The 57,671-nt window shown below is 65.5% G+C and carries 48 protein-coding genes, 4 tRNA genes and 2 pseudogenes; 25 read left to right on the forward strand and 29 right to left on the reverse strand.

The window, feature by feature from the left end; translation table 11 throughout:
* Positions 1-374: 374 nt before the first annotated feature.
* The 3 genes from ABIB27_RS14330 to ABIB27_RS14340 are packed head-to-tail and all read right to left on the reverse strand — an operon-like array spanning position 375 to position 7,985.
* A complete protein-coding gene (locus ABIB27_RS14330; protein ID WP_354216607.1) occupies positions 375-4,109 on the reverse strand; it encodes a 1,4-alpha-glucan branching enzyme in 3,735 nt (1,244 codons plus the stop codon).
* Between the two features lies 1 nt (position 4,110).
* The gene (treS, locus tag ABIB27_RS14335; RefSeq protein ID WP_354216606.1) at positions 4,111-5,907 is read right to left on the reverse strand and encodes a maltose alpha-D-glucosyltransferase; all 1,797 of its coding nucleotides are present in this window, start codon (positions 5,905-5,907) and stop codon (positions 4,111-4,113) included.
* The gene (locus ABIB27_RS14340; RefSeq protein WP_354216605.1) at positions 5,904-7,985 is read right to left on the reverse strand and encodes an alpha-1,4-glucan--maltose-1-phosphate maltosyltransferase; all 2,082 of its coding nucleotides are present in this window, start codon (positions 7,983-7,985) and stop codon (positions 5,904-5,906) included. Before ABIB27_RS14340 ends, treS begins: the two co-directional genes overlap by 4 nt.
* 152 nt (positions 7,986-8,137) lie before the next feature.
* Here ABIB27_RS14340 and glgP point away from each other — a divergent pair, with 152 nt between their 5' ends.
* A complete protein-coding gene (gene glgP, locus ABIB27_RS14345; RefSeq protein WP_354216604.1) occupies positions 8,138-10,756 on the forward strand; it encodes an alpha-glucan family phosphorylase in 2,619 nt (872 codons plus the stop codon).
* 132 nt (positions 10,757-10,888) lie between these two features.
* Here glgP and ABIB27_RS14350 read toward each other — a convergent pair whose 3' ends face one another.
* The 3 genes from ABIB27_RS14350 to glgX are packed head-to-tail and all read right to left on the reverse strand — an operon-like array spanning position 10,889 to position 13,872.
* Positions 10,889-11,245 carry a barstar family protein gene (locus ABIB27_RS14350; protein ID WP_354216603.1) on the reverse strand — a complete coding sequence of 119 codons (357 nt, stop codon included), beginning with the start codon at positions 11,243-11,245 and terminating at the stop codon, positions 10,889-10,891.
* 8 nt (positions 11,246-11,253) lie between these two features.
* Positions 11,254-11,742, reverse strand: coding sequence for a guanyl-specific ribonuclease (locus tag ABIB27_RS14355; RefSeq protein WP_354216602.1), 489 nt, complete (start codon positions 11,740-11,742; stop codon positions 11,254-11,256).
* Positions 11,743-11,760: 18 nt separating this feature from the next.
* A complete protein-coding gene (glgX, locus tag ABIB27_RS14360; protein ID WP_354216615.1) occupies positions 11,761-13,872 on the reverse strand; it encodes a glycogen debranching protein GlgX in 2,112 nt (703 codons plus the stop codon).
* A gap of 138 nt (positions 13,873-14,010) precedes the next feature.
* On the opposite strand from glgX, the gene ABIB27_RS14365 reads away from it, so the two are divergent.
* Positions 14,011-14,856, forward strand: coding sequence for a carbon-nitrogen hydrolase family protein (locus ABIB27_RS14365; RefSeq protein ID WP_354216601.1), 846 nt, complete (start codon positions 14,011-14,013; stop codon positions 14,854-14,856).
* A gap of 82 nt (positions 14,857-14,938) precedes the next feature.
* Here the strand turns inward: ABIB27_RS14365 and rlmB are convergent, their stop codons facing one another.
* From rlmB to ABIB27_RS14390, 5 genes are all read right to left on the reverse strand, one after another.
* On the reverse strand, positions 14,939-15,928 hold the full coding sequence (gene rlmB / locus ABIB27_RS14370; RefSeq protein ID WP_354216600.1) for a 23S rRNA (guanosine(2251)-2'-O)-methyltransferase RlmB: 990 nt from the start codon (positions 15,926-15,928) through the stop codon (positions 14,939-14,941).
* 67 nt (positions 15,929-15,995) lie between these two features.
* The gene (cysS, locus tag ABIB27_RS14375; protein WP_354216599.1) at positions 15,996-17,453 is read right to left on the reverse strand and encodes a cysteine--tRNA ligase; all 1,458 of its coding nucleotides are present in this window, start codon (positions 17,451-17,453) and stop codon (positions 15,996-15,998) included.
* A gap of 27 nt (positions 17,454-17,480) precedes the next feature.
* Complete coding sequence (gene ispF, locus ABIB27_RS14380; RefSeq protein WP_354216598.1) at positions 17,481-17,978, reverse strand: 2-C-methyl-D-erythritol 2,4-cyclodiphosphate synthase; 498 nt, start codon at positions 17,976-17,978, stop codon at positions 17,481-17,483.
* Positions 17,979-17,981: 3 nt separating this feature from the next.
* On the reverse strand, positions 17,982-18,788 hold the full coding sequence (gene ispD, locus ABIB27_RS14385; protein ID WP_354216597.1) for a 2-C-methyl-D-erythritol 4-phosphate cytidylyltransferase: 807 nt from the start codon (positions 18,786-18,788) through the stop codon (positions 17,982-17,984).
* 125 nt (positions 18,789-18,913) lie between these two features.
* Positions 18,914-19,396, reverse strand: coding sequence for a CarD family transcriptional regulator (locus ABIB27_RS14390; protein WP_026266570.1), 483 nt, complete (start codon positions 19,394-19,396; stop codon positions 18,914-18,916).
* Positions 19,397-19,667: 271 nt separating this feature from the next.
* On the opposite strand from ABIB27_RS14390, the gene ABIB27_RS14395 reads away from it, so the two are divergent.
* Positions 19,668-20,213, forward strand: a complete 546-nt coding sequence (locus ABIB27_RS14395) for a hypothetical protein (protein WP_354216614.1) — start codon at positions 19,668-19,670, stop codon at positions 20,211-20,213.
* 78 nt (positions 20,214-20,291) lie between these two features.
* Here ABIB27_RS14395 and ABIB27_RS14400 read toward each other — a convergent pair whose 3' ends face one another.
* Both ABIB27_RS14400 and ABIB27_RS14405 read right to left on the reverse strand, forming a co-directional pair.
* Entirely contained in the window at positions 20,292-20,972 is a 681-nt protein-coding gene (locus ABIB27_RS14400) for a response regulator (RefSeq protein WP_354216596.1), read from the reverse strand.
* Entirely contained in the window at positions 20,969-22,177 is a 1,209-nt protein-coding gene (locus tag ABIB27_RS14405) for a sensor histidine kinase (protein ID WP_354216613.1), read from the reverse strand. The genes ABIB27_RS14400 and ABIB27_RS14405 overlap by 4 nt, the downstream gene beginning before the upstream one ends.
* Positions 22,178-22,378: 201 nt before the next feature.
* On the opposite strand from ABIB27_RS14405, the gene phoU reads away from it, so the two are divergent.
* A complete protein-coding gene (gene phoU / locus ABIB27_RS14410; protein ID WP_354216595.1) occupies positions 22,379-23,032 on the forward strand; it encodes a phosphate signaling complex protein PhoU in 654 nt (217 codons plus the stop codon).
* Between the two features lie 144 nt (positions 23,033-23,176).
* On the opposite strand, the gene ABIB27_RS14415 is transcribed toward phoU, so the two are convergent.
* Positions 23,177-23,923, reverse strand: a complete 747-nt coding sequence (locus ABIB27_RS14415; protein ID WP_354216594.1) for a phosphoglyceromutase — start codon at positions 23,921-23,923, stop codon at positions 23,177-23,179.
* A gap of 141 nt (positions 23,924-24,064) precedes the next feature.
* On the opposite strand from ABIB27_RS14415, the gene ABIB27_RS14420 reads away from it, so the two are divergent.
* Positions 24,065-24,958, forward strand: a complete 894-nt coding sequence (locus ABIB27_RS14420; protein ID WP_354216593.1) for a class I SAM-dependent methyltransferase — start codon at positions 24,065-24,067, stop codon at positions 24,956-24,958.
* Here the strand turns inward: ABIB27_RS14420 and ABIB27_RS14425 are convergent.
* Together ABIB27_RS14425 and ABIB27_RS14430 are read right to left on the reverse strand one after the other, a co-directional pair.
* On the reverse strand, positions 24,946-25,293 hold the full coding sequence (locus ABIB27_RS14425; protein ID WP_354216592.1) for a DUF2516 family protein: 348 nt from the start codon (positions 25,291-25,293) through the stop codon (positions 24,946-24,948). The genes ABIB27_RS14420 and ABIB27_RS14425 overlap by 13 nt on opposite strands.
* Before the next feature lie 9 nt (positions 25,294-25,302).
* Positions 25,303-26,493, reverse strand: coding sequence for a trans-sulfuration enzyme family protein (locus ABIB27_RS14430; protein WP_354216591.1), 1,191 nt, complete (start codon positions 26,491-26,493; stop codon positions 25,303-25,305).
* A 53-nt stretch (positions 26,494-26,546) separates the two neighbouring features.
* Between ABIB27_RS14430 and tmk the strand changes: the two genes are divergently transcribed.
* The 4 genes from tmk (at position 26,547) to ABIB27_RS14450 (ending at position 30,100) form a co-directional block, all read left to right on the forward strand.
* Positions 26,547-27,203 (forward strand): dTMP kinase, encoded by a 657-nt coding sequence (gene tmk / locus ABIB27_RS14435; protein WP_354216590.1) that lies wholly within the window; start codon positions 26,547-26,549, stop codon positions 27,201-27,203.
* Positions 27,200-28,342: a DNA polymerase III subunit delta' gene (locus ABIB27_RS14440; protein ID WP_354216589.1), complete on the forward strand. Its 1,143-nt coding sequence runs from the start codon at positions 27,200-27,202 to the stop codon at positions 28,340-28,342. The genes tmk and ABIB27_RS14440 overlap by 4 nt, the downstream gene beginning before the upstream one ends.
* A 22-nt stretch (positions 28,343-28,364) precedes the next feature.
* Positions 28,365-29,930: an alpha/beta hydrolase gene (locus ABIB27_RS14445; protein WP_354216588.1), complete on the forward strand. Its 1,566-nt coding sequence runs from the start codon at positions 28,365-28,367 to the stop codon at positions 29,928-29,930.
* 97 nt (positions 29,931-30,027) lie between these two features.
* A tRNA-Thr gene (locus ABIB27_RS14450) sits at positions 30,028-30,100 on the forward strand.
* 73 nt (positions 30,101-30,173) lie between these two features.
* Here the strand turns inward: ABIB27_RS14450 and ABIB27_RS14455 are convergent.
* Positions 30,174-30,731, reverse strand: coding sequence for an FAD-dependent oxidoreductase (locus tag ABIB27_RS14455; RefSeq protein WP_354254113.1), 558 nt, complete (start codon positions 30,729-30,731; stop codon positions 30,174-30,176).
* A 237-nt stretch (positions 30,732-30,968) separates the two neighbouring features.
* Between ABIB27_RS14455 and ABIB27_RS14460 the strand changes: the two genes are divergently transcribed.
* Together ABIB27_RS14460 and ABIB27_RS14465 are read left to right on the forward strand one after the other, a co-directional pair.
* Positions 30,969-31,970 (forward strand): hypothetical protein, encoded by a 1,002-nt coding sequence (locus ABIB27_RS14460; protein WP_354254115.1) that lies wholly within the window; start codon positions 30,969-30,971, stop codon positions 31,968-31,970.
* Between the two features lie 39 nt (positions 31,971-32,009).
* Positions 32,010-32,195, forward strand: coding sequence for a hypothetical protein (locus tag ABIB27_RS14465; RefSeq protein WP_354254117.1), 186 nt, complete (start codon positions 32,010-32,012; stop codon positions 32,193-32,195).
* Between the two features lie 47 nt (positions 32,196-32,242).
* Here the strand turns inward: ABIB27_RS14465 and ABIB27_RS14470 are convergent, their stop codons facing one another.
* The 8 genes and pseudogenes from ABIB27_RS14470 to ABIB27_RS14505 all read right to left on the reverse strand — a co-directional run bounded on the left by ABIB27_RS14470 (position 32,243) and on the right by ABIB27_RS14505 (position 38,712).
* Positions 32,243-32,716, reverse strand: coding sequence for a hypothetical protein (locus ABIB27_RS14470; RefSeq protein ID WP_354254119.1), 474 nt, complete (start codon positions 32,714-32,716; stop codon positions 32,243-32,245).
* 9 nt (positions 32,717-32,725) lie between these two features.
* On the reverse strand, positions 32,726-33,382 hold the full coding sequence (locus ABIB27_RS14475; RefSeq protein ID WP_354216583.1) for a bacterial proteasome activator family protein: 657 nt from the start codon (positions 33,380-33,382) through the stop codon (positions 32,726-32,728).
* 158 nt (positions 33,383-33,540) lie between these two features.
* Positions 33,541-33,744, reverse strand: coding sequence for a YbdD/YjiX family protein (locus ABIB27_RS14480; protein WP_354254121.1), 204 nt, complete (start codon positions 33,742-33,744; stop codon positions 33,541-33,543).
* Positions 33,744-36,041, reverse strand: coding sequence for a carbon starvation CstA family protein (locus ABIB27_RS14485; protein WP_354254123.1), 2,298 nt, complete (start codon positions 36,039-36,041; stop codon positions 33,744-33,746). Before ABIB27_RS14485 ends, ABIB27_RS14480 begins: the two co-directional genes overlap by 1 nt.
* Before the next feature lie 291 nt (positions 36,042-36,332).
* A complete protein-coding gene (locus tag ABIB27_RS14490) occupies positions 36,333-36,611 on the reverse strand; it encodes a hypothetical protein (protein WP_354254125.1) in 279 nt (92 codons plus the stop codon).
* Positions 36,612-36,661: 50 nt separating this feature from the next.
* Positions 36,662-36,966: pseudogene (locus ABIB27_RS14495) on the reverse strand (ATP-binding cassette domain-containing protein); the annotation flags it as partial.
* Entirely contained in the window at positions 36,963-37,589 is a 627-nt protein-coding gene (locus ABIB27_RS14500; protein WP_354216579.1) for a PadR family transcriptional regulator, read from the reverse strand. The pseudogene ABIB27_RS14495 and the gene ABIB27_RS14500, both read right to left, overlap by 4 nt.
* A gap of 139 nt (positions 37,590-37,728) precedes the next feature.
* The gene (locus tag ABIB27_RS14505) at positions 37,729-38,712 is read right to left on the reverse strand and encodes an NAD(P)H-quinone oxidoreductase (RefSeq protein WP_354216578.1); all 984 of its coding nucleotides are present in this window, start codon (positions 38,710-38,712) and stop codon (positions 37,729-37,731) included.
* 108 nt (positions 38,713-38,820) lie between these two features.
* Here ABIB27_RS14505 and ABIB27_RS14510 point away from each other — a divergent pair.
* Both ABIB27_RS14510 and ABIB27_RS14515 read left to right on the forward strand, forming a co-directional pair.
* A tRNA-Ser gene (locus ABIB27_RS14510) sits at positions 38,821-38,908 on the forward strand.
* Positions 38,909-39,066: 158 nt separating this feature from the next.
* Positions 39,067-39,834: a VOC family protein gene (locus ABIB27_RS14515; protein ID WP_354216577.1), complete on the forward strand. Its 768-nt coding sequence runs from the start codon at positions 39,067-39,069 to the stop codon at positions 39,832-39,834.
* 212 nt (positions 39,835-40,046) lie between these two features.
* Here ABIB27_RS14515 and ABIB27_RS19470 read toward each other — a convergent pair whose 3' ends face one another.
* Positions 40,047-40,190, reverse strand: a complete 144-nt coding sequence (locus ABIB27_RS19470) for a hypothetical protein (RefSeq protein ID WP_502909226.1) — start codon at positions 40,188-40,190, stop codon at positions 40,047-40,049.
* A gap of 227 nt (positions 40,191-40,417) precedes the next feature.
* Here ABIB27_RS19470 and ABIB27_RS14525 point away from each other — a divergent pair, with 227 nt between their 5' ends.
* On the forward strand, positions 40,418-40,627 hold the full coding sequence (locus ABIB27_RS14525; RefSeq protein ID WP_354216576.1) for a hypothetical protein: 210 nt from the start codon (positions 40,418-40,420) through the stop codon (positions 40,625-40,627).
* Positions 40,624-40,770 carry a hypothetical protein gene (locus ABIB27_RS14530; RefSeq protein WP_354216575.1) on the forward strand — a complete coding sequence of 49 codons (147 nt, stop codon included), beginning with the start codon at positions 40,624-40,626 and terminating at the stop codon, positions 40,768-40,770. Before ABIB27_RS14525 ends, ABIB27_RS14530 begins: the two co-directional genes overlap by 4 nt.
* Before the next feature lie 254 nt (positions 40,771-41,024).
* On the opposite strand, the gene ABIB27_RS14535 is transcribed toward ABIB27_RS14530, so the two are convergent.
* Positions 41,025-42,998 carry an FAD/NAD(P)-binding protein gene (locus ABIB27_RS14535; RefSeq protein WP_354254127.1) on the reverse strand — a complete coding sequence of 658 codons (1,974 nt, stop codon included), beginning with the start codon at positions 42,996-42,998 and terminating at the stop codon, positions 41,025-41,027.
* A 75-nt stretch (positions 42,999-43,073) separates the two neighbouring features.
* Between ABIB27_RS14535 and ABIB27_RS14540 the strand changes: the two genes are divergently transcribed.
* The 4 genes and pseudogenes from ABIB27_RS14540 (at position 43,074) to ABIB27_RS14555 (ending at position 47,716) form a co-directional block, all read left to right on the forward strand.
* Entirely contained in the window at positions 43,074-45,350 is a 2,277-nt protein-coding gene (locus ABIB27_RS14540; protein WP_354254129.1) for a prolyl oligopeptidase family serine peptidase, read from the forward strand.
* Complete coding sequence (locus tag ABIB27_RS14545) at positions 45,326-45,829, forward strand: hypothetical protein (RefSeq protein WP_354254131.1); 504 nt, start codon at positions 45,326-45,328, stop codon at positions 45,827-45,829. The genes ABIB27_RS14540 and ABIB27_RS14545 overlap by 25 nt, the downstream gene beginning before the upstream one ends.
* Positions 45,830-45,840: 11 nt before the next feature.
* Positions 45,841-45,928 (forward strand) — tRNA-Ser (locus tag ABIB27_RS14550).
* 188 nt (positions 45,929-46,116) lie between these two features.
* Positions 46,117-47,716: pseudogene (locus tag ABIB27_RS14555) on the forward strand (MFS transporter).
* Here the strand turns inward: ABIB27_RS14555 and ABIB27_RS14560 are convergent.
* A complete protein-coding gene (locus ABIB27_RS14560) occupies positions 47,640-49,820 on the reverse strand; it encodes a RecQ family ATP-dependent DNA helicase (protein WP_354216572.1) in 2,181 nt (726 codons plus the stop codon). The pseudogene ABIB27_RS14555 and the gene ABIB27_RS14560 overlap by 77 nt on opposite strands.
* Before the next feature lie 161 nt (positions 49,821-49,981).
* Between ABIB27_RS14560 and ABIB27_RS14565 the strand changes: the two genes are divergently transcribed.
* The 4 genes from ABIB27_RS14565 (at position 49,982) to ABIB27_RS14580 (ending at position 53,738) form a co-directional block, all read left to right on the forward strand.
* Positions 49,982-51,400 carry a phosphomannomutase/phosphoglucomutase gene (locus tag ABIB27_RS14565; protein WP_354216571.1) on the forward strand — a complete coding sequence of 473 codons (1,419 nt, stop codon included), beginning with the start codon at positions 49,982-49,984 and terminating at the stop codon, positions 51,398-51,400.
* Positions 51,387-51,896: a hypothetical protein gene (locus ABIB27_RS14570; RefSeq protein WP_354216570.1), complete on the forward strand. Its 510-nt coding sequence runs from the start codon at positions 51,387-51,389 to the stop codon at positions 51,894-51,896. The genes ABIB27_RS14565 and ABIB27_RS14570 overlap by 14 nt, the downstream gene beginning before the upstream one ends.
* 16 nt (positions 51,897-51,912) lie before the next feature.
* Entirely contained in the window at positions 51,913-52,362 is a 450-nt protein-coding gene (locus ABIB27_RS14575) for an RrF2 family transcriptional regulator (RefSeq protein WP_354216569.1), read from the forward strand.
* Positions 52,363-52,577: 215 nt separating this feature from the next.
* On the forward strand, positions 52,578-53,738 hold the full coding sequence (locus ABIB27_RS14580) for a globin domain-containing protein (protein ID WP_354254133.1): 1,161 nt from the start codon (positions 52,578-52,580) through the stop codon (positions 53,736-53,738).
* Positions 53,739-53,898: 160 nt separating this feature from the next.
* Here the strand turns inward: ABIB27_RS14580 and ABIB27_RS14585 are convergent, their stop codons facing one another.
* Positions 53,899-55,725, reverse strand: coding sequence for a phosphoenolpyruvate carboxykinase (GTP) (locus ABIB27_RS14585; RefSeq protein ID WP_354216612.1), 1,827 nt, complete (start codon positions 55,723-55,725; stop codon positions 53,899-53,901).
* A 275-nt stretch (positions 55,726-56,000) separates the two neighbouring features.
* On the opposite strand from ABIB27_RS14585, the gene ABIB27_RS14590 reads away from it, so the two are divergent.
* A tRNA-Arg gene (locus ABIB27_RS14590) sits at positions 56,001-56,074 on the forward strand.
* A 108-nt stretch (positions 56,075-56,182) separates the two neighbouring features.
* A complete protein-coding gene (locus ABIB27_RS14595; RefSeq protein WP_354216567.1) occupies positions 56,183-57,652 on the forward strand; it encodes a dihydrolipoyl dehydrogenase family protein in 1,470 nt (489 codons plus the stop codon).
* Positions 57,653-57,671 lie beyond the last annotated feature (19 nt).

A 57,671-nucleotide genomic window follows, 5' to 3' on the forward strand; every position in this document is an offset into this window, starting at 1 on the left:
CAGGATGGCATGACCCGGCAAATTCAACCAATTCAATACAATAAATTGGTATCAACAAACTTGGCACACTATTGAGTTCTCAAACAACAGACACACCCGGCACCACCACAACACTTCAGTCATGGATCGCTCCGGAGCAACTTTTCAAAGTTACCGGCTGATCTCTTTCTTGTCAAACCGGCGTCCGCGACCATCATCAGCCTGAGGCTTTCGTGTCGATTTTTCCGTCTGACTCCGTAGAGCAGCGCGGAAATAAACTCTACCACCACTTTGGCGGGTTGGCCACCCAGCCCCCGGACAGGCTCCCGCAGCCACATCCAGCGGGTACAGAAAAGCCCGGAATCTCAAGGAATTCCGGGCTTTTCTGCGGGGACTTAAGAGACCGGCTTCACAGCTGACTGTCCGCCGGCAGGACGGTCGCTGGTCAGCTGAGCGCCGGGCTTGAAGTATGCCGCACCCAGCGGCGGCAACGTTACGGTGAGCGTTGCCGGTTGGCCGTCGAGTCCTTCGTCCGAGGCCTTCAGGGCGCCGGCGTTCAGGACACCCGATCCGCCATAGGCCGCGGCATCGGTGTTAAGAACTTCGACCCAGGCTCCGGCGGCGGGAACGCCAAGGGCGTAGCCCACATGGGGGCCGCCGGAGAAATTGATGGCGCACACCAGTGGATTGCCGTCCTTGTCCCAGCGGACAAAAGTCAGGACGTTCCGGTCGGCGTCTCCACCATTGATCCACTGGAAACCGCCGGGTTCGTTGTCCCTTGCGTAGAGCGCCGGAGTGGTGCTGTACAGCTCGTTGAGATCTTTGGTGAGAAGCTGCATTCCGCGGTGCGCCGGAATGTCGGCAAGATACCAGTCCAGGCCATGCTGTTCGGACCATTCGGCTTCCTGGCCGAACTCGGTACCCATGAAGATGAGCTGCTTACCGGGGTGCGCCCACTGGTAGGCCAGGAACGCCCGCAGGTTGGCCAGCTGCTGCCAGCGGTCACCCGGCATCTTCCGAAGCATGGATCCCTTGCCGTGAACTACTTCGTCGTGGCTGATGGGGAGCAGGAAGTTCTCGGTGAACGCGTACACCATGGAGAACGTCACCGTTCCGTGGTGCCACTTCCGGTTGACGGGGTTCTCGGACGCGTACTTGAGGGAGTCATGCATCCAGCCCATGTTCCACTTCAGCCCGAAGCCCAGGCCGCCGTTGCTCGTGGGGGCGGTCACCCCGGGGAAAGCCGTGGATTCCTCGGCGATCATCACCGCCCCGGGGTGGGTTTTGTAGACGGTGGCGTTGACTTCCTGCAGGAAGGACATGGCTTCGAGGTTCTCCCGGCCGCCGAAGCGGTTGGGTGACCACTGCCCGTCTTCACGCGAGTAGTCCAGGTACAGCATCGATGCCACGGCATCCACCCGGAGGCCGTCAATGTGGAACTCATCGAGCCAGTACAGGGCGTTGGCCACGAGGAAGTTCCGCACTTCAGTCCGGCCGAAGTCGAAGATCAACGTGCCCCAGTCGGGGTGCTCCCCCAGGTTCGGATCGGCGTGCTCGTACAGCGGTTCGCCGTCAAACTGGGCCAGCGCCCAGGCGTCTTTCGGGAAGTGCGCCGGTACCCAGTCCAGGAGCACACCGATGCCGGCCTGGTGCAGCGAATCCACCAGGAAGCGGAATTCGTCCGGGTGGCCAAACCGCGAGGTGGGCGCAAAGTAGGACGTCACCTGGTAGCCCCAGGAACCTCCGAAGGGGTGTTCGGCCACAGGCATGAACTCCACGTGCGTGAATCCCAGCCACTTGACGTATTCCACCAGCTCCTTGGCGAGCTCGCGGTAGCCCAGGCCAAGGCGCCACGACCCGAGGTGGACTTCGTAGACGCTCATGGGGGAATTGTGCGGGTCCCGCTGGGCCCGCGCTTCCATCCACTCAGCGTCCTTAAACGCGTAAGACGGCTCTACCACTCTGGAAGCTGTCAGCGGCGGAACCTCGGTCCCGAAGGCCAGTGGGTCAGCCTTTTCAACCCAGTTGCCGTACTTGGTCTTGATCTCAAATTTGTAGCACGCACCTGCTAAAACGCCGGGGACGAAGACTTCCCATACGCCCGAAGACCCCAGCGAGCGGAGCGAGTTTTCGCGGCCGTCCCACGCGTTGAAGTCGCCTTTAACCCGGACAGCCTGCGCATTGGGGGCCCAGACGGCGAAGGAGACGCCATCAACGTCGCCCAGCGGGGACTTGTAGTGCTGGACGTGGGCACCCAAAACTTCCCAAAGCTTCTCGTGCCGGCCCTCACCGATGAGGTGCAGGTCCACTTCCCCCACCGTCGGCAGGTAGCGGTAGGGCTCGTCCACGGTTACGGGTTCGGCCCCGATGTAGGTAACTTCCAGCCGGTAATCAGGCACGTGCCCGGCCTGGAGCGGTTCCATGACTGCTACCCAGACACCGTGGTCTTCATGGGTCATGGGCACCGAACCGGCGGCGGTCACCACGCTCACGGACTCCGCGAGGTGCTTGACCGTCCTGACCGTGACGTGGCCATGGTTGTCCAGGTGTGCACCGAGTACCGAGTGCGGCGCGTGATGCTCGCCGTTAGCCACCTGGCCCAAAATGTCCGGGTCGACGTGAAGCGGCATACTCGGCTGGTCTGTTGGTGCTGAGCCTGTCATGTTGATACCTTCCGATGCTGGCCCGGCCTGTTCGCCGGAGCCTTTAACGCTGAGGAGCCGCCTGGACGCATTCGTCGGAATGGCCAGCCAGTCGGGTCTGTTCCGCAATTCATAAACGACTTCGTAGAGTGCCTTGTCCAGCCACAATGCCACAAAGAGCGGCGAACGGCGGTCGATGGTGCCGGGCGTGACAGCGGCATAACCGGAGAGGAACGCGTCTGCGCAATCGTCAACCCAGGATGCGGGAACGCGTGCCCCCTGGTACTCCCGTTCGGCCGCGCCGGCCGCGTAGTCGAAAGAGCGCAGCATCCCCACCACGTCCCGCAGCGGAACGTCGGGGAAGTTGCGTTCGGCGATGGGCCGGAGGGGTTCACCCTCAAAATCCAGGATGGCCCACCGGCCGGGTTCCCCGTTGTGGCCGGGAACCTGCAAGATCTGCCCCAGGTGGAGGTCGCCGTGGATCCGCTGCAGCGGCCCGGCCTCCGCGCCGTCGAGCTCCCCAAGCAGCGCCTGCAGCGCTTCATCATAAGGCCCGACGGCGGCCGAGGCTTCCGCCCATGCCTGCCGGACGCGCTGGGCTACTCCGGGCGCGATGACCTCGCCCGGCACCGGCTCTGCGGACGTCCCGAGTGCAGCAGCCAGCCTGCGGTGGACGGTGGCCGTCGCCGCACCGAGGGCGCGTGCCTCGGCCGTGAAGTCCGCTCCGGTGCGGGCGGCATCCACGGCAAGGCGCCATGCGTCGCGGCCACCGGCAAGGAACTCATGGGCTACGGCAAGCTCGCCCCGCGCCGGGCGGGCACCTGCCGGCAGCTCCCCGGGCTGTTGTGAGGCCGGCGCCTCCCACTCCCCCCGCACCCAGCCCAGGGTGGCAGGCACCTCGGAAGTGCCCTCCGCGGTCAGCGCAGCGCCAACCTCGACTTCCGGGTTCATCCCCTCGGAAAGCACCCGGAAGAATTTCAGGATTGCCGCCGACTCGCCGTCGTCAACGATCACGGAACTGTTGGACTGCTCACCGGACAGGACCTTGACCATGCCGTGGGCGGTAGGCAGGCGGTGATCAGAGGATGAGCGGTGGCCCGTCGCTGAACCGGTAAGCGGCCCTGACTCGGACCGGATCAGCTCCAGCCAGGCGGCCACAAACGACGGATCGTGCACGGCGTCGTATATCCAGTCCATCCCCGACTCCGGCGCCCTGCCCACCAGCGCGGCTTCGCCGCCTGCAAGCGGGACGCCGCGATAGCTCAGGGGCACCTGGACCACATCCGTACGGTGTCCCCCGTCGACTGCCCGGGAGGTCACGGCCAGCAGGAGGACCTCCAGGCGGGCCTGCCCGGCCGCGTCCTCGAGGCTCAGGCTGCCCGCCTGTTCCAGCGAAAATTCGGCTGTCTTCACGGGGAACCAGCGCTGGCGCGGAAGCCATTGCCGAAGAACGGCGCTCAAAGTAGCGGTGAGTGTCGGCTGGGTCATATCAGTTCTCGATGGCCAGGATGGGGAGCGCCTGCGTGTACGGGGAGGACGGACTGGACGTTGCCGAGCGGATCCGCAGCCAAAAGAAGTCATGGCTTCCCAAAGTCAGGGTCAGGGATCCGTTTTCATCGATACCCGGGAATGGCTGGCCGCCGAAGACGTCGCGCAGGCCACGGCCGGCGAACTGGGGAAGCTTCAACTGCGCCGCAACCGGATGCTGGGAAAGGTTGAATGCGCACAGGATGGATTCCCCCGCCACCCCCGCGGCGTTGTCCTCCGCAAGTTCCCGGACATAGGCAACCACCGAATCGTGATCGGCTTCGACGTGGGTAAAGGAGCCCAGTCCGAACACCGGGTGGTTCTTCCGGACGCTGAGGATCTGCCTGGTCCAGCGGAGCAGGGAACCGGAGTGGGCCGCCTCGGCTTCCACATTGGCCATATTGTAGTTGTATACCAGCGACTGGATGACGGGCAGGTAGAGCTTTCCCGGATCGGCGTTCGAAAAGCCGGCGTTCCGGTCCGGATTCCATTGCATCGGGGTGCGCACCGCGTCGCGGTCCTCCAGCCAGATGTTGTCCCCCATGCCGATCTCGTCCCCGTAGTACAGGAACGGGCTGCCCGGCAGCGACAGAAGAAGGGCGTTGATCAGCTCGATCTCGGCGCGGGAATTGTCCAGCAGTGGCGCCAGCCGGCGGCGGATACCAATGTTGGCCCGCATCCGTGGGTCCGGGGCGTACCAGCCGAGCATGGCCGCGCGCTCATCCGCCGTGACCATCTCAAGTGTCAGTTCATCGTGGTTCCGCAGGAACGTCCCCCACTGTGCCCCTTCGGGAATCTCGGGCGTGTCTTGCATCGTCTCGATGATAGGGGCGGCCTTTTGGTCGCGCAGGGCGTAGTAGAGCCGCGGCATGATGGGAAAGTGGAAGGCCATGTGACATTCGGGCTCTTCTGCTGTCCCGAAGTACTCCACCACCTCGTTGGGCGGCTGGTTGGCCTCGGCGATGATGACGCGGCCCGGGTAGCTTTCATCCACCATGGCCCGCAGCTTGCGCAGAAAATCATGGGTGGCCGGCAAGTTTTCGCAGTTGGTCCCCTCTTCTTCGAAGAGGTAGGGAATAGCGTCGGCCCGGAAGCCGTCGATGCCCTGGTCCAGCCAGAAACGCACCACATCAAAGAGCGCCTCGATGACCCTGGGGTTTTCAAAGTTGAGGTCAGGCTGGTGGCCGAAGAACCGGTGCCAGAAAAACTGGCGTCGGATGGGGTCGAAGGTCCAGTTGGACTCCTCCGTGTCAACGAAGATGATGCGGGCGTCCTGGTACTTCTCGTCAGTATCGCTCCACACATAAAAATCGCCGAACGGGCCCTCAGGATCCTTGCGCGATTCCTGGAACCAGGGGTGCTGGTCCGAGGTGTGGTTCAGCGGCAGGTCGATGATGACCCGGACTCCGCGGGCATGGGCCTCCGCCACCAGTCGCTTGAAGTCACTGATGGTACCGAACTCATCCAGGACGGAGTTGTAGTCCGAGATGTCGTAGCCACCATCACGCAGCGGCGACTGGAAGAACGGGGGAAGCCACAGGCAGTCCACTCCCAGCCACTGCAGGTAATCGAGCCTGTCAATCAGGCCACTGAAATCGCCCGAGCCGTCCCCGTTGGCATCCGCAAACGCCCTGACCAGTACCTCATAAAACACTGCCTTCCGATACCAGAGGGGATCGTGGGCCAGCCCTGGGGCGTTTAGCTCAAACGTGCTTTTGGGGGTGAAATGCTGACTTGAACTCTGCGGATTAAAACTCACTGATGCAATCTCCTCACGCTCAGGATGTGTGCGGGTTCGACGTGCGCGTCCAGGCGGACGTAATTGTATTCGCCCCATTCCCAGGATTCACCGGAAATAAGGTCGTCCACCTGGAAGGCGCCGTTGGGCAACAGATCCTCGGGATCGAGTTCCAAGGCGGCCAGATCCAGCGAAACGGTGCTCTCCCTGGTGCCATGCGGATCCACGTTGACCACCACAATGAGGGTGTCTTTGGTGCCGTCCGGCAGGGTCTTGTGCTTGGAGTACACAACCGTGGCGTCGTCCGAACTGTGGTGGACAGTGAGGTTCTGCAGGTCCTGCAGCGCCGGGTGGGAGTGCCTGATGCTGTTGAGCCGGGTCAGGTACGGCGCCAGCGTGCGGCCCGAGTCGGCTGCGGCGTCCCAGTCGCGGGCTTTGTATTCGAACTTTTCGTTGTCGATGTATTCTTCGGCGCCGGGGCGGGCTACATGCTCGTAAAGCTCGAAGCCCGCGTAGACCCCCCAAAGCGGGCTGGCGGTGGCGGCCAGCGCCGCGCGGATCTTGAACGCCGCCGGACCGCCGAACTGGAGGTACTCGGTGAGGATATCCGGGGTGTTGACGAAAAAGTTGGGACGGAAGACCGCAGCGGACTCGTGGCTGACCTCCGTGAAGTAGGTTTCCAGTTCTTCCTTAGTGTTCCGCCACGTGAAATAGGTGTAGGACTGCTGGAATCCGGCACGGCCCAAGGCGTGCATCATCGCAGGGCGGGTAAACGCCTCGGCGAGGAACACCACGCCGGGAGTCTTTTTATTGACCTGGGCAATGAGCCATTCCCAGAACCACACAGGCTTGGTGTGCGGATTATCCACCCGAAAGATCTTGACGCCGTGGCTGACCCACAGCTGAACCACGCGCAGGATTTCCTTGGACAGCCCTTCGGGATCATTGTCGAAATTCAGCGGGAAGATATCCTGGTATTTCTTCGGCGGGTTTTCCGCGTAGGCGATGCTGCCGTCAACCCTGGTGGTGAACCACTCCGGGTTGGATTCCACCCACGGATGGTCCGGCGCGGCCTGCAGCGCCAGGTCCAGGGCAACTTCCAATCCAAGTTCGTTGGCCCGGGCCACAAAGGCGTCGAAGTCCTCGAAGGTGCCAAGGTCCGGGTGGATGGCGTCGTGACCGCCTTCCTTTGCACCGATTGCCCACGGCGAACCGGGATCGTGGGGGCCGGCAATCAGGGTGTTGTTCGGACCCTTGCGGTGCTGCACGCCGATCGGGTGGATCGGCGGCATGTAGAGCACGTCGAAGCCCATGGCCGCCACCGCGTCCAGCCGCTTTGCCGCCGTCCGGAAGTTACCCGAGGTCCATGCCCCGGTGGTGTGGTCCCGCACGGCGCCTTCAGAGCGGGGGAAGAATTCGTACCAGGCTCCGCGGCCGGCGAGATCGTGCTCAACCAGCAACGGGAACTGCTCAGACGCCGTGACCAGTTCACGGATCGGCTGCCGGTCCACCAGGGCGGCCACCTCCGCGCTGAACCCGCCAGCGAGGCGCTCCTCTTCAGTCAGGGATGCGTTGCCCAGAAGGGAAGCAGCCATGCGCAGGGTGCGCCGGTCCGACGCAGTCCGGGAGACGTCGTCGGCCGCTTCCGACAGCAGGGCCTCGCCTTCGGCGAGCATCAGCTCCACGTCGATGCCCGCGGCCACCTTCACCTCGGCGTTGTGGTGCCAGGTTCCATAGCGGTCGTGCCAGGCCTCGATGAAAAAGGTCCAGTTTCCAACGGCCGACGGCGTGAGGATGCCTTCCCAGCGATCCGTCCCGAGGCCGCGTTCCCCCCTGGGCGGCGCCAGCCGGACTCGCTGGCGCTCTTTCCCGCGGGGATCGAGGAGGACGGCGCTGACGCCGAGCTGGTCGTGGCCCTCGCGGAAAGCAGTGGCACCGACCACGATTCCCTCACCCGGCAATGCCTTGGCGGGGTACTTTCCACCCTCAACCACAGGCTGCACGGCGGTGATCGGAAAACGGCCAAACCTAAGGCCGTCGGTGATTTTGCCTTTGGGCTTTTTCTTCGGGGCGGCGGTGGTTCCTGAGTTAGTCGTCACATGCTCGACGTTAGCGAGAAATGATCCAGATAGCTAAGCCTGCGGTGCTTTTTGACAACAACATTCGACTTTTCCGCCACGCCCACTGTCATTTACCTAAAAGAAAGCCACAGCGTTTCCAGACGTTGATCTTGTCGGTTAGTGTGGCGCAGGTGAAGGCAATCCGCAGATTTACCGTCAGAACCGTCCTCCCCGAACCGATCAGGCCCCTGGTCCGGTTGGCCACCAACCTCCGCTGGTCCTGGCACCGGCCCACCCGGGAACTTTTCGCCAGCCTGAACCCCAGGAAATGGGTGGAAAGCGGGCAGGATCCGGTCAGCTTCCTGGGACGCGTCAGCCGCGAAGAGTTCCAGGACATGGCCGCGGACCAGTCCGTAGTGGAACGCGTCCGGGCCGCCGCCGAAGCCCTCGACCGTTACCTTGACGAGCCGCGCTGGTACCAGGGTCTGGGCGCCGACGCCCCCGCTGCCATTGCCTACTTTTCCCCCGAATTCGGCATCACCGAGGTCCTGCCGCAGTACTCCGGCGGCCTTGGCATCCTGGCCGGAGACCACCTCAAGGCGGCGTCTGACCTGGGCGTGCCGCTGATCGGCGTTGGCCTCCTGTACCAGGCCGGCTACTTCCAGCAGTCCCTCTCCCGGGACGCTTGGCAGCAGGAAACGTACCCGGTCCTCGACCCGGACGGGCTCCCGCTAACCCTCCTCCGTGAGCCGTCCCCTGACGGTAACGGCCGCCCCCTGCAGGTCGCACTGCCGCTGCCCAATGGCCGGCGCCTGCTGGCACACATCTGGCGTGCCGACGTCGGACGCGTTCCCTTGCTGCTTCTGGATTCCAACGTTCCGGGTAACGACGACGCCGCCCGCGGCGTCACCGACCGGCTCTACGGCGGCGGCGGTGACCACCGGCTGCAGCAGGAGCTCCTGCTGGGCATGGGCGGCGTTAAGGCACTGCGCGCCTACCAGCAGCTCACCGGGGCACGGGCTCCGGAAGTGTTCCACACCAACGAAGGCCACGCCGGATTCCTGGGAATCGAGCGGATCCAGGAGCTGATGTCCGGGGAAGCGGCGCTGACCTTCGACGAGGCCCTCGCCGCCGGCCGGGCTTCCACCGTGTTCACCACCCACACCCCGGTGCCGGCCGGGATCGACCGTTTTGAGATTTCCCAGATCCAGCACTTCTTCCAGGCGGGGCTGGCGCCCGCCGTGCCGGTGGACCGGATCCTGGAGCTTGGCCGGGAAAATTACGCCGACGGCAACCCGTCAGTGTTCAACATGGCGGTCATGGGACTCCGCCTGGCGCAGCGGGCCAACGGCGTGGCCAAGCTGCACGGCGAAGTTTCGCGCGGAATGTTTTCCGCGCTGTGGCCGGGCTTTGACCACTCCGAGGTACCCATCACCTCCGTCACCAACGGCGTCCACGTGCCCACCTGGGTTGACGGCCGCATCTCCCAGCTCGCCCGCAAACAATTCGGCCCCGAGGCCGAAACCAACGGCCGCTGGGACCTGGCCTACAACGTCAGCGACGCCGACGTCTGGGCGTTGCGCCGCGAAATGCGCTCGGCCCTGGTGGATGACGTGCGCCGCCGGCTCCGGGCAGCCTGGAAAAAGCGCGGCGCGGCCGACGCCGAACTCCGGTGGACAGACAGCGTGCTGGACCCTGACGTGCTGACCATCGGCTTCGCCCGCCGCGTCCCGACCTACAAGCGGCTCACGCTGATGCTGCGCGAGCCGGACCGGCTCAAGGCACTGCTGCTGCACCCGGAACACCCCATCCAGCTGGTGATCGCCGGAAAGTCCCACCCTGCGGACGACGCCGGCAAGAAGATGATCCAGGACCTGGTCCGGTTTACTGACGACCCCGAAGTCCGTCACCGGATTGCGTTCCTCCCGAACTACGACATCGCCATGGCCAGGACGCTCTTCCCGGGTTGCGACGTCTGGCTCAACAACCCGCTGCGTCCCCTGGAAGCCTGTGGCACCTCAGGGATGAAGGCCGCCATCAACGGATCGCTGAACCTCTCCGTGATGGACGGCTGGTGGGATGAGATGTACGACGGCGAGAACGGCTGGGCGATCCCCACCGCCAACAACGATGCGTCCCCCGAGGAGCGCGACGACATCGAGGCCGCGGCGCTCTACGAGCTGCTGGAAACCCAGGTGGCACCGCGCTTCTACGGCAACACGGTCTCCGACAGTGCAGGAGCGGCAGGAGCTTCCAGCACCGGCACGGAGAAGGTACCCACGCACTGGGTGTCTATGATCAAGCACACGTTGTCCCACCTTGGCCCGGCAGTTTCCGCGGACCGCATGTTGCACGACTACGTCAATATCCTCTACCGGCCGGCAGCCGAAGCCGGCCGCCGCGCCGTGGCTGACTCCTACACGCAGGCGCGGGCCTTGGCGGCCTGGACGGCGCGGGTACGTGCTGCGTGGCCGCTTCTGCACGTGGAGCACGTGGACTCCGTGGGAGTATCCGAGGATCCGCAGATCGGGGACACCATGCAGGTGAACGCCTACGTCGCGTTGAATACTTTGACACCGGACGACGTCTCGGTAGAGGTTGCCTATGGGCGCGCCGAGGAAAGCGACACGTTGGCGGACGTGACCCTGATGGAGCTGCAGCCCAAGGAGGACCTGGGCGGCGGGCGCTACCTGTTCAGCGGCTCCCTGGCCATTGACCGCTCCGGACCGTTTGGCTACACCGTCCGCGTCCTGCCCCAGCACGAGGCGCTGGCGTCCAAGGCTGAACTGGGGCTGATCGTCAACGCCTGAGCCGTTTCCAGACACCCGCCGGGTGTCAGTCATCCTCCGCGTGCTGCTCGTTCCTCGCTTTGACGCATGCTTCCGGATAACTGACATCCGGCGTTCGTTTTGTGGCAACTTCCGCGGCGGTTGAAGCGTTAGTTAGAGGAGGATGGCGGTGACCGTCAGGTCGCTGCCGGCGTAACTCTCGGCATCCTGGAGGACCTCGCAGATAACCCCAAAGGAGCGGTCGCCGCGGAATGTCGCGGCGACCTGCCACAGGACGGTCACCGGGGCGTTGCCGTTTTCGCTGATGCTGTCCGCGAAATCGTGCAGTGAATCGTTCAGGGCGTCCAGGTTCAGGCCGTAGTGCTCGGGGAAGGCCAGGACCTCGCCGAAGGTTTCGAGGACCTCCCTCTTGCTGTCCGCGGCAGGCACCACCAGGACGCTGCGGCCGGCGTCGGCCACTTGTTCCTGGAGTTCTTCCATGGTCCAGGTTTCAGCGGAGTAGATTTTCATACCGGTGTTCAGCTGCCTTCTGCGATGAATTTAAACGAGTTGTAATGATCTTGGGTGTAATATTTTTCCGCCCCGGCGCCCGTGATGATCCTGCGGGCCCCGCGGTCCGATTCACCCGGGGTAGGCACGGTGTACTCGCGGTAATAGCCTGACGCCTGCCGCGGGAGGATTCGCTCAAAGTTGCCGAATGTCTTGTCGTCCTGGCTGTACGAGTAAGGACCGCCGGCACGGATCAGTGCGAGGGTCCGGCGTGCTTCGGCCGGGAGTTCGGACTCGCTGATCGCGGGCAGGCCGGAGGGATTGGCGGGAGCGGCAGCCCGCCCTGAAACCTCCGCCGGCCCCGGAACGGGAGCCTCCGGAACCGGGGGCGGGCTGGAACTTACGGCCGGCGTCGGGCTTCCGGTCAGGGACTCAAGGAGTCCACTGCCGCCGGAAGCAAGCAGTGCGATGGCCAGCAGTCCGGTCAGGAGCAAGGCAACGACGGAGCGGTTGCGCATTGTTGTACCCCTCCGCGGCTACGTGCGGTAGATGTTGATCGAGTTTGCCTCAACCAGGTCAGTCTCACCGGATGCCACGCGTCCGCCCTGGCGAAGCTCGTGGAGGGGCGAGGTGGTCAGCCGGAGTTCGAACATCCGGCGCGGCGTGCCGTCGTCGTTGGTGACTTCCGGGAGGGTGATCTTCACGTCGGAGCCGCTGCCGTTGATCACTACGAGGCCGGCCAGCGTGCCGTCGTCCGAGCCGAGCAGGAGCTGCATCACCCGGTGCCGGGGATCGTTCCAACGGTCCATGGACATCGGCTGTCCGGTGTGGTCGAACCAGTAAAGATAGGACTGTTCGTCCCGGGCCGGGAAATCGTGCGGCTGGCTGGCCAGGAACTCCTTGCGCAGCCGGACGTAGCGCTTGGTGCTGCGCAGCATCTCGGCGGATTCCGGCGTGCGGGTCCAGTCAATCCAGGCCAGGGGGTTGTCCTGGCAGTAGGCGTTGTTGTTTCCCTGCTGGGTTCGTGCCAGCTCGTCGCCGCCGGTAATCATGGGCACGCCGAGGGAAATCATCATCGAAGCCATCAGGTTGCGCCGGGACTGGGCCCGCTGCGCCAGGATGTCCTCGTCCTCGGTGCGGCCTTCGAACCCGTGGTTGTGGCTGCGGTTGTCCCCATGCCCGTCCCGGTTCTGCTCTCCGTTGGCCTCGTTGTGTTTGCGGTCATACGAGACGAGGTCGTTGAGGGTGAAGCCGTCGTGCGCTGTGATGAGGTTGAGCGAGGCCAGCCGGGAACGGCCTGATGCTTCGAACAGCCCGGCCGAACCGGACAGTGCATCCGCCAGCCGCGCCACGGAGCCGCCCTGCCCGCCGGACTCGAGGGCCGCGCGGTCGGCAAGCCAGAAGGACCGGACGCCGTCCCGGAAGTGGTCATTCCAGTCAACCCAGCCACCAGGGAACCGGCCGGTCTGCCAGCCGCCGTAGCCGACGTCCCACGGCTCGGAAATAAGCTTCACGTCCGATAACACAGGATCGGCGCCCACGGCCACCAGGAACGGGTGCCGCGGATCGAATTCGTTGTTGGCGTTCCGGCAGAGCGTCACGGCCAGGTCGAAGCGGAAGCCGTCGATATGGAATTCGTCCACCCAATACCTGAGCGAATCCAGGGCAAGCTGCACCACCCGGGGCTGGCCGAAGTTCAAGCTGTTTCCGCATCCAGTGGTGTCCACATACTTCCCGTGGCCATCCGTGCGGTAGTACGTTTCCTCACCAAGCCCGCGGAAGCTGATGGTGGGGCCGTCCGGCCCGCCCTCGGCGGAGTGGTTGAACACCACGTCAAGGATCACTTCCAGGCCGGCCGCATGGAGCAGCTTGACCATTCCCTTGAACTCGTCCTGGACAGCCTGCGGACCGGCTTCCTGGGCAGCCTTCGTGGCGTAGTCGGGGTGCGGGGCGAAAAAGGCCGCCGTATTGTACCCCCAGTAGTTAGTCAGGCCCAGGTTCTGCAGGTGCTGCTCATCAAGATGGAAATGCACCGGGAGCAGCTGGACGGAGGTGATGCCGAGGCTCTTGAAATGCTCAATGATGGCCGGGTGGGCCATTCCGGCGTAGGTTCCGCGCAACTCTTCCGGCACATCGGGATGCAGCATGCTCTGGCCACGGACGTGGGCCTCGTAGATGACGCTGTTCCGCCACTGGAGCCGGGGCCGCTGGTCGGTTCCCCAGTCAAAGCCGCCGGCCATCCGGACGCTGGTCAGGAATCCCCCCCTCTGGTCCACCGCCCGGCCGTAAGGATCAAGCAGCAGCGGCTCGCCGGCGTCGTCATCCAAGTCCGGCATGGGGAATGACAGCGGCAGGGCGTCGGACTTGGATGCAGCACGGAATCCATAGCGCGATCCGTACGGAAAATCATCCACAATCCCGTGGTGCACGCCGTGGGTGACATTGGGAAGGGCCTGCCGGCGCCATTCGCCGCCGGGGGCCTTGTAGGCAATCTCAAGGTTCTCAACGCCCGGCGCGTAAACAGCGACGTTGGCGCTGGACGGCGGGGCATGGTCCGGGCCGGCACCAGGGCGCGGAACGCTGACGCCCAGTGGATGCGCCGATGAGGCATCCATGGTGGAAGCGGTGTCAAATAGCGGCATAACCATCACGGGTCAATGGTAGCCGCCAGTGCCCGCCCAGCTGCACTGACGCTTTTGTGACGCCGGCCGGCCGCTGCCAGTGCTTTGCGCATTGCGGCATCGCTGGGTTGCATACTGGAAGAAACGTTAAGACGGAGGTGTACAGTGCGCGTTGCGCTGGCTCAGATCATCACCGGCCGGGACCTGGCCGGTAACTTGTCCATCCTCGAAGATCATGCGCGCCGGGCCAAGGCTGGCGGAGCTGACATGGTGGTGTTCCCGGAGGCCTCCATGCGGGCATTCGGAAACTCGCTGCTGGACATCGCCGAACCGCTGGACGGGCCGTGGGCCTCCCGTGTGCGTAATATTGCCGCCTCGTTGGAGATTGTGGTGGTGGCCGGCATGTTCACGCCAGGCTCCCCCAACTCCTCCGCGGGCTCGGCCGCCGGAAAGGTGCGCAACACCCTGCTGGCAACAGGTCCCGGCGTGGAAACCAGCTACGACAAGGTTCATCTCTTCGACGCGTTCGGGTTCCTCGAGTCGGACACCGTTGACCCGGGTACTGAACCGGTGACATTCGACACCGGCGGCCTGACTTTTGGCCTGGCGACGTGCTACGACATCCGCTTCCCGGCACTGTTCACGGCCAATGCCGAACACGGCGCGGAGGCGAACATTATCTGCGCTTCCTGGGCCTCCGGGCCGGGCAAGGTAGACCAATGGCAGCTGTTGGCCCGGGCCCGCGCCCTGGATTCCACAACGTACGTCTTGGCGTGCGGGCAGGGTGACCCGGTCACCGAGGGCGCACCGGCCAAGGACGGAGCACCCACGGGCGTGGGGCATTCCGCCGTCGTCTCACCCTTCGGCGAGGTGCTTGAAGAGCTCGACGGCGCCCCTGGACTGCTGTTCACAGACCTGGACGCCGCCGTGGTCAAGGAAGCCCGCCGGGAGCTTCCGGTCCTCGCGAACCGCCGGGAGTTCCAGCCCCCAGCCAAACGCTCTCTCACTTAACCCAAGTTAAAAAAGGAACGCTCTCTCACCCCGTGAGAATGCGTTCCTTTTTAACCTGCAGGATCTGAGAGAGCGTTTGGGCCTAATTGGCGGCGCGCTGCCTCGAGATTTCGTACAGCGAGATGCCGACGGCCATGGAGGCGTTCAGCGATTCCATGGCGGAGTCGATGGGGATCGAGACGATCTGGTCGCAGTTTTCGCGGACCAGGCGGCTCAGGCCCTTGCCTTCGGAGCCGACCACGATGCACACCGGTTCCTTGGCGAGGGCGAGGGCTGGCAGGGAGACGTCGCCGTCGCCGTCGAGTCCCAGGACAAAGATGCCCATGCTCTTGAACTGCTTCAGCGCACTGTTGAGGTTGCCAGCGCGGGCGACCGGAACGCGCACTGCCGCACCGGCGCTGGTCTTCCAGGCAGAGGCTGTGACGCCCACGGAACGGCGTTCCGGAACAATGACGCCGTGGCCGCTGAAGGCGGAGACGGAGCGGATGATCGCGCCCAGGTTGCGGGGGTCCGTGATGCCGTCCAGCGCCACGAACAGCGGCGCGTTGGACACGTGGCCCTTCTTCCAGCGGTCCACGGTTTCCTCGGCCAGGTCGTAGGCGTCCTGGTACTCGTAGGGAGGGATCTGGAGGACGAGGCCCTGGTGGACGGCGTCTTCGGTCATGCGGTCCAGTTCGGGCTTGCCGGTCTCAAGAAGCGGGATGCCGCGCTCAGCAGCGATCTTCAGCGATTCCTTAACGCGGTCATCCATTTCGATCCGGATGGCGATGTGCAGGGCTTTCGCGGGGATGCCTGCACGGAGTGCCTCAACCACGGAATTACGGCCGGTGACAACTTCCTCGGTGGCGCGTCCCTTGGGACCGGACCGGGCTGCGCCGGCGCTGCGGGCGCCTGTGCCGCGCTTGGCGGCCGACCGTTCCGCGAGCTGCTTGCTCTTGTGCGCCTTGTGGTAAGGGCGGTCCTCCGCCTTGGGCGTAGGGCCCTTGCCTTCCAGGGCCTTGCGGCCATGACCACCGGTTCCGATGGTGGGCCCCTTCTTTGCTTTGACCGATCGGCGACCGTTGTTGGCCATGAGTTCCACCCTTGATTGTTTGACTGAGTCTGCTTACCAGTCTACTGAATCAAGTAAAATCGCCGGTTCAGTCCCGTTGCAGGCTCCAAGTAGCGCCGTCGGGACCGTCCTCGACGGCGACTCCGGCCGCCTTCAGCGTGTCCCGGATGGCGTCCGAAGCGGCCCAGTCCTTGGTGGCGCGGGCCTGGGCTCGGGCAGCCAGTTGGGCTTCCACCAGCACCTCAAGGGCAGCCGATTCCCGGGCGTCCGCTGCGGGGCCGGAAGCCACCGCGTTCAGTCCGAGGACACGGAGCATGTCGTGGACGTCGTGCAGGGCCTGCCGCGCGTCCTCCAGCCGCCCTTCCGTCAGGGCGGTATTGCCGGAGCGGACTGTTTCGTGGACCACGGCGAGGGCCTGCGGGACGTTAAGGTCGTCATCCATCGCACGCTCGAACGGCTCCGGCACCTTGCCGTAGGTGGCGAACCCGTAGTTGCCGCCGGCGGACAGCGCACGGACGGCACGGCTGATGAAACCATCAATGCGTTCGACGGCGGCGGCGGCCTCTTCCAGCGAGGTGGGGCGGTAGTCCAGCACGGAGCGGTAGTGGGCCTGGCCGAGGTAGTAACGGACGACCCGCGGGGAGGCGAGCTCCAGCATCTGCGCGGGGCTGATGGTGTTGCCGATGGACTTGGACATTTTTTCGCCTTGATAGGTGACCATGCCGTTGTGCATCCAGAAGTTGGCGAAGCCATGTCCCGCCGCCTGGGACTGGGCCATCTCGTTTTCGTGGTGCGGGAAGCGCAAGTCCAGCCCCCCGCCATGGATATCAAATTCGGTGCCGAGGTATTTGGTGACCATGGCGGAGCATTCCAGGTGCCAGCCCGGGCGTCCGGCGCCCCAGGGCGAGGCCCAGCCCGCCGTCGTCGGCTCTCCTTCTTTGGAGCCCTTCCACAGCGCAAAGTCGCGGGGGTCTTTCTTGCCGCGCGGATCCGCGTCCGGGGCGCCCTGCATGTCGTCAATGTTCTGGCGCGTCAGTGACCCGTACTTGTCCCAGGACCGCACGTCGAAGTAGACGTCGCCGGAATCGTCCAGCGCCGGGTAGGCGTGGCCCACATCGATCAGCTGCTGGATCAGGGCGTGCATCTCGGGGATATGGCCCGTGGCGCGGGGTTCGTAGGTGGGGCGGGATACGCCCAGGGTGTCGTAAGCCCTAAGGAATTCCTGCTCGTAGCGGTAGGCCAGTGCCCACCATTCCTCTTCGCGGACCGCGTCCGGGCCGGACTCGAACCCGGGTTCGAAGGACTCGGCGGATTTGGTGAGGATCTTGTCGTCGATATCCGTGACATTACGGACAGCCGTGACGCGCAGGCCCCGGTACTCAAGCCAGCGGGTGAGCTGGTCGAAAGCGATGGCTGAGCGGATGTGTCCAACATGCGGCATGCCCTGCACTGTGGCTCCGCAGTAGTACAGGCTCACCTTTCCCGGGACGAGGGGAACGAAGTCGCGGACTTCGGCGGATGCGGTGTCGTAAAAACGGAGGGTCACCGCTCCAGATTAGCCGATGCGGCCCGCTTACTTGGGATACACCAGAGCGGTGGCAATGGCGGATATGCCCTCACCTCGGCCGGTAAATCCCAGCCCGTCGCTGGTGGTGGCCGTAACGCTGACCGGCGCTCCCGCCGCCGCGGTCAGGACGTTCTGGGCTTCCTGCCGCCGGGGACCGAACTTGGGCCGGTTGGCCACGAACTGTACCGCCACGTTGCCGATCTCAAACCCTGCAGCCCGGACAATCCTGGCTGCCTCAGCCAGGAGCATGACCCCGGATGCCCCGGCGAACTCCGGGCGGTCCGTACCGAAATGGGTCCCCAGGTCCCCGATGCCGGCGGCCGAGAACAGTGCATCGGCAGCAGCGTGGGCCACCGGGTCCCCGTCGGAATGCCCGGCAAGTCCTCGCTCCCCTTTCCAAAACAGGCCGCCCAGCCACAGCGGACGCGGGAGGTCTTCGGAGGAGTAAGCATGGACGTCGACACCGATACCCGTGCGCGGCAGGATCATTTTCGCCTCACCCATTTCCTAGCCCTCCACCCAGCGGATACCCAGCGGGCCTTCCAGGAGTCCCTCGGCAATGATGAGGTCCAGCGGCGTGGTTATCTTGAGCGATTGGATGGAGCCGTGGACAGCGTGCACTGGGACTCCCAGCAATTCCACAAGCATGGCGTCGTCGGTGACCGCGGCAGCCTGTTCGTCGTCGAGACGGGACGCCGCCTGGTGCGCCTGGAGCAGCGTGGAAAGCCGGAACCCCTGGGGTGTCTGGACCGAACGCAGTTCTGCCCGGGGCGCCGTCCCGGTAACCAGCTCCGGGGCGATCGTGGCGTCGTCACCGCTGATCCGCCGCACCGTCTTGACGGTGTCCACAACCGGTATCGCGGGGATCACTGCGACGGCGCCCGCTGCCAAAGAATCCACCACCCGGTGGAAAACCGACTCAGGCGTCAACGCGCGGGCGGCATCGTGCACCAGCACAACTTCGGTGCCGTCCAGCAAGGCGGCCAACGCCGCCTGGACGGACGCTGCCCGCGTCGCACCGCCGTCGACCGTTGTCAGGAGGGGAATCTGCACCTCAGGATTCCCGTCGTGCCCGGCCCGCAGCTCCTCTGCGAACGTCTCGCACAATTCCTCGAGCACGGCGTCGCCCGGCGGGAGGGCCACACAGATCTGGCGCGCGACGCCGGCGGCGGCCACTCCGCGGAGGGCGTGAGTGAGGATGGTATCGCTTCCCAGGGGGACCCGCGCCTTGGGCATGCCATATCCCAGCCGTTCGCCGGAACCGGCAGCGACAATAACGACGGCGGTGACAGGTCGGGGCAGTCCGTTGCTCATGGCGTCTAGCCTACGTCCCGCGTCATGCGTCTGCCGGAACGGAACAGCCACCGGCGACAGGTGCGGCCGGAAATGGGCAAAAAGAAACCCCGGGGAGTACTCGCGTACGCCCCGGGGTTCAATTCTTAGGAAGCCAGAACCTCGTCGAGAACGCTTGCCGCCTTCTCTTCGTCGGTCTTTTCAGCCAAAGCAAGTTCTGAAATCAGAATCTGCCGGGCCTTGGCCAGCATGCGCTTCTCACCTGCGGAAAGGCCCCGATCGTGATCTCGGCGCCACAGGTCGCGGACGACCTCTGCTACCTTGATGACGTCACCGGAAGCAAGTTTCTCCAGATTTGCCTTGTATCTGCGTGACCAGTTGGTGGGTTCTTCAGTGAACTCGGCCCGCAGCACGTCGAATACGTGCTCCAAGCCTTCCTTGCCCACAACGTCACGGACCCCAACAAGGTCAACATTTTCTGCTGGAACTTCAATGGTCAGATCACCCTGGGCCACCTTGAGCTTGAGATACATTTTCTCTTCGCCCTTGACAGTGCGCATCTTGATTTCTTCAATTTTTGCAGCACCGTGGTGAGGGTAAACGACTGTCTCGCCGACCTCAAATACCATGTAAACATTCCCCTTTCCCGCAGACCAGTTTATCACGATTCAGGCATATGACCGGCCCTGTACCAGGCCCGGAACCGCGTGAATACGGGGAAAATGGGCGGAATCGACCCCCTTGGACCCCTTGACGGATGCAGATAATAGTGCATGCTTGGCCTGCTGCCAAGGGCTGTGTGAACGGTCCGGAATCCTTGTTTGCGGCCGTTAGCCGCTAGGCTATGGCTGAATAATGTTTCCACACTCTCGAGGAGTACGTGACGTGCGTTTCACTGCGATGAACCGGGCCCAGAGCGGCAAACTGGCACTGGCGGCGGGGGCCCTGGCCCTGAGCCTGGCCACGATGACCGGCTGCGGCTACCTCAACCCCCAGCAGACCACTCACCAGTACGCCGCCTCCGATGGCATCCGCGCAGATCTGGGCCCGCTGCAGTTGCGGAACATGCTGATTGTTTCCGCCGGCGAGAACAAGCCCGGACGCCTGATCGGCGCCGTCTACAACTCCTCCTCACAGGACGTGAAGCTCACGGTCAACGGCGCCGAGGGCTCGCAGACGCAGGTGCCGGTGAAGGCCAACTCCTACACCCTGCTCAACGACTCCACCGATGAAGCAATCCTCAGCACCAGCGGCGGCATTGCCGGCTCGCTGGTGGACATCAAGGTCACCGAAGACGGCACCAACGTCACCAAGACGGTCCGGATGCCCGTTCTGGATGCCACGCTGCCGGAGTACAAGGCGTACCTGCCGGCCGGCAGTGAACCGACCGGATCAGCTTCCCCCACGCCGTCGCCGTCGGCCAGCGTAAAGGGTGCGGCCCACTAGCCAGACGCAACACAGCCTAAAAGGAGGGGCTCCCCAAGGGGGAGCCCCTCCTTTTGCGTCCGCTGGCCGGCGCCCGGCCTACGGCTCGAACTTATAGCCGAGGCCGCGGACCGTCACCAGGAATCGCGGTACAGAGGGGTCCGGCTCGATCTTGCCGCGGAGCCGCTTGATGTGGACATCCAGAGTCTTGGTGTCGCCCACATAGTCCGAACCCCAGACCCGATCGATCAGCTGGCCGCGGGTCAGCACCCGGCCGGAATTCCGCAGCAGCATTTCCAGCAGCTCGAATTCCTTCAGCGGCAGGAGGACCTGCTCACCGTCCACGCTGACCACGTGCCGTTCGATGTCCATCCGGACAGGACCGGCCTGGACTGTGGCGGAGATCAGTTCCTCAGGTTCACCCTGCCGGCGGAGCACGGCGCGCACGCGCGCCACCAGCTCGCGGGAGGAGTAGGGTTTGGTGACGTAGTCGTCGGCCCCCAGCTCCAGGCCAACCACCTTGTCAATTTCGGAGTCCTTGGCCGTCAGCATGATCACCGGAACGCTGGAGCGCTGGCGCAGCTGGCGGCAGACCTCGGTGCCGGACAGCCCGGGCAGCTGGAGGTCCAGCAGGACCAGGTCCGCCCCGTTCCGGTCGAACTCCGTGATGGCGTCGAGGCCGTTATCCACCACCTCAACCTCGAACCCCTCCTTGCCCAGCAAATAGGACAACGGATCGCTGAACGATTCTTCGTCCTCGACAATCAAAATCCTGCTCAAGCGCTGGCTCCTTGCTCATGTACACCGCGCTGTTTTACACGCCCGGGTACGGCTCGATCTTTAACAACTGCAGTATCGGGTTCGTCCTGGCTTTCCATCTCGGGAAGCCGCAAGGTAAAGGTGGATCCCTGGCCGGGGCGGGACCACAACGTCACCTCACCGCCATGGTTCGATGCCACGTGCTTGACGATGCTCAAGCCGAGGCCGGTGCCGCCCGTGTGGCGCGACCGGGCAGCATCCACCCGGTAGAAGCGCTCGAACACCCGCTCCTGATCCTCCGGGGTCAGCCCCTCACCCTGGTCCGTGACGGACACGGCAATGAGCCCGTCCTTGGACCGGACACCCACGCCCACCCTGGTGTTCTCCGGTGAGTAGCGGATGGCGTTGTCGATCAGGTTGCGCAGCGCAGTAACCAGCAAGTCCCGGTCACCGTAGACCATGGCGTCCGCCCGTTCACCGACAACTATTTGGATCCTCTTGCTTTCGGCGGGGAGCTGGGAACGGTCCACGGCTTCCTCGATGACAGCGTTGATGTCTACCGCCGTGCCCTCGCGGGACACGCTGGCACCCTGCAGCCGGGACAACTCAATAATGTCCTGGACCAGGGCGGCCAGCCGGCCTGACTCCTTGTGCATCCGCTTGGCGAACCGGCGGACGGCCTGTTCGTCATCTGCTGAGGACTCCAGCGCCTCGGCCAGCAGGGAGATCGCCCCCACCGGAGTCTTCAATTCGTGCGAAACGTTGGCCACAAAGTCGTTGCGGATCTCCTCAGTGCGCGTAATCTCGGTCCGGTCATCGGCCAGCAGCAGGATGTATTCCTCACCGAGCATGGCTGCACGGACCTGCACAATGATGGTGCCCTGGCCCAGCGGGCCGCGCGCGAGCTCAAGCTTCTTCTCCAGGATCACGCCGTCCCGGCGCACACCGGCGGTCATGTCCAGCAGTTCTTTGTGCACCACTGTGTGGCCGCGCACCAGGCCATAGGCATAGGCAGCCGGACTGGCCCGCACTACGCCGTCCACTTCGTCCACCACCACAAAAGCCCGTCCGACGACGGCCAGAACCTCCGCAGCGCCTTTGGGCAAGGCGACCTCGTCCAGGTCGACGTCGACCATGTGGCGCTGGTTTTCGCTGACCCTGAAGGCGAGCACGCCAAAGGTGCCGAGCGCCAGGCCGACAAGACCTGCGATGACACCGATGAGCATAGGATCCACAGCTCCAGCTTATGCTGTGGTGAATGGGCTGCCGGTGCGTCCAGGGCCATTGCACGGACGGTTCAGCTAACGTTCATCTACAAGAGACCAATCGTTCACCGCACGCTGGCAGAGTTACGGGTTGGAGTGCCGAACGGCGACATGAATTCCGTCTGCCACATGGGGGCGGGATTCCAGAGAAAGGACGCCCCCGTGCGTAAGGTTTTTCAGGAAGAGCTGACCCAGGTCGGTGAGCAGCTGGTTGAGATTTCCAAGTTAGTCAGCGAGGCCATGGAGAAGGCCACCACGTCCTTCCAGGTTGCAGACGTTGATCTGGCCGAAGACGTCATTGCCGCGGACGCCCGGATCGACTTCCTGCAGAACAGCCTGGATGAACGCGCCATTGACATCCTCGCCCTGCAGGGGCCTGTGGCCAGTGACCTCCGGATGATCGTCGGTTCGCTCAGGATGAGCGCGTCCCTGGAGCGGATGGGTGACCTTGCCCGGCATGTGGCCCAGTTGGCCCGGCTGCGCTTCCCGTCGATGGTAATCCCCGCGTCCATGGCCGAGACGTTCAACAAGATGGCCGAACAGGACCAGCTGATCGCGGACAAGCTCACCGTGCTGCTGGAAACCCGGGACCTGGAAGTGGCCCGCGACATCCTGAAGGCCAACACCACCATCGATGACCTCCACCTGAGCGTCTTCAAGGCGATCGCCTCCCCCGACTGGGCCGAGTCCCCTGCCACCACCGTGGACGTTGCGCTCGCGAGCCGCTACTTCGAACGCTTCGCTGACCACGGCGTCTCCGTGGCCCGCAAGGTCACCTACCTGGTGACCGGCGAATGGCACCCGCAGGGCCTCTAACCCAAACTCCTGAGTTTTTGTCCACTTAATGCGGATTTCATGGCCGTTTGGACGGATTATCTGGACAAAAACTCCAAGGAACGTACGACGGCGGGCCGGTCACCCCGACGTGACCGGCCCGCCGTCGTTTGCTCTACTGCTGCGTTATTTCTTGCCCTGGTTAGCCACGGCCAGGATGGCTTCGGCGGCCGCGTCCGGGTCAAGGTACGTGCCGCCCGGCTTGGTCGGCTGGAAGTCCTCGTCCAGGTCGTAGACCAACGGGATGCCCGTGGGGATGTTCAGGCTGGCGATGGCGTCGTCGCTGATGCCGTCCAGGTGCTTTACCAGGGCGCGCAGGGAGTTGCCATGGGCGGTGACCAGGACGGTCTTGCCGGCCTTCAGGTCCGCCTTGATGTCCGATTCCCAGTACGGCAGGAGACGGACCAGGACGTCTTTGAGGCACTCGGTCCGCGGCAGGGCGTCACCGAGGTCCGCGTAGCGGGGATCGTGGGCCTGGGAGAACTCGCTGTCGTCCGACAGCGCCGGCGGCGGGGTGTCGTAGCTGCGGCGCCATTCCATGAACTGCTCTTCGCCGAACTCCGCCAGGGTCTGGGCCTTGTCCTTGCCCTGCAGTGCGCCGTAGTGGCGTTCGTTCAGGCGCCAGTCGCGCTTGACCCGGATCCAGCCGCGGTCCGCTTTGTCCAGGGTGATGTTCGCTGTGTTGATGGCGCGCTTGAGCAGTGAGGTGTACAGCACGTCCGGGAGGAGGCTGTTCTCCACCAGGAGCTCACCGCCGCGGGCCGCTTCCTCGCGGCCCTGGTCGTTCAGGTCAACGTCCACCCAGCCGGTGAACAGGTTCTTGGCGTTCCATTCGCTGTGGCCGTGGCGCAGCAGAATCAGCTTGTAAGTCATGATTTTCATCCTAATTGATCCGCCGAGGGTGCTGCCCGGCGTTACGTTCCGCAACCCGGGGTCACTTACGGCCCATGATGGGGCGGCGACTTGACGTTGCCGGCACCGGATGGGCCCCGCGTTGGAAGATACAGTGGGTCCGTGGTGCAAAAAGCTGAACGGGTGAGCGCTCCCCATAGTCGGAGCGGCAAACCCGTGGGAAATGTCACCCGCGGCACCACCAACCCCAACCGAATGCGCCGCGTGGACCGCTGGCTGACCGGCCCCCAGGCCTGGCGACTGCGCACCGCCGCGGACCCGTTGGTTGTGGACCTGGGCTACGGCGCGACGCCGGCCACCGCCGTCGAACTCTTTGACCGCCTCCGCGCCGCCCGGCCGGACGTACGGGTGTGCGGGATTGAAATCGAACCGGAACGTGTCCGGGCGGCCAAGCCGCTGGAGCGGCCGGGCCTGACTTTCCAGGTAGGCGGCTTCGAATTGCCCGTGCCCGGGCGCCCGGTGTTGGTCCGCGCCTTCAACGTCCTGCGCCAGTATGAAGAGGCTGACGTGGCGGGGATCTGGCGGCTGGTCCAGGACCGGCTCTCCCCCCGCGGCCTGTTTATTGACGGGACGTGCGACGAAATCGGCCGGCGGGTGACGTGGATTGCCTTGGATGCGGAGCGGCCCCTGTCCCTAAGCATGTCCGTGCGGTTCGGCAGCTTCGACCTGCCGTCGGACATTGCCGAGCGGCTGCCGAAGGCGCTTATCCATCGCAACGTTCCCGGCGAACCGGTCCACCGGCTGATGCAGGCCATGGACCGGGCCTGGCTGGAGTCAGCGCCGCTGGCCGCGTTCGGTATCAGGCCGCGCTGGCAGGCCATGTGCAAGGCAATGCGCGACGGCGGGTGGCCGGTTCAGGACGGTCCGTCGCGGTGGCGTCTAGGCGAACTGACAGTGGATTGGGAGGCTGTGGCACCTAACACTGGGGCGCCGAGCACGCGGGCCCAGAACTCCGGGGCGCCGGATACTGGGGCGCCGCGCGGTCACCAGCCGTAGGGCCCGGTGTTGCGGCTGCCGCCGCGCCCGGCGTCCTTGACGGCGGGGCGGACATCGGCGAGGTAGACAGAAGCCGCCACGACGGCGGCGAGCCCGAACAGTCCGAGCGTGCCGAAGACGCCGCCGCTGCTGAAGAGGGAGATGGAGCCGATCAGTGTGGCGCCGCCGGTCAGGGCCAGCCAGAACGTCTTGGTCCGTTTCCCGGTGGCTTCAAACGCGGCCGACTTGTGTCGGACACAGTCCAGCAGCGCCCACGCCTCAAGTCCCAATGCCACCAGGGCAAGGATAAAAAACACTGCCTGTTCAACAGGCCGAATAATCAGTTCACCGTCCACCGTCCAAGCCTAGCCGCCCAGCGAGTCCAGCGCCTGCTTCAAATCGGCGCAAAGGTCCTCAACATTCTCGATGCCCACGCTCAGGCGCACCAGGTTGTCCGGGACACTCAGCGGTTCGGCGGCGTGCCGGCGGCGCCGTTCGATCAGCGACTCGACGCCGCCCAGTGAGGTGGCAGGCAGCCAAAGCCGGAGTGCACGCACCAGTTTGTCCGCGGCGTCCGCTCCGTCCAGGCCGCCAACCGGCGCGATCTGGATGCAAAGGATCGACCCGAAGCCGCTCATTTGGGCCTTGGCCCGTTCGTGGCCCGGGTCTGTGGGCAGTCCGGGGAACCGGATTGCCTCTATGAGAGGGTGCACGCTGAGGCGTTCTGCCAGTACTGCTGCGGAGGCCTGGGACCGCTCCACCCGCAAGGCGAGCGTCCGGAGTCCGCGCAACGCCAGCCAGGCTTCGAACGGGCCGGCGATGCCGCCGTGGATGGTGCGGTTATGCAGTAGCGCCGCCCGAATGTCCGGGTTGGATGTCACCAGTGCGCCGAGGACGACGTCGGAATGGCCGGCCAGGTATTTCGTCACTGAGTGCAGCACAACGTCCGAGCCCAAGGCCAGCGGCTGCTGGACCAAGGGGGTGGAGAACGTGTTGTCCGTGACCACGATGGCGCCGACCGCATGGGCCGCGGCTGTCAGTTCGCGGATATCGGCAATCCCCAGCATGGGGTTGGTGGGGCTTTCCAGCCACAGCATCCTGGCCGCTTTGGCGTTCGGACCCTGCGGGGCCAACTGTGCTTTGACGGCGTCTGTGTCCGCGATGTCCACGGTCCTGAGCTCCAGGAACCCTTTCTGCGCCAGCTCAGTGGCCATCACCAGTGAGCCGGCGTAGCTGTGCGAGGGCATCACCAGGACTCCCCCAGCGGGCAGGAGGGACAGGGCGGAACTAACCCCCGCGAGTCCCGACGCGTAGAGCAGGCCGGGAAGCTCGGCACCTTCCAGCTGGCCCAGTACCTCCTCGAAGGGATCCCACGTGGGGTTGGCGTACCGGCCGTAGCCACGGTCGCCGTCGCTCAGTGCCCCGGTGCCGAAATAGGTTGAGGACATTACGATGGGCGGGTTGACCGGCTCGTCGTGTTCGCGCGGCGGCCGGCCGGCGGCAATCACCACGGTTTCGGCGGACAGGGACGCTGCGTGGGGTTCCGGGAGACTCATGGGGTAAGCGTACTTCGACGCGCTCGGGCGCTTGAAGTCGGTAGGCTGGAGCAGTGACCACCACCAACAGCCCTGGACTTTTCATCGCCTTTGAGGGCGGCGACGGCGCCGGCAAGTCCACGCAGGCGGCCCTGCTCGCCGAAGCCTTGGAATCCCGCGGCCTGACGGTCCTGCGGACCCGCGAACCCGGCGGGACGCCCATCGGCGAAAAGCTGCGTTCTCTGGTCCTGGACCACGGCCATGGCCACATTGACGCCCACACGGAGGCCCTGATCTTTGCGGCCTCGCGCGCAGCCCACGCCAGCCAGGTGATCCGTCCCGCGCTGGAGCGGGGCGAGGTTGTCCTGGCCGACCGTTACATCGACTCCTCCGTGGCGTACCAGGGGGCCGGGCGGAATCTGGGCGCCGACGTCGTCCGTTCGCTCAATGAATGGGCCACCTCGGGGCTGCAGCCCGATCTCACCGTGCTGTTGGACGTGGATCCGGCCGACGGCCGACGCCGTCGCACGGCCGGTGATGCCGCCGAGGACCGGCTGGAATCCGAAGCGGACGAGTTCCACACCACCATCCGCGAAGCCTTCCTGGATCTTGCTGCCAGCCGCCCGGACACTTATCTCGTCCTGCCCGCCCAATTGCCGGTCCACGACCTCGCGGCGCGGATCCTGACCCGCCTCGATGTCCTGCTGGCGGCTACCCGGGGTGCCGCATGACCGTATGGGACGACCTCCAGGGCCAGCCCGCCGTCGTCGAACAGCTACGGCAGGCGACGCTGGGTGAGGGACTCTCGCATGCCTGGCTGTTTACCGGGCCGCCCGGGTCCGGGCGCTCCAACGCCGCGAAAGCGTTCGCGGCTGCCCTCAACTGCGACCAGGACGACGTGGCCAGGCGCGGCTGCGGCGAATGCGCCCCGTGCCTGACCATCCTCGGCGAGACGCATTCGGACGTGACGTTCGTCAGGACCGAGAAAGTCACCATCACCATCGACGAAGCCCGTGACCTGGTGTCCACCGCAGGCAACCGGCCATCCTCCGGGCGGTGGCGGATCGTCGTGGTGGAGGACGCCGACCGAATGGCGGAACGCACCACCAACGTGTTGCTGAAGGCTATCGAGGAACCGACGCCGCGAACCATCTGGATGCTGTGTGCGCCGTCGCCCGCTGACGTGTTGGTGACCATCCGGTCGCGCTGCCGGGCCGTAGCCCTGCGGCTTCCCCCGGCCGCCGACGTCGCGGCTTTGCTGGTGAAGCGCGACGGCGTCGACCCGGCCCTTGCGGAGCGCGCGGCACGTGCGGCACAAAGCCATGTGGGGATCGCCCGGAGACTTGCGCGGGATCCGGAGGCGCGGCAACGCCGGCTGGAAACCGTGCGGTTCCCGCTCGGTCTTCGCGGCGTCACCGCGGCCGTAATGATGGCGGACAAGCTCGTCAAGATTGCCACCGCGGAAGCCAACAGTTCCAATGAAGAGCGCGACGCCGCCGAGAAGGCCGCGCTGCTGGCCACCCTGGGAGCCCCCGAGTCCGGGACGCTCCCGCCGGCCATGCGGAGCCAGATCAGGCAGCTGGAAGAGGACCAGAAACGCCGGGCGAAGCGGTCTATCACCGATTCCCTGGACCGGACCCTCACGGACCTGCTTTCGTTCTACCGGGACGTGCTGATTATCCAGCTGGGGAACAGTGTGGAGCTGGTGAACGTTGAACTCAGGGGTGAACTGGAGGAATTTGCCGGCCGGTCAGCACCCGAAACAACGCTTGCCCGCATGGACGCCATCAATAAAGCACGCCAACGCATCACCACCACCAACGTTGCTCCGCTATTGACCATTGAGTCCATGGCAGCCAGCCTGATCTAGCCCCTCCAAGGAGACTTCTCGAATGACTGCTCGCCCCCTGCCCGTTTACTCCCGATCCCTGGTGATTGGGCTGCGGGCTGCCGGCGCCCTGGTCCTTGCCACGACACTAGCATCGTGCAGCCTCCTCGGCGGCGGCAAACCGGACGAGGCACCTGCTACGGCCAAGGCGGATCCTTCCATTGTGGCTTCCGCCCCGGCCGGGCTCGACTCGTTCTATTCTCAGGAAGTGGTGTGGGAGCCCTGCGAGAACGGCTTCCAGTGCACCAATGTGACAGTGCCGGTGGATTATGCGAACCCTGACGGGGACACCATCCAGCTCGCTGCGCTGCGGGCTCCCAGCACAGCCAATAAGTCCGGGAGCCTGCTGGTCAATCCCGGCGGTCCCGGCGGCTCAGGCTACGACTTCGTCAAGGATGCCGCCGGAACTCATTTCTCCCAGTCCGTCCGGGCGAACTATGACCTGGTGGGCTTTGATCCACGCGGGGTCAAGCGCTCCTCCCCCGTGACCTGCATGTCCGATGCCGACCGGGACGCGGCGCGGGCCAAGATCTATGACCTGGAAACCGACGCGGGCCTCGCCGAGGTGCTGGCTGACAACAAAGCCATCGCCGCGCAGTGCGCGTCGCAGACGGGACCGGTCCTGGGCCATGTCGACACCATCAGCGCAGCCAAGGACCTGGACATCCTGCGAGCGGTGGTGAACGACGCCAAACTCAATTATCTGGGCTACTCCTACGGCACGTTCCTTGGCTCCACCTACGCCTCGCTGTTCCCCGACAACGTGGGCCGTATGGTCCTGGACGGCGCCCTTGATCCTTCCATCAGCAACGAAGAGCTGACCGGCGGCCAGGCCGTTGCCTTCGAGAAGGCCATCAGGGCCTACGTGTCCAAGTGCCAGCAGGGCGACGGCTGCCCCCTCAAGGGCACCGTGGACAACGGCATACAACAGATCCGCGACCTCATCAACGCGGTCCAAAACCGGCCTTGGCAGGCCAAAGACGGCCGCATAGTGAACGCCACCATGCTGGTCAGTGGCCTCATCACCCCGCTCTACAACGACCAGAGCTGGCCTGCGCTCACCCAGGCCCTCGAAGCAGCCCTGCGGGGTGACGCCAGCCTGATGCTCCGCCTGTCTGACCTCGGCGCAGACCGCGGCCCCAACGGGAAGTACACCTCCAACTCCACCTTCGCCTTCAGCGCCATCAACTGCCTTGACTACCCCATGGTCTCGGACACCGCGGCCATGCGCGCCGAAGAGCAGCGGCTGCGGCAGGCCTCCCCCACCCTGGGCTACTTCTTCGCCTACGGCGGCACCAACTGTGTGGACTGGCCCTATGACAGTGTGCGGACGCCGGCCCCGGTGAAATACACCGGCGACTCCCCGATCGTTGTAATCGGCACCACCGGAGACCCTGCCACGCCGGTGGAGTGGGCTGCCTCCCTGCGCAAGCAACTGGGGAACGCCTCGCTGATGACCTGGCAGGGCGAAGGCCACACGGCGTACGGCCGGGCGAACAGCTGCCTCGAGGATGCTGTGGACAGCTACCTCGTGGACGGCAAGGTTCCTGCCGACAACACGGTCTGCTGAGACGTCTGCCGGGTCCCATTTTGACCCGGACGGCGGGACTCTATTACAGTTGACTCTTGCATGAACCGCCCGGTTACGCCGGGAGATTCCATGCGGTGCTTCCTTAGCTCAGTCGGTAGAGCGTTTCACTCGTAATGAAAAGGTCATCAGTTCGATTCTGATAGGAAGCTCGGGATAAACCTCGTACGGCCCCTAGATTTGGGGCTTTACGAGGTTTTTCGCTGGTTAAGCTGGGAACTCCGTTTAAGGCCAGGGAACACTTTGAATTGGGCATGATGAGCGCGGTACCGGCTGGCGCGAACCGGAGGCGATGACGAGGCCGTCATACGGCAGCTCACCGCCCCCGTCCAGGCTAACCAGCCGGGCCTCGACATCCAGGCCGGTGGCGCTCACGCCGAGCACCTCCGTTGCTTCGTGGGTCGGCTCGGGGAGCTCGTGGGCCTGGAGGGCATAGTCGCCTTGCAGCAGCGCCTTGAACAGGGCAGGGCGGCCGTAGGGATGGTGGCGCTCGGCGCCCACAACAGTGAGCTCACCGTCGAAGCCGGTCGAGCGCAGCGAGTCGCAGGCCGTGAGTCCGGCGAGGCCGTTGCCAACCACCACTATTCTGCGGATGGTCATGCCGCCAATCGGAGCGCGGCGACAGGGCAGACCCGGACCGCCGCCTTGGCCGCCGGCAGCCTGCGCCGCGATCACCATTTCGGTGGTGCACGCCGGCGCCGCCATGAAGGAGCCGACGACGGCGGCACCGTCACGACAATTCGTGGTTCTGCTGTCCCAGGCTCCGGGCGCAGCTCCGAACACCCGCCATCAGTACACAGCTGCACGGCGCCCACACGCACTACGTCTCCCGCCAGCTCAACCGTGACGGAGTCGACCCAGCCGATCGCAGGACAGGCGGCCGAGCAACTGGCCACCGGCACACAGACAGCCAACAGCAGCCCCGCAGGCCGCACAACGAGTCCCCACACTCTTCCCATGCGGCCAGTGTAGGCCGTGCGCCTGCCCTGCGTCGCACGGCCCCCGCCTATGATGGCCAGCATGGATGACAAGGCGCTCACAGCCATCGCCCTGGAACTGTATGCCCTGCCATTCGACGAATTCATGGCCGCCCGGACGGCCGCGGCCAAGTCCGCCCCCGCCGCAGGTTCCGGTGCCGCAAAGGAACTCACGGCTGCCGTGAAAGCCCTGCCGAAGCCTTCAGTGGCGGCTTGGACCGTAAACATGATGGCAGTGCATGAGCCCACCGTGCTCGCCCGGCTCGCCGACCTCGGCCAGCGGATGCGCGCAGCCCAGGCATCCCTCAATGCCGCCTCCCTCCGCGAACTGGCGCGGGAGCGCCGCACCCTCCTGGCAGCCGCCGTCGAAACCGCGCGTTCTGTCGCGGAACGCCAGGGGCGTGCCATCAGCGCCACCATCGCCGCCGACGTCGAGCAGACGTTACGTGCGCTGACCGCCGATGAAGGAGCCGCGGCCGCCGTCCAAAGCGGAATGCTGGTCCAGGTGCTGTCCGCCGACGGTGTGGACACCGTGGATCTCGACGGCGCCGTGGCAGTCCCCGGCGCAGTGCCGGTGCCGCGCACCCCGGCACTGCCCACCACAGTGTCGCCGCATTCGGCCTCCGAGGCGGAGGCGGAACAACACCAGCGCACGACGGCGGCACCGGCCGCCCGCCTGCCTGCGGACCAGCCGCGCCTCAAGGCCGTCCGGGAGACTCCGCGGCCGGCGTCCCCTTCCGCCTTGGAGAAAGCCAGGGCCGCTTGGGCCGAAGCCAAGTCGGCGGAGGAGGAAGCCACGCAGTTTGCCGCCGAGCGCCAAAATCAGCTGGCGGAGGCTGCGTCCGACGTCTCGGAACTGACCCGCGAAACCCGCGACCTTCGGGCCCGGCTCAAAGCCGCCGAGGAAAAGCTGGACAGCGCCCGGAAACAACTCGCCACGGCCGCAGCCGAAGCCAAACAGGCTGCCAGGGCGGCCGGGAAGGCACAGCGTTCAGCGGTGCTCGCGCACGAGCGGGTGCTCCGGCTGGGCAACACGCGCGGCTGATGACCGGTGATTGTCAGACCCCGGTTGCACACTGGATTTATGGAAAACCAACTCGCTCACGAATTACACGTCACCTACTTCGACGCCGATTGTGGCCGGATCCGCAACGAAAGCTTCGACTCCCGGACGGAGGCCGAGCGTTTCGCTAGCCGGAGCTGCGTCGGCGAGGAATCCTGGGCCGTCATCGACGAAGTAGCGGTGGAACAGGCGCGCATCGCCGCCTGAGCCTGGATCCTGCACCACTTGACCGCTGGACCCCGGAGCAGTTGACGTTAGCCGGACAGACTTTCCGGCCTGCCGGCGGCGTCCTCGGCGAGGTGGCGTTCGGCGTCGGCCACTTGCTCAACCACCGATTCCGCACGGCGGCGCACTGACGCTGCCCCCACCGGGACAGGCCCGACGGCGAGCCGCAGCATGGCGGCGGCCTCGGCCGTGGTGGCCAGTGAGTTGCCGGCTTTGGACAGCGACCGGTGGACTCCGGCCAACGCTCCCGGAATGTCCAGCCCGTCGCTGGGCGAACGCCGCTGGGCCTTCACGCAGACCGTGCGGACGCGTTCCAGGAGCTCTGCCAGTTCATTGGCGATCTCCACGAGTTCGGTATACAGCTGCTCGTCTTCGACGCCCTCAAGTACTTGGTGATAGCGGTCAAGACCGCGGTGGAACCGGTCGTGGGCGCGGCGCCACAGGCCTTTGCCGAGCTCGGCATCGTCTTTGCGCCCCTGGCGGGCGGCCGTAAAGAATCCCACGGAAGAAGCCTAGAGGTACTGTCCGGGGCCGTGGTCCGGGTCTTCCGGACGGCCGGGCGTGGATGCGCCGGGACGTTGAGGGCCCGCGGTGGCCCGCTGCGGTTCGCCGTTCTCCCCGATAACGACCCCCGGGGCAATCATGGTGCCCGGGGGAAGCTGCTTCAGCTGCATCTGTGCGACGGCATGCTCCCGGGCGGCGTGCTGGGCGGCGATGGCCGTTTGGATGCCGTGGAACAGGCCTTCCAACCACCCAACGAGCTGCGCGTGTGCGATCCGAAGTTCCGCGTCCGACGGCGTGGCATCGTCCGGGAACGGAAGGCTGATCCGTTCCAGTTCCGCGACGAGTTCGGGGGCAAGCCCGTCTTCAAGCTCCTTGATGGAGCGCTCGTGGATCTCGGCCAGGCGTTCGCGCGCAGCGTGGTCCAGCGGAGCTGACTTAACCTCTTCAAGGAGTTGCCGGATCATGGTGCCGATCCGCATGACCTTCGCGGGCTCGTCCACGAGGTCCTGCAGGCTGCTGCCCTTGGCTTTGGCTGCTGCCGGGCCGGTAGCGGCCGGCCCGGTTCCGACGTGGCTGGCTGCGGCGGGCGCAACCGGTTCGGCGTCGTCGAGGGTCTTGCCCTCCACGGGGACATCATCAGGCTGAGTGCCGTTCGGATCGCTCATGCGTTCATACTCTCACGGGCCGGCCACGCCCGGTCCAGTCGATGACGGTCGACGGCGCAGGCCAGCAGGGCAGCGATAGTCGATGACGCCGCTACCGCGCATGATGCAGTCCAACCGATGAAGCCGGCCAGCCCGTGCAGGCTGGCCGGCGGCCAACGTCAGCAGCACCTGCCCTGCGGATTGGTGTCCTGGCGGTCCGTCCTGTCGCGCCAGAACTCCCGTTCGCTCAAGGGCGGTACCTGGTGTCCTGCTGCGCGGTGGTACTCGACATATTTCGTGTACGCATCCGCACCCATCACACCGCCAAGGTAGCGGGCGAACCCGCGGAATCCCGTTGCCAGGACGTCCAGGCCCGTACTCATCAGTGCCGTTCCCTTTCGAACCGGACGTGTGCCGGCAATTTGTTCCATTCAGCCATCAGTTCCCGTTCCGCCGGTGTGGGGATCAGTCCTGCCGGTGCAAAAACCTTGGAAGGCCGGGCTTCGTCCTCATGATTGGCGTTCGGGGTTCCCGCCTGGTGGTTGCGGAAGGCCTGGACGGTAGCCATGACAGCGGTGGCGATCACGATGATGCTCAGCACCACAAAGATGACGGACAGCCAGCCCTGGATGGCGGTGTTGCGCACCACGGCTTCCATGGCTGCAACACTCTTCGCAGTGCCGAATTCGGTCTTGCCGTCCGCAAGGGCCTTGCTGAAGGCTGCATTGTTGGCGAAGTAGCCGACGGCTGGCGTGGACGAGAAGATCTTCTGGTAGCTAGCGGTGATTGTCACTACCGCAGAAAATGCGAGTGGCACGGCAACGATCCACAGGTACTTGAATGTTCCGCGCCGGGCGACAATAGCCAGGCAGACAGACAGCGCGATGGCCGCCAGCAACTGGTTGGCGATGCCGAAGAGCGGGAAGAGCGTGTTGATTCCGCCCAGCGGGTCGGTGACGCCCATCAGCAGTACCGCGCCCCAGGCGGCCACCATAATGGCCGTGCACAGCCAGGCGCCGGGGCGCCAGGAGTGTTCCTTGAATTTCGGGGAGAAGTTTCCGATGGAATCCTGGAGCATAAAGCGCGCGACGCGCGTTCCGGCGTCGACGGCGGTCAGGATGAACAGCGCCTCGAACATGATGGCGAAGTGGTACCAGAACGCCATCATTGCCGTGCCACCGATGAACTGCTGCATGATGTGGGCCAGCCCCACCGCGAGGGTCGGTGCGCCACCGGTGCGGGAGATAATGCTTTCTTCCCCGACATTCCTGGCCGTTTCGGCCAGAAGATCGGGGCCGATATTCACGCCGCTCAGACCCAGGCCATTAACCCATGTGACGGCCGTTTCCACCGTTCCGCCGGTCAGTGCGGCAGGAGCGTTCATGGCGAAGTAGAGGCCGCGGTCAATCGAGATGGCAGCAACGAGGGCCATGATGGCCACGAAGGACTCCGTGAGCATCCCGCCGTAGGCGATGTAGCGGGTCTGGCGTTCCTTCTCAATCAGCTTCGGCGTTGTACCGGAGGAGATCAGGGCGTGGAAGCCGGATAGCGCCCCGCACGCAATGGTGACGAACAGGAACGGGAAGAGTGCCCCAGGAAAGACCGGTCCGTTGTCCCTGCTGGCGTATTCGCTGAAGGCCGGGACGCTGATTTCCGGGCGGACCACAATGATGGCCAGCGCGAGCATCACAATCACACCGATCTTCATGAACGTTGAAAGGTAGTCGCGGGGTGCCAGGAGCAGCCAGACCGGGAGGATGGCGGCGATGAAGCCGTAAACGATGAGTCCCCAGGCGATGGTCACCTTGTCCAGGGTGAAGAACGCGGCGCCCCATTCGGTCTCGGCCACGAGGCCACCGCCGATGATGGCTGCCATCAGCAGGACAAAGCCTATGAGGGACACTTCCATGACCTTGCCAGGCCGGAGTAGCCGAAGGTAGACGCCCATGAAGAGCGCGATCGGAATGGTCATGCCGACGGAGAAGACACCCCACGGGCTTTCCGCCAGGGCGTTGACAACGACGAGCGCCAGGATCGCGACGATGATGACCATAATCAGGAGGGTGGCTACCAGCGCAGCCGTACCGCCGACGACGCCGAGTTCCTCGCGGGCCATCTGGCCCAGGGAACGGCCGCCGCGACGCATCGAGAAGAACATCACCACGTAGTCCTGGACTGCACCGGCGAGCACAACGCCGATGATGATCCAAATAGTTCCAGGAAGGTAGCCCATCTGGGCGGCAAGGATGGGGCCCACCAAGGGACCTGCGCCCGCTATGGCCGCAAAGTGGTGGCCGAACAGGACGTTACGGTCGGTCCGGACGTAGTCTTTACCATCAGCTTTGTATTCAGCAGGCGTGGCGCGGCGGTCGTCGGGTTTGGTGATGCATCGCTCGATCACCTTCGAATAGAAGCGGTAGCCGATCAAGTACGTGCAGACTGACGCAAACACGAACCAGATGGCGTTGACTGTTTCGCCACGGATGATGGCCACCATGAACCAGGCCACACCACCGAGGAGGGCGATGGCGGCCCAGAGGGCAATCTTGGCCGGGGTCCATTTGTTCTCTTCAGCCTCGCGGACAGCGTCATCCACGGCAGTGGGCGGAAGTTCCGGACTGGCGGTCAGTGGGCCGCCCCGTTTCGCTGAACCTACCGGTTCCTCAGGCCTGTTGACCATGTCTCCTCCTTGAGAATTCCTGCTTCGACGGGTTGCTCCAAGGCACCCTACCAACGCGGCGCCGCCGCCAGGACGGCCCCATGCCGGCGCCGCGTGCCCGTGCGGCGAACGGCAGGCTGGAGGCGCTCAGTGACGGACCTCACGCCTCCCACGGTATGCCTGCCGCTGCCAATGGAAAAGACCCAACCAGGTAACAGATTCAGCGGCTGCCGCGCCCAGCCGATACTCAGGCCCCGCAGTACCAGGGCCAAGCAGTACCCGGGGCCAGCAGTACCCAGGCCCCGGAACTAGTCACGTCCCCACCTCCCGCCGGGACACCGGCAGCTTCGCCCGCGTAAACAGCCAGGCCAGGGCGGCGCCGGTCAGCGGCACCGCGAGCAGCAGAGCTGCCAAGTGCAGCCAGGGCATGACGGCGGCCCTCGCCATCCCGGTGGCTGTCACCAACAGAAGGGCAGGGATAACTCCGGCGACGCTTCCCAGCACCGTCCCCAAACCCGCGGTCATCAGAGCCTGGGATCCCGCGAGCGCTTTCCGCAAGCGCGGGGCTGCACCCACCCCGGCAAGCGTCACGTGGTCTTTCCGCGAGTCCGCCATGGACAGGCCCGTGGTGATGCCAGCCGGAGGTTGAAGTCCTGGAAAACATACCCGACGGCGCGGCGGCGCAGCCGGGCGAGTTCGTTCAGTCCCAGCCCGCCCAGGGGTGTCGACTCGACATAGACACCGCCCGACGTCGGCCGGTCCAGTCCCCCGGCCAGCGCCAGGAGGGAGGATTTCCCGGAACCGGACGGTCCCATCACGGCGACGAACTCACCCGCACTGATGGTGAGTCAACCTCGCGCAGGGCGGCCACCGCCGTCGCGCCTTCACCGAATGTCCGGCTGACCTTGGCGAGTTCCAGGACCTGCTGCGGCCCGCGGACGCTCATCGGCGGGTTTCCGCCGTGAGCGGGGCAGCCTCTTCCGTGGTGACCCCGTTGGACGATTTGCGTGCATTTCCTTGGCCGTTGGCGCCCTGGCCTGCGGCCTGTGCCTGCTGCACAATACGCGCCTCACACAGGTCCAGCCAGCGGACCTCCGCTTCCGTCTGGAAGATCAGCGAATCCAGGACCAGCAGCCACGCCGTGTCCGAAGCCCGCTGGGTGGCTGCCGTGTCGCGCCGGGACTTGGTGTAGTCCTGCAGCGCACGGATGGAGGCCACCCGCTGGGCTTGGATGATGGCCTGAACATCGACGCCTGGGAGGGTCACCGCGAGCGCGAGCTTGATGGCAAGTTCGTTGCGCGGCGGGTTGGCGCGTTCCACGGGAGCGGCAAACCAGCCCTGCACGTCCGCCTTGCCCGCGGCGGTGATGCTGTAGACCACGTGGCCTTCGCCGTCGCTGCCATCGTTGCTGACCAGGCCGTCGCGTTCCAGTCGGTCCAGGGTGGTGTACACCTGCCCGATGTTCAGCGGCCAGGTGGCTCCGGTGCGGTTCTCGAACTCGACCCTGAGTTGGTAGCCGTAACGCGGCTGGTCCTGCAGCAGGGCGAGGAGGCTGTGGCGGATGGACATGTCACTCCTGGCGGGGGCGTCAGCATCGGCAGGCACTGACCCCCAAGACTCGTGCATACCGCGTATGGAGCGAGCGTAGTCCAGCGTGGCCTGGGAAGCAATACTCAGTATTCATGCGGGGGTGCGCCACCCCGGCCCGCTACATGACCAGCAGGATCTTGCCCACGTGCTCGCCGCTGTCGAAGTACCGGTGCGCCTCGCTGACCTGGTCCAGCGGGAACGTTTTGGCCACCAGTGGCTGGATCCGGCCATCGGTGATGAGCGGCCAGACGGACTCCCGCACTGCATTCATGATGGCGCCCTTTTCCTCGACCGGGCGCGGCCGCAGGGAGGTGGCCACCACGGCAGCACGCTTCCGCAGGAGCAGGCCGAGGTCCAGCTCGCCCTTGACCCCGCCCAGCAGGCCAATCACCACAAGCCGGCCGTAGTCAGCGAGGGCATCCACGTTCTGGCCCAGGTATTTTGCGCCCACCACGTCAAGGATGACGTCGGCCCCCTTGCCGCCGTTCTGCCGGCGCAGACTGTCCGCGAAGTTTTCCTCTTTGTAGTTGATGGCTATGTCGGCGCCGAGGAACGCCTTGGCCGTGCCCACCTTCTCGTCCGTCCCGGCCGTGGCGGCTACCTTGGCGCCGAGCGCCTTGGCGAGCTGGATGGCCATGGTGCCGATCCCGCCGGTGGCGCCGTGGATCAGAACAGTCTCGCCGGCCTGCAGCTGTGCCGTCATGATCAGGTTCGAGTACACCGTGGCGGCCACTTCCGGCAGGGACGCGGCCGTGACCAGGTCAACGCCATCGGGAATTCTCAGGACCTGCTCCGCCCGCACGGCAACCTTTTCCGCGTAGCCTCCTCCGGCCAGCAGTGCCACCACCTTGTCACCCACGGAGAACGCCTTGGTGACGCCGGGACCGAACCCGGCGATCCTGCCCGAGACTTCCAGCCCGGGAATCTCGGAGGCACCTGGCGGCGGCGGGTAATATCCCCTGCGCTGCTGCACATCCGCGCGGTTCAGGCCGGCAGCGACGACGTCGATCAGCACCTCCCCGGGTCCGGGCACCGGTGCGTCCACCTCGCGGACTTCCAGCACTTCCGGACCGCCGGATTCTGCAATATAGACGGCTCTCATGGCGCACTCCCGTTTCTAGCTGATTCGTGGCCCGGAACCAGTGTGCACCGGACGCACGGCAGACTCTGTTTTGTTGCAGCCAACTGCCTATGAAACACTACTCGGTAGGGAAGGTTGTCCGAGCGGCCGAAGGAGCTAGTCTTGAAAACTAGTGTGCGGTAACCCCGTACCAAGAGTTCGAATCTCTTACCTTCCGCGAATGGAACCCCGGTTTGCCACCTAATGGCGGACCGGGGTTCCTTCGTTTCCGGGATGCAGCGCCGCCGGGACCGGCCCGCGGCCGACCCATTGCAACTGTCGGGGCCCCGGCATAGGGTCATTGCTGTTGCCACCTTCAACAGAAATGAGTCCACTATGCCTGCACCCGAGACCACCCCCGGCGCACCTTGCTGGATCGACCTCATGACATCCGATATCGCCAAGGCCCGCGAGTTTTACGGCGAACTTTTCGGCTGGGAGTTTCAGACCGGCGACGAAGAAAAGTACGGGGGCTACACCACGGCCCGGAAGAACGGCAAGACCGTGGCCGGCCTCATGCAGAAGGACGCGGAACAGGCCGGCATGCCCGATATGTGGTCCACCTACCTTCGCTCGGATGACGCGACGGCCACGGCGGAGTCGGTCAAAGCCAGCGGCGGGCAGGTGTATATGGAACCCATGGACGTTCCGGAGCAGGGACGCATGGCAGTCTTTGGCGACGTCTCGGGCGCGGCCATCGGCGTGTGGCAGCCCCGTGAAATGCGCGGCTATGAACTCGTTGCCGAGCCCGGCGCTGCCGCGTGGCATGAACTCCACACCAAGGATTACGACGCCGCCGTGAAGTTCTACCAGAACGTTTTCCAGTGGGACACCGATGTCATGAGCGACACTCCGGACTTCCGGTACACCACCCTGGGCGCCGGAAATGCAGCCAAAGCCGGCATCATGGACGCCTCCGGCTACCTCCCCGCCGAGGTTCCGTCCCACTGGCAGGTCTACTTCAACGTGGAGGACGCCGACGCTTCGATTGGGAAAGCCGTGGCCCTCGGCGCCACTGTCCTTGACGGCCCCGCAGACTCGCCGTTCGGACGCCTCGCTTCCCTGGCCGACCCCACCGGCGCGGTGTTCAAGATCATTGCCTAAGTAACTTCGCTCGACGAAATACCGGCCGGCAGCTCCAAAGAAGCTACCGGCCGGTAGTGTTTTGCCGCATGCACGTTCCACCGAATGCACGCGCGCGGCAGAGTCACCGCAGCTTCCCCCACCGGCGGTTTCGCCGGCTAATACATCCAGACCCCCGGCACCGGCGGGGACATCACCCCAGCCAGCCACACGGCGTCGGACGCCCTGTTTGTCTACTCCCCCGCCACCGCCGGTTCCGTGCAGTTCGGCGACTTTGTCCCGCCAACGCTCCCCCGCTGGCCGATGAGGACATGATCCTCACCGCGTTCATCTTCAAGAAGGCCGCTGCCGAACCGGTCGGCGAGTCCGTCATCCACAACGACACCCTGGCCTTCGCCAGTGCCCGCAAGCGCTCGCCCAGGCCTTCAAGCCGGTGGGGGCAGGGGATGACAAGACGTTCATCGCCATCGCCAACCACTTCAAGTCCGAGGGCTCGCCGCCCCCGGCTGACCCGTCGGACACGGACAAGGGCCAGGCGCGTCCAACCTCGCCCGCACCGCCCAGGCCACCTCGCTGCTGGCCTTCTCCGATGAGGTGCCCGCGGGTGGCAGCAGTTGACGCCATTGTGGAGAAGGCCCTCGCGGCCGCAGCCGAGATCGGCAACCAGCCGGTGGGTGCGCTCACCGCTGATATCACCACCGCCTTCACCGCGGACCCGGCCGGCGGACCGGCCAAGCGCGATGACCGTGCCAGCGAATCCACGCTGGGCAACCTCGTGGCCGACTCACGGCTGCCGAGTCCGGCACCGGGGTGAAAGCCGCGGTTCAGGTGGGCGCCAGCGGACCCGTAATACCGGTCTGCACGGCCCCGCTCCAGCCGAATAAGCGGTACGACGTCCTGGGCTGGCTCCGTTACGGCATCGCCTGGATCAAGTACCAGCAGTGCATGCGCGGATAGCCGCGCGCCGGCGCTAGCAGCCGCAGGCTCCAACAGCAGCAGGCGCAACGAAAGGCGCCCGTCCCCGACCGGATTCCGGCCAGGGAGGGGCTACTTCCTGTTCCCCCGAGTTTTTGTCCAGATAATGCGGTTTTCCGGGCGTTTGGGGGCATTATCTGGACAAAAACTCGGGGGGAGGGGCTGAGATATTTCGGTGCACCGCGTCCCCGTGTTAGGCGGCCCGCCAGCCGCCGGAACGGCGCTGCGACGACTAACTACGGATGTTTGATGCCATCGCCCAGAATGGCCTGCGCGATCTCGTCGGCGTCGCGGAGGGTCCGCTGCCCGCTCGAATAAACAGGGCCGCCCGGCTGAAGCGCTTCCGCGGCAATGGCGGTGCCCCACTGGGCGGCGGAGAGTTGCAGGCCAAGGATGTACAGCCCGTCAGTCTCCGAGCCGTTGGCCGCCAGCGGGCGGTACGGGTGCGGGGTGACGTCGAGCCCGGTCGCCTGGACCGGGGCGCCTTCGGCCGTCATCATCAGCCGGGGACGAACCATGCCCTCCGCCAGGAGTTGCTGCAGCAGCGGCGAATCGTTGGCGGACACGCGGTTGGCCGGCGCCAGGGCCTCCACCATGGTGGTGGCGGTTACCGGCGGTCCGCCCACCCACGGTGAGACGGCGGTAAAACAGCCTGCCCGCCGGTCCACGCTGAACCGGGGGTCGGGCCCCACGAAGCTGACCAGTCCGGCCCGCACCAGTGCTGCCAACTGCTCAGCGCGCAGTGCAGGCGGCCCGCTGGCCAGGCCCTCCACAAATGACTCGAACCAGCCACGCAGTCCGGCCACCCAGGACTCATCGGTGATACCGCCGTCGGCCACTGCCGTCTTCAGCACCGCACGTCCGTGATGCAGCGCGCCGATGGCCATCTTGACCGGGTCCTGCTCGCCGAGCGCGGAGCGGCGGGCGTCATCAAGGAGGTAATCTACGACGGCGGCGTCCAGTTCCGCGCGCGCCCCAAAGGACCGCCCGGCGAGGGGGGAGGCGAGGCCCAGCAGGTCCAGCCGGTGCCGCGGCCCGACATGCACGGCCAGGACGCTCTCCACGGCGTCTTCCCACTTGGTTGGGCTGTGGGCGTGCGGCCGCAGGGCCTCGTCCAGCGCCGCCAGGAACACCGGCACATCCTGGATGGACCCGGGCTGCGAGCGCACGAGGGTTGAATAGTAGGCCCAGAGGGTGTCGCGGTGCAGGAGCGGCCACAGGTCGTGGTCGAAGCCGGGGCGGATCCCGGCGGCTGCGAACCGTGCCAGCGCTGCCTCCGTGAGGTACCGCAACGTGACCGACGACGGGTAGTAGCCGTCCAGCGCGGCCTTGGCCCGGTAGGGGGTGCCGCGGCGGGAGGCGGCGACGATCAGTGGCTCCTGGCCGGAGGGCTGGTACTCAAGCATTGTTCCGGCATCGACGAACTTCCCGCCCCGGCCCTCGGTCAGCTGGCCCATGGCATCGAAGAAGTTCAGCCCCATGCCCCGGACCAGGACCGGTTCGCCGGCCGGGATGGCGGACCAGTCCACATCCGCGGGCACGGCAGGCGGGAAGTACCGCAGGCCCAGCTGCCCGGCTGAAGACTGGAGTTCGCGCTGCTCGGGGTTGAGTCGGGAGGGAATGTGCCCGAGCGCCAGCACCACGGAATCGACCGTGAGCGAAGTGTCGTTGGCGAGTCCGACGGCGAACCCGCCGGCGCCGGTTGGCCTGGCGCCGGTTCCGCCGTTTCCTGCCGAGCGCACCGACAGAGCCGCCGTTTCGTGGAAAACTACAGTGACGCCGTCGGGCAGCTGACCCAGAAGGTCCTCCACGGTGCAGCGCAGATAACGGCCATACAGGGCGCGGCTGGGAAAGTCACGGGACTCCAAGGCGGCCAGCTCGTCCAGCTCGTCCGGCGTCAGGGAGGGCACCGGGTCTAGGTGTTGCTGGGCCCGCCAGCGGTTGAAGGTGGTGCCGGCCAGAGGCAGAGCCAGTCGGGGGTCCTCGGGAATGACGGTGGGATAAAAGGACTGGGTGTTCATGAGGAAGAGCCGGGACTGCCGGGGCTGCCACACATGCCCCGGACCTGCCGGGTAGGGGTCGACGACGTCGATGTGGAGGGATACGGGGCCGGTGGCGGCTGCGGCATGGGCGAGCAGGCGCTCCAGCACACTGGTCCCCCGGGGGCCCGCGCCAATGATGGCTACCCGGATGCTCGTCGATTTACCCACGGCATCCAGAGTATCGGCACCGACCCCCGGCGCTTGACTTGCTTGCTGAGCGCAGATGTTGTTTGGATGGGGCGCATGACCACCACTGCAGCTGATCAATCGCCCGGTTCATCGTCCGCCACCTCCGGCTCTGGGGCCGCCACGCCCGCGGTTGCCCCCGAGCCCACTGATGAGAACGTGTGGCTGGAAGAAATCTACGGCGAGGAGACCCTGGCCTGGGTCAGGGAGCAGAACGCCCGCACCGAGGACCTCCTGGAGGACGCCGAGTACGCGGCCCTGGAGGGGAGCATCCTGGCGGTGCTGGATTCCACGGACAGGATCGCCATGGTGGGGAAGCGCGGCGATTGGTACTACAACTTCTGGAAGGACCAGACGAACCCAAGGGGGCTGTGGCGCCGCACCACGTGGGTGAGCTACCTCACCGACTCACCCGACTGGGATGTGCTGCTGGACGTGGACGCGCTGGCCGCCGACGAAGGAGTCGAGTGGGTGTTCCACGGCGCCACGTTCCTGCGCCCGGCCGCCGGCGAACGCTACCGGATTGCCCTGCTGGCATTCTCCCCCGACGGCGGTGACGCCAACCGCTACCGCGAGTTCGACGTCGACACCCGCATCTTCGTGGACCCGGCCAGCGGCGGGTTTGACCTCCCGACGGCGAAGGGGAACGTTTCGTGGCTTGACGCGGACACGCTGCTGGTCGCCTCCACCGCCGAAGGGCTGCCCGCGACGGCTTCCTCCTACGCCCGGACCGCCGTCACCCTGCGGCGCGGCGAATCCCTCGGTGGTGCACCGCTTTTGTTCGAGGTCCCCGAAGACCACATGATGGCCGTGGTGGCCCACGACTCCACTCCCGGCTTCGAGCGCACGTTCGCCGTGGATTACATCGACTTCTACAACCGCAGCACCTACCTCCGTTGGGACGATGCCTGGACAGAGATCGAGGCGCCCACCGACGTCAACCTCAGTGCCCACCGCGAATGGCTGCTGTTCCGGCCGCAGCAGGACTGGGTTCTTGAGGGCACCACGTATCCCGCCGGATCGCTGCTGGCCGCCAACTTTGCAGAGTATCTATCAGGCTCACGGAAGCTGTTGACTCTCTTCACTCCGGACGTCCACACCTCACTGCAGTCGTGGAGCTGGACGCGGAACTTCCTGCTGCTGAACCTGCTGCGCGATGTCTCCTCCGAAATCCGGGTGTTGGATCCTGCTGCGCCTGCTGCTGGTTTTGCCTCGGGTGCCGGCGCGTGGGCTTCGTCGCTGCTGGACGCCTGCCCGCCGCTGCACGACGTTAACGCCTACGCGGTGGACGATGAAGATGAAGGCCCCACCGACGGCGGTGCGGGCGACGATTTCTGGCTCGTCGCCACCGGTTTCACCACCCCCAGCACGCTGATGCGGGGAACCCTGGAGCGCGAGGCTGCAGCGAGCCGCGATCGTTCCGGAAGCAGTGCTGGGGTGAGCAGTTCTGTGGTGAGCCGGCACGCGGAAGTGAAGGCGTCGCCGTCGTTCTTTGACGACGCCAGCTACGAAGTGCAGCAGCACTTCGTAGTGTCCGAGGACGGCACCCGGGTCCCCTATTTCCAGGTGGCCTCCCGCAACCTGGTCGCGGACGGCCAGAACCCCACACAGCTTTCCGGCTACGGCGGCTTCGAAGTCTCCCGCACACCCGCCTACAGCGGAACCGTCGGCAGGGCCTGGCTGGAACGGCGGACGACGGCGACCGGCGCGGCGCCGCACTCCCGCGGCGGCGTCTTCGTGGTGGCGAACATCCGCGGCGGCGGCGAATACGGGCCGGGCTGGCACCGGGCCGCTTTGAAGGAGAACCGGCACCGGGCCTTTGAGGACTTTGCGGCAGTGGCCCGGCACCTCATTTCCCGCGGCGTCACGTCCCGTGAACGGCTGGGCTGCGTGGGCGGGTCGAACGGCGGGCTCCTGGTGGGCAACATGCTCACCACGTATCCGGAGCTTTTTGGAGCCGTGTCCTGCGGTGTCCCGCTGCTGGACATGAGGCGCTACACCAAGCTCTCCGCCGGGCACTCCTGGATCGCCGAATACGGTGACCCTGATGTGCCGGCGGAATGGGAGTACATCAAAACCTTCTCCCCCTACCACTTGCTGAAAGACGGCGTGGACTACCCCGAAACATTCATCTGGACGGCGACGTCCGACGACAGGGTGGGCCCGGTCCAGGCCCGCAAGATGGCTGCCCGCATGCAGGCCATGGGCATCCCGAACGTCTGGTTCCACGAGGCGCTCGAGGGCGGCCATGCCGGAGCGTCGGACAACCGGCAGGCCGCGGCACTCCAGGCCCGCAGCCAGCACTTCCTGTGGCGGACCCTCGCTGGCGGCTGATGTCCGGGCTGTCGGTGCGGCGGGCGGTCGGTGCCGACGTGGAACGGCTGGCAGAAGTCCATCTCCGCTGCTGGCAGGCGACGTACGGGGGCATGCTGTCCGACGCCTTCCTGGCCGCCGTGGATCCGGCAGGCCGGCTGGGTCTGGGGCGCCGGCTTCTCGAAGCTGCGTTGGGCACTAAAGCCGCGAGCCTGTGGGTTGCGGCAGACACCGGGAAGGCCACCGGCTTCTATACCGGTTCGGCTTTGCGGCCGACGGTGCCGAGGACCACATCACTGGCTGGGAAAACCTCCGCGAAGTCAGGATGGTCCGCCCCGTGCAGCCCGGCGGCTGAGGCAGATCGCGGCCGTGGGCAGGGCTGGGGCGGGCGGCTATCGGCGAGTATCGGGCAGGTTGACGGCCAGTTGTTGGCTGCCCGGGGCCGAACTCACGGCCGTTTTGCACTGCATGGCCGGTTCTGCGTATCCTTGGTGGGCTAGGAATAGCAATTGGAGACGTGCCAGAGCGGCCGAATGGGCTTCACTGCTAATGAAGTGTGGGGCACAACTCCACCGGGGGTTCAAATCCCCCCGTCTCCGCGTTCGGCCCCGGTCCTTGGACCGGGGCCTTTTGCGTTCCCGGGAACCGTTGAATTTCAGGGGCCACATGCCTTTCCAGGTACCGGTGCTTTCGCTCTCCTTCCCCAGGTACGTAGCAGTTGATGTCGTTTTGAGGGCTCATTACGACATCAGCTGCTGCCTAGTTTCAGCGATGTCAGGATGGTGCAATGCCAGCAAGCAACACCACCGACGTCAAAACCAGCTCAAGCCAGCCGTGGAATCCGCGCCTCGCGCTGCTGGTGGCGTCCACCCTCTTTATGGAATTCCTTGACGGAGCGGTGCTCACCACGGCCATCCCCAACATCGCCGCCGACTTCGGCGTCCCCGCCGCCGATGTGAACATCACCATGACCGCGTACCTCATGACCGTGGCCATGGGCATCCCGCTGAGTGGCTGGCTCGCCGAAAGGGTGGGCGCACGCAAAATTTTCTGCCTGGCGATTGCCCTGTTCACACTCGCGTCCCTTGCCTGCGCAATGAGCCCGGACCTGACGGTGCTGACGTTGAGCCGGATCGTTCAGGGTGCGGCCGGAGCCATGATGGTTCCGGTGGGCACGCTCCTGGTACTTCGCGGCACACCCAAGTCGGAACTCTTGCGTGCCACAGCATTCCTGGTGTGGCCGGCCCTGCTGGCACCGGTGCTGGCGCCACTCGTGGGCGGCGCCCTGACCACGTATCTCTCCTGGCACTGGATCTTCCTGATCAATCTGCCACTGGGCGCAGCCGCGTTCATCGCGGCACTGCGCATCGTGCCCGCCGTTGCAGGAAATCCGGGCCGCCGATTGGACTGGCTGGGGCTGCTCCTGACCACCATGGGAGTCGGTGCCCTGGTGGTCGGCCTGGAACTGGCCACCGCCCATCCAGACGGGCCGTGGGCCGTACTCTCCGCAGTGGCCGGGCTGGCCGCCCTGGGAGGCGCCGTGCTGTGGATGCGACGGGCCAAGAACCCGTTGTTCGCTCTGTCGGTTTTTGCCACCCGGACCTTCCGGGCCATGGCCACGGGCGGGTTTGTGTACCGCCTGACCATCAGTTCGGTGCCATTTCTCCTGCCCCTGATGTTCCAGACCGGTTTCGGCTGGTCACCGCTGCACGCCGGAATCATGGTGGCCGCCGTCTTCATCGGCAACATCGGCATCAAACCGGCCACGACGCCGCTGATCCGCCGTTTCGGTTCCCGGGCCATGCTGGTCTTGGGATCCCTGGCCTCCGCCGTGACCTTCGCACTATGCGCCCTGCTCGCACCGGAAACACCGCAGGCACTGATCTTCGCTCTGCTGGTATGCAGCGGCGCTTTCCGCTCCATCGGGTTCTCGGCCTATCTATGCCTCGGTGCAGTATGCGGACATCGTGCCGGCCCAGCTCACGTCGGCCAACTCTGTCTCAGCGACTCTGGTTCAGCTGGCCGCCGGCTCGGGAATCGCCGTCGGTGCACTGCTGATCCGGGTTTTCGACGGCGTGGCAGTCTTCGACGCGGATGCGGCAGGACCGTTCCGTGGCGCCTTCCTGACCATGGCAGTCTTGATGCTGTTCAGCACCGCAGACAGCCTGTCCCTGCACGGGCACGCCGGCGCAGAGGTCAGCCGTCCGGACCAGCCGCGCCGTCCGGGCGAACCGGTTGTCAGTCCCGGCGAACCGGTTGTCAGTCCCGGCGACCCGGCCGTCAGTCCCGGCGACCGAGACAGCCGAGAAGTCAGCCCGCCTGGCCAAGCACCAGCGGAAGAACAGCCCCCGCCCCCGCCTGGCGCAGGGCACGTCCAGCCACGGTAACGCTCCACCGGCTGTCCACAAGATCGTCAATCAGCATCACACCCTGGCCACGCAGTGAAGCCATGGCTGCCTCCAGTTCCGGTCCCACCACCAATCTGTCCCACACTCCCGCCAGCCGGTAGGCGCTGTTGCCTCCGCGGCTTCCCGTAGGACCGCCGTGGCCAAGGGACAACTCGCCGAGGTAAGGCATGCGGCCGATTTCCGAGATCCCCTGCGCCAGGGACCGGACCAGTTCGGGCTTGCTCCGGGAGGGCATGCTGACAATCGCGACCGGTCTTCCCGCACCGCTCCAGCCCGGGTTGCGGCCATCGCCCGTGCCCCATTCGCGCAGGACCTGAACACAGGCCTGCAGCATGGCAGGATCCACCGGACGGTCGGGCGCACCGGCGGCGAAAAGTTCGCGCAGCGCCCCGCCCCAGCCGAGATCGGTGAGCCGGGCCAGCACGCGGCCGTCCGCCAGTCCTTCGTCAGGTTTGATCTTGCCCTTGACCGGCACACCCAGACGGTCCATGCCGCTGGGCCACTGCAGGCGCGCCTCCAGGACGCCGCCGGCGCGGCGCAGGGTCTGGCCCGCCGCCGCGGTGGCGTCGGCGGCAATGTCTGCCGGGAACCAGCGGCCCGCGCAGTTATCGCACCGGCCGCAGGCATGTGCCGTCTCGTCATCCAGGACCGACGTGATGTACTCCATCCGGCACCCGGCAGTGTCCTGGTAGATCACCATGGAGTCCTGCTCATCCACCCTGGCTTCCGCGATCCTGCGGTAGCGCTCGGCGTCATAGACCCAAGGCTGGCCGGTGGAACGCCACCCGCCGCCGACCCGCTCCACCGCGCCGTCCACCGCCAGCACCTTCAGGAGGAGCTCCAGCGGGGTCCGCCGGAGGTCAACACGTGCTTCCAGGGCGACCGTGGAAACTGCGCCGCCAGCGTCGGCCAAGGCGGTCAGCACGGCGGTAGCCTTCTCCTCCGACGGCATGGACGCCGTCGCGAAGTACTGCCAGATATCGCGGTCTTCGGAGCCCGGCAGCAACAGCACGTCGGCGTTGGCTGCGCCACGGCCCGCACGGCCTACCTGCTGGTAATAGGCCACCGGGGAGGACGGTGCGCCGAGGTGGACCACGAAGCCAAGGTCCGGCTTGTCGAAGCCCATGCCCAACGCCGACGTTGCCACGAGTGCTTTGACCTGGTTGTCCTTGAGCAACTGCTCTGCACGCTCCCGGTCCGCGGGATCGGTCCGGCCGGTATAGGACAGGACGTGATGCCCCGCCTCCGCGAGCAGCCGGGCGGTGTCCTCCGCGGCGGAAACTGTCAGGGTGTAGATGATCCCGCTGCCCGGCAGCTCAGCGAGGTGAGTCAGGAGCCAGCCCAGCCGTTCGCGTGAGTCCGGCAATGCCAGGACACCCAGCCGCAGGGAATCGCGGCCCAGCGTGCCGCGGATGGTCAGGACCCCTGCGCCGAGCTGTTCCTCGATGTCGTGGACCACCCGGGAGTTGGCCGTCGCAGTGGTGGCCAGAACAGGAACCGAGTCCGGCAACTGCGTGATCAGATCCGCGATGCGCCGGTAATCCGGCCGGAAGTCATGGCCCCAGTCAGAGATGCAGTGGGCCTCGTCAATCACCAGCAGGCCGGTCCGCCGGATGAGCTCCGGCAGTTGGTTCTCACGGAAGGACGGGTTGGTGAGCCGTTCCGGCGATACAAGCAGGACGTCCACTTCATCAGCGGCCAGCTGCTCCCGGACGGTGTCCCAGTCAAGCTGGTTCGCCGAGTTGATGGCCACGGCCCGCACGCCGGCGCGGGCAGCGGCGGCCACCTGGTCCCGCATCAGTGCCAGCAGCGGCGAGACGATCAGCGTGGGTCCGGCACCGCGGCGCCGGAGCAGCAGAGAGGCGACGAAGTACACAGCCGATTTTCCCCAACCGGTACGCTGCACCACCAAAGCGCGCCTGCCGCCGTCGACCAGTGCCTCAATCGCTTCATACTGTCCATCGTGGAAGTCCGCCGCCGGATGGCCGACGAGCTCCCGCAGGACCGCCAGGGCCTGGCTTTTTGTGGTGGACGGCGGAGCGGGAGAGGCGGAAAGAAGGGCGGCGTTCTGGGTATCGACCATTGATTCAGTATCCCAGCCCCCACCGACACCCGTTAGGCCGCGGGCTTGGTATGTGGACAATCCGGCGCACGCGGCGGCAACACCCGGACCCAGCTGTCACATAGCCGGGCGCCCACTCCCCCTCCACAGGCACCGGTGCAGTTCCACGTAAGATAAGACCCGTGACTAGCGAACAGACAAAGACTTTTGACCTCTCGGCATCCTTCAAGGCCTACGACGTCCGCGGCATCGTGGGCGATTCCATTACCGCCGAAATCGTCGAAGCCGTGGGGGCCGCCTTCGTGGATGTCCTCGAGCTGGATGGTCAGACCGTCCTGGTAGGCGGCGACATGCGTCCCTCCTCCCCCGAGTTCGCCAAGGCCTTCGCAGACGGCGCCGCCACCCGCGGAGCCAACGTCAAACTCCTGGACCTCATCTCCACCGACGAGCTCTACTACGCCTGCGGCCACCTCAACGCAGCCGGTGCCACCTTCACCGCCAGCCACAACCCCGCCGAATACAACGGCATCAAGATGGCCAAAGCCGGCGCGCAGCCCATTTCCTCCGAATCGGGCCTCAAGGAAATCCAGGCCCTCGCCGAGGAGTACCTGAACACCCGTTCCATCCCGGCCGCCGCCACGCGTGGCCAGATCAGCGTCCACGACGTCCTGAAGGGCTACTCCGAGTACCTCCGCGAGCTCGTGGACCTGTCCGGGTCCCGCCCGCTCAAGGTGGTGGTGGACGCTGGCAACGGCATGGCCGGACTCACCACCCCCGCCGTCCTCGGTAACGCCCTCCTGCCCAAGCTCCCGTTCGAGATCATCCCCCTCTACTTCGAGCTGGACGGCTCCTTCCCGAACCACCCGGCCAACCCCCTCGAGCCGGAAAACCTCCGCGACCTGCAGGCCGCGGTCGTGAAGCACGGAGCCGATATTGGCCTGGCTTTCGACGGCGATGCCGACCGCTGCTTCGTCATCGACGAAATGGGCGAGCCCGTCTCGCCGTCGGCCATCACTGGCATGGTGGCCCGCCGCGAAATCGCGCGAGCCCAGGGGCAGGGCGAGTCGACGCCCACCATCATCCACAACCTGCTCACCTCCCGCGCGGTGCCGGAACTGGTGGAGCACGACGGCGGCCGCGCCGTCCGCACGCGTGTGGGCCACTCCTTCATCAAGGCAGTCATGGCCGAGGAAGGTGCCGTCTTCGGCGGCGAGCACTCCGCCCACTTCTACTTCCGCGACTTCTGGAATGCTGACACCGGTATGCTCGCGGCCATGCACGTCCTCGCGGCGCTCGGTGAGCAGGACGGCCCGCTGTCCGAGCTGGGCCGAGAGTATGAGCCGTACGTGTCTTCCGGGGAAATCAACTCCGAAATTGAGGACAAGGCCGGAGCAGTGGACCGGGTCCGCGCAGATTTTGCTGCCGAGGACATCACTGTGGACACCATGGACGGCAGCACGTTCACGGCCAACGACGGCAGCTTCTGGTTCAACCTGCGCCCCTCCAACACTGAGCCGTTCCTCCGGCTGAACGTGGAAGCCACGGACCGCCCGTTGATGGAACGTGTGCGCGACCGCGTGCTGGCCAATGTCCGGCGCTAAGCCCCACGTGGCCAACGAGTCCGCGGACAGCCCGGCGGCCGTGTCTTCCTGGCGGGATTCCGTTCCGGAAGCCTCAGCCACGGATCTGGAGAACCTGCTGGGCACCGGCATCGGTGCTGCCCAGGAGCAGCTCCAGAGGAACGGCGGCTTCCTGCCGTTCGCGTTGGTGGTGGAGAACGACGGCGAAGTACGCCTGATGGCCGTGACTCCCGCGGATCCCGGGGAAGGCTCCGACGCCGACTTCGATGCGGATGCCATGATCAGCGACCTCACCGAAGTGCTCCGCCAAAACCGGGCCGACTTCCGGGCCGCCGCATTGGTCTGCGACATCACGCTGGTCGAGGAGGATTCTGACGCCATCCACGTGGCCGCGGAACATCGCGATGGAACGGTTTTCGCTGCGGTCCTCCCCTACGCTGCCAACACAGCAACCCGCGAATGGAACTTCGGCCAACTCGCGGCTGACACCAACGAGCCCTCCATCTGGATGGACTAGACCGCAGGCCCTCCGGATGAAAATTAATGCGTTCTCAGATGTCAGCCTACGTGCCCTCATGGTGCTGGCCTCCGCTCCTGACGCGACGCTGCTGACCACGCAGAGCATCGCGGATGCCGTAGCCACGCCCTACAACCATGTCAGCAAGGCCATGGCCAGGCTGCGGAGCCTTGGCCTGGTCGAAGTGGAGCGCGGCAGGACGGGCGGCGCCCGGCTGAGTCGGGCCGGCCGCCGCGCCACTGTGGGCCAGATTCTGCGCGAACTGGACACCAGGAGCGACGCCGCCGACTGTATTGGGCCGGGCGGCGCCTGCCCGCTGATCAACGAGTGCAAGCTCCGGGCAGCCCTCGCCCGCGCCCGTGAGGCCTTCTACCGGGAACTCGACACGGTGGTTGTGGCGGAATTGCCGGGAAGTACGCAGATGGGCCCCGCCTTCCAGATGATCGGCCTGCGGCCCGGCCTTTAGCCAGAAACCGCCAGCCCGCGGCCGTATCCAGCACCCTTCTCCGGCCCTTATCAGGCTCCTGTCCGGCCCTGGTCCGCTCTCGTTCCGGCCCATGACGCACCCGATTTGATTCCTATTTCTACGAGGTGTAGAAATAAGGAATAAATACACGTATTTGAAATGCACGTATTCGCCCGACCGTGCGAAGGCCCCGGTCACCTACCTCAGGAGTACACATGCTCTCGGACAAATCCCGCCCTGTCATTGAGGCCACCCTGCCGCTCGTCGGCTCCCGGATGGGCGCCATCACCCCCAAGTTCTATGCCCGGCTGTTCGCCGCCCACCCGGAACTGCTCGATGGCCTATTCAGCCGTTCCAACCAGCGCTCGGGCGACCAGCAGCAGGCACTCGCCGGAAGCATCGCCGCCTTCGCCACGCACCTGGTCAACAACCCGGGAACCCTCCCGGAAACCGTGCTCTCCCGGATCGCCCACAAGCACGCCTCCCTGGGAATCACCGAACCCCAGTACCAGGTTGTCTACGAGCACCTCTTCGCGGCTATTGCCGAGGACCTCGCCGAGGTCATCACGCCGGAAATCGCGGAGGCCTGGACTGAGGTCTACTGGCTGATGGCAGACGCCTTGATCAAGATTGAGAAGGGCCTCTACGCAGCCCAGGCCAACGGGAAAATGTGGGCTCCTTGGCGGGTTGCGGCCAAGACCCTGGCCGGCACCGGCGCCATGACCTTCACCCTGGAACCGGCTGACGACACTCCCATCACGGCCGCCCTGCCAGGCCAGTACGTCAGCGTCAAAGTCCAACTTTCGGACGGTCTGCGCCAGGTCCGCCAGTACTCCCTGTCCGACGACGCCGGCACCAGCCGTACCTTCACCACCAAGCTCAACGACGGCGGTGAGGTCTCCCCGGTGCTGCACAACGGCGTCGAGCTTGGCGACATCCTGGAGATCTCCAATCCTTACGGCGAAATCACCCTCAAGGAGGGTGAGGGTCCGGTGGTCCTGGCCTCCGCCGGCATTGGCTGCACTCCCACGGCGTCCATCCTGCGCTCCCTCGCCGAAGCGGGTTCAGGGCGGCAAGTACTGGTTCTGCACGCGGAAAGCACCTTGGAAAGCTGGGCGCTGCGCGGCCAGATGATCGACGACGTCGACCGTCTCGCGGGTGCCGACCTGCAGCTCTGGCTGGAGCAGCCGGTCCCGGGTGCGAAGGAAGGGTTTATGTCCCTGCGCGAGGTGGACCTCCCCGCCGACGCTTCGCTGTACCTCTGCGGGCCCCTGCCGTTCATGAAGCACATCCGCAACGAAGCCATCAACGCAGGGATCCCCGCCACCAGGATCCACTACGAGGTTTTCGGTCCGGACATTTGGCTCGCCAACTAGCCCGCCCCTCCGAGTTTTTGTCCAGATAACGCCCCTTATGCGGCCATTTGGCGGCATTATCTGGACAAAAACTCCTTGGGGAGCGTACGACGGCGGCCCCGCACCTTTCGTTGAAAAGGTGCGGGGCCGCCGTCGTACTTTGCGCTAAGTGCCTGACATGCTAGCCCAGGCGGGCCTTCAGGCCTGCCAGCTCGGACTGCAGAGCCTCGGGGAGCGACTCGCCGAAGTTGGCGAACCATTCCTCGATGGAGGCCAGCTCGGTGGCCCACTCCTCCGGATCGACGCGGACTGCTGCCTCGACCTGCGCCGGGGTCATGTCCAGGCCCTTGAGGTCGATGGACTCGCCGGTCGGAACAAAACCGATGGGCGTCTCGACCGCGTCAGCCTTGCCCTCGAGGCGCTCGATGGCCCACTTCAGGACACGGGCGTTATCGCCAAAGCCGGGCCAGGCGAAGCCGCCCTCGGCCGTGCGGCGGAACCAGTTGACCAGGAAAATTTTGGGCAGGCGCTCCGGGTTGGCCTTTGCGGACAGGTTCACCCAGTGGTTCAGGTAGTCGCCGGCGTCGTAGCCCATGAAGGGCAGCATGGCCATGGGGTCGCGGCGGACCACACCAACTGCGCCCGCTGCTGCGGCCGTAGTCTCGGAGGACAGCGTGGAACCCATGAAGATGCCGTTGGACCAGCTGCGCGCCTCGGTCACCAGGGGGATGGTGGTCTTGCGGCGGCCGCCAAAGAGGATCGCGGAGAGCTCCACACCGTCCGGGCTGTGGTATTCCTCGGCCAGCATGTCGATCTGGTCGATGGGCGTGCAGAACCGTGAGTTCGGGTGGGCCGCAGGCTTGTCCGAATCCGGCGTCCAGGAGTTGCCCTGCCAGTCGGTGAGGTGGGCAGGCACTTCCTCGGTCATGCCCTCCCACCACACGCCGCCGTCGTCGGTCAGGGCAACGTTAGTGAAGATGCTGTTGCCCTTGGCGATGGCGCGCATGGCGTTGGGGTTAGTGCCCCAGCCGGTGCCCGGTGCCACGCCGAAGAGGCCGGCCTCGGGGTTGACGGCGCGGAGCTCGCCTTCTTTGCCGAAGCGCATCCAGGTGATGTCATCACCCAGGGTCTCCACCTTCCAGCCCTCAATGGTGGGATCGAGCAGCGCAAGGTTCGTCTTGCCACAGGCGGACGGGAAGGCAGCAGAGACGTAGTACGTCTTCTGCGCCGGCGAGGTCAGCTTCAGGATGAGCATGTGCTCAGCCAGCCAGCCTTCGTCGCGGGCCATGACGGACGCGATGCGGAGGGCGTAGCACTTCTTGCCCAGCAGCGCGTTTCCGCCGTAGCCGGAGCCGAAGGACCAGATGGAACGCTCTTCCGGGAAGTGGACAATCCACTTGTCCGGGTTGCACGGCCACGGCACGTCGGTCTGATCGGCGGCGAGCGGTGCGCCCAGGGAATGCAGTGCTGGCACGAAGAACGCGCTGGTCTCCGTGATGCGGTCCAGGACGTCGGTGCCGATGCGTGCCATGATGCGCATCGACGCGACCACGTAGGCACTGTCGGTGATTTCGACGCCGAACTTGGGATCCTCGGCGTCAAGGTGGCCCATCACAAACGGGATGACGTACATGGTGCGGCCGCGCATGGAGCCGGCGAACAGGCTACGCAGCTTCTGCTTCATGTCAGCCGGGGCCATCCAGTTATTGGTGAAGCCGGCGTCGCGTTCCTTTTCGGAGCAGATGAAGGTCTGCTCTTCGACCCGGGCAACGTCGGCAGGATCGGAAAACGCGGCGAATGAATTCGGGAACGTGTCCGGGTTCAGCCGCTTCAGTGTGCCCGCAGCTACGAGCTCGTCCGTGAGGCGACTGTTCTCCGCTTCGGACCCGTCAACCCAGTGGATACGGTCCGGCTGCGTAAGCTCAGCAACCTCTTCGACCCATGCCAGCAGTGCTGCATGCGTGGTGGGTGCTTTCTCAAGCAGCGGCTTTTGCGCCAGATCGCCCATTGCGGTTCCCTTCCTCGGGTTCATCGGTGTGTCCTAAATGTTATTGGCCGACCGGGGGTCCTAGGCAGCGCCAAGAGTGCACGTTTCTGCTCGTAGGGGCAGTAAACCGCTCAAATTCAAGGAAACACTGGGCACCTTTCCCGAATTAAGTGACGAAGGTCACCTAGACCGGTCTAGTCAGCTATATTACACTCTCCTCGATTTGGCAGCGGGGCCCTCACTCGCGTAAAGTAATTCGAGGTTCGGGGAGCGAGATGCTCCGCGAAACAGAATATGCGCCCATAGCTCAGCTGGATAGAGCGTCTGTCTACGGAACAGAAGGCCGGGGGTTCGAATCCCTCTGGGCGCACAGAATGAAGGTCCGCACCGGTTCGCCGGTGCGGACCTTTTGTTTTAAGCTCAATTAGGCAGGCAATCTGCGCTCCCGGCCGCAGGAAGCCGGGCGTAGGCTGGAGAAATGACGCCCCAAGCCCTGGAAAGCGAATTTGATGTCGTTGTGATCGGCGCAGGCGCCGTGGGCGAAAACGTGGCGGACCGGGTGATCCAGGGTGGGCTCACCTGCGTGGTTGTCGAGGCCGAACTGGTGGGCGGCGAGTGCTCCTACTGGGCCTGCATGCCATCAAAGGTGCTGCTCCGTGCCGGTACCGCCCTGCACGGGGCACAGACCGTCCCCGGCGCCGAAGAAGCGGTCACGCGCACACTGGATGCGGCGGCAGTCCTCAAGCGCCGGGACTACTTCACCTCGAACTGGCAGGACGACAGCCAAGTCAAGTGGCTGGAAGACACCGGGATCGAACTCATCCGAGGCCACGGCTGGCTCACCGGGCACCGCGCTGTGGAAGTAGCCGGACTCGACGGCAACACCTACCGGCTCGAGGCCCGCCACGCCGTAGTTCTGGCCACCGGCTCCACGCCCAACAAACCGCCCATCCCCGGCCTGGCCGATCTCCAGGTCTGGGGCACCCGGGAAGCCACGTCGGCGAGGGAAATCCCGGAACGGCTGGCTGTCCTCGGCGGCGGCGTGGCCGGCACTGAACTGGCACAGGCATTCGCCCGCCTGGGCGCGGACGTGACGCTCGTGGCCAGGAGCGGACTTCTGGCCAGCTTCCCGGCCGAAGCCAGCAAACTTGTGGAGGCAGGACTCCGTGCGGACGGGGTAGAGATCCGCCTCAACACGGCCACGCAAGCCATCCAGGGGAACGACGACGGCACGTTCACCCTGACCCTGCACGATCAGACTCTGGGCGGCCCAAGCACCGTAACGGCAAACAAGGTCCTGGTCTCCACCGGCAGGCATCCCGCCCTCGAGGGCCTCGGCCTGGAAAGCGTGGGCTTCGGAACGCAGGACGGACAGCCCGTCAAAATCACCACCGACACAACCGGCCTAGTCCACGGCACCCCGGGCGAAGAACCTTGGCTCTACGCCGTGGGAGACGCCGCCGGCAAGCACTATTTCACGCACCAGGGCAAGTATGAGGCCCGGGCCACCGGTGACGCCATCGCCGCCCGGGCAAAGGGTGAATTGCAGGGCGCCCCGGAAGCGTGGAGCCGCTACGCCCAGACCGCCAACCAGCATGCCGTGCCCAGTGTGGTGTTCACCGACCCGGAACTGGCTACCGTGGGACGGACAGTGGAGCAGGCCAGGGAGGACGGCTACAACGCGTCCTCGGTGGAACTGCCCATCGAGGTCTCGGGGTCGTCCCTGCATTCAGAACACTACGAAGGCTGGGCACAACTGGTGGTGGACGAGGACCGTGGAGTACTCCTGGGCGCAACTTTCGCAGGTCCGGATGTGGCCGAACTCCTGCACGCCGCCACGATTGCCGTAGTGGGCGAGGTCCCGCTTGATCGGCTGTGGCATGCGGTGCCGTCGTTTCCCACCATTAGTGAGGTGTGGTTGCGGCTGCTGGAGAAGTACGGACTGTAGGCTTTTATTTGAACTGACC

The sequence above is a fragment of the Arthrobacter sp. UYEF21 genome (assembly GCF_040546085.1).
Lineage (GTDB): Bacteria > Actinomycetota > Actinomycetes > Actinomycetales > Micrococcaceae > Arthrobacter.

Coding starts and splice junctions, on each gene's coding strand:
- ABIB27_RS14505 (WP_354216578.1), bottom strand. CDS start 38,712: ATGAGAGCCGTCTATATTGCAGAATCCGGCGGTCCGGAAGTGCTGGAA.
- glgX (WP_354216615.1), bottom strand. CDS start 13,872: ATGGTTATGCCGCTATTTGACACCGCTTCCACCATGGATGCCTCATCG.
- ABIB27_RS14465 (WP_354254117.1), top strand. CDS start 32,010: ATGGAAAACCAACTCGCTCACGAATTACACGTCACCTACTTCGACGCC.
- ABIB27_RS14595 (WP_354216567.1), top strand. CDS start 56,183: ATGACGCCCCAAGCCCTGGAAAGCGAATTTGATGTCGTTGTGATCGGC.
- ispF (WP_354216598.1), bottom strand. CDS start 17,978: ATGGGTGAGGCGAAAATGATCCTGCCGCGCACGGGTATCGGTGTCGAC.
- ABIB27_RS14500 (WP_354216579.1), bottom strand. CDS start 37,589: ATGTCCATCCGCCACAGCCTCCTCGCCCTGCTGCAGGACCAGCCGCGT.
- ABIB27_RS14440 (WP_354216589.1), top strand. CDS start 27,200: ATGACCGTATGGGACGACCTCCAGGGCCAGCCCGCCGTCGTCGAACAG.
- ABIB27_RS14570 (WP_354216570.1), top strand. CDS start 51,387: ATGTCCGGCGCTAAGCCCCACGTGGCCAACGAGTCCGCGGACAGCCCG.
- ABIB27_RS14580 (WP_354254133.1), top strand. CDS start 52,578: ATGCTCTCGGACAAATCCCGCCCTGTCATTGAGGCCACCCTGCCGCTC.
- ABIB27_RS14515 (WP_354216577.1), top strand. CDS start 39,067: ATGCCTGCACCCGAGACCACCCCCGGCGCACCTTGCTGGATCGACCTC.
- ABIB27_RS14430 (WP_354216591.1), bottom strand. CDS start 26,493: ATGAGTCTCCCGGAACCCCACGCAGCGTCCCTGTCCGCCGAAACCGTG.
- ABIB27_RS14585 (WP_354216612.1), bottom strand. CDS start 55,725: ATGGGCGATCTGGCGCAAAAGCCGCTGCTTGAGAAAGCACCCACCACG.
- ABIB27_RS14405 (WP_354216613.1), bottom strand. CDS start 22,177: ATGCTCATCGGTGTCATCGCAGGTCTTGTCGGCCTGGCGCTCGGCACC.
- ABIB27_RS14460 (WP_354254115.1), top strand. CDS start 30,969: ATGGATGACAAGGCGCTCACAGCCATCGCCCTGGAACTGTATGCCCTG.
- ABIB27_RS14390 (WP_026266570.1), bottom strand. CDS start 19,396: ATGGTATTTGAGGTCGGCGAGACAGTCGTTTACCCTCACCACGGTGCT.
- ABIB27_RS14475 (WP_354216583.1), bottom strand. CDS start 33,382: ATGAGCGATCCGAACGGCACTCAGCCTGATGATGTCCCCGTGGAGGGC.
- ABIB27_RS14445 (WP_354216588.1), top strand. CDS start 28,365: ATGACTGCTCGCCCCCTGCCCGTTTACTCCCGATCCCTGGTGATTGGG.
- ABIB27_RS14480 (WP_354254121.1), bottom strand. CDS start 33,744: ATGAGTACGGGCCTGGACGTCCTGGCAACGGGATTCCGCGGGTTCGCC.
- ABIB27_RS14485 (WP_354254123.1), bottom strand. CDS start 36,041: ATGGTCAACAGGCCTGAGGAACCGGTAGGTTCAGCGAAACGGGGCGGC.
- ABIB27_RS14415 (WP_354216594.1), bottom strand. CDS start 23,923: ATGACTTACAAGCTGATTCTGCTGCGCCACGGCCACAGCGAATGGAAC.
- ABIB27_RS14330 (WP_354216607.1), bottom strand. CDS start 4,109: ATGACCCAGCCGACACTCACCGCTACTTTGAGCGCCGTTCTTCGGCAA.
- ABIB27_RS14350 (WP_354216603.1), bottom strand. CDS start 11,245: ATGAAAATCTACTCCGCTGAAACCTGGACCATGGAAGAACTCCAGGAA.
- ABIB27_RS14575 (WP_354216569.1), top strand. CDS start 51,913: ATGAAAATTAATGCGTTCTCAGATGTCAGCCTACGTGCCCTCATGGTG.
- ABIB27_RS14355 (WP_354216602.1), bottom strand. CDS start 11,742: ATGCGCAACCGCTCCGTCGTTGCCTTGCTCCTGACCGGACTGCTGGCC.
- ABIB27_RS14560 (WP_354216572.1), bottom strand. CDS start 49,820: ATGGTCGATACCCAGAACGCCGCCCTTCTTTCCGCCTCTCCCGCTCCG.
- rlmB (WP_354216600.1), bottom strand. CDS start 15,928: ATGGCCAACAACGGTCGCCGATCGGTCAAAGCAAAGAAGGGGCCCACC.
- ABIB27_RS14395 (WP_354216614.1), top strand. CDS start 19,668: ATGAACCGGGCCCAGAGCGGCAAACTGGCACTGGCGGCGGGGGCCCTG.
- ispD (WP_354216597.1), bottom strand. CDS start 18,788: ATGAGCAACGGACTGCCCCGACCTGTCACCGCCGTCGTTATTGTCGCT.
- ABIB27_RS14540 (WP_354254129.1), top strand. CDS start 43,074: ATGACCACCACTGCAGCTGATCAATCGCCCGGTTCATCGTCCGCCACC.